This is a genomic window from Falsiroseomonas tokyonensis (assembly GCF_019024325.1).
Lineage (GTDB): Bacteria > Pseudomonadota > Alphaproteobacteria > Acetobacterales > Acetobacteraceae > Falsiroseomonas > Falsiroseomonas tokyonensis.
In genome coordinates, this window is record NZ_JAFNJS010000003.1 from 555,693 (window position 1) to 610,310 (window position 54,618).

Consider the following 54,618-nt stretch of genomic DNA (forward strand, 5'->3'; position numbering starts at 1 on the left):
AGCGGTCCCAGGCGGCGTTGATGTCGGCCACCTTGCGCGTGGCGCGCTCGACAAATTCCTGGGGCACGCCGCGCGCGGCCAGGCCGTCCGGGTGGTTCTCCCGCATCAGCTTGCGCCAGGCCAGGCGCACCTCCTCATCCGTCGCCGTGGCCGGCAGGCCGAGCACGGCATAGGCGTCGATCTCCTCCACCCGCCGCTGCGCCGCGCCGCCGGCACCCGCCTGGCTGCCCTTGGCCCGGTCCCAGGCCGCGGCATCCAGGCCGAAGCGCTGGTGCACGCCCTGCAGCAGGCGCAGCTCGCCATTGGTGATCGGGCCATCGGCGCGGGCGATGTAGAACAGCGCCGCCAGCACATCCTCCAGCATCGCGCGATTGTCGGCGAAGGCCTCGCCCAGGCGTTCGGCGAAAGTCTCCCAGCCACCGGCATCGCGCCGCGCCTCGTCGAACATCTGCGCCACTTCGCGCAGGTTCTGCGGCGGGATGCGGAACATGGCCTTGAAGGCGTCGATCTCGGACCGCTGCACCGGCCCATCCGCCTTGGCCAGCTTGGCCGAGAGCACGATGACCGAGATCGCGAAAAGCGTTTCCTTGTTGCCCAGCAGCGCGGCGAGGTCCGCGGCGCCCGGCCCGATGCGCCCGGCCCCGGGCCCCTGGTCCGCCGCATGGCCCAGCGCCGCGCCCATCACCGCGCCGAGCGGCCCGCCGGTGACGAAGCCGGCGACGCCGCCCAGCAATTTGCCCCAGATGCTCAAGACCGCCTCGCGATTGTCCCAAGGGTCCTAGCATGGGGCCCGCCCATTCTAAATGGTCGCCGCCGCTCCGGCTAAAGGGTCGCCGCGGCTCGGGCCGCCTGGTCGTAGAAGCCGGACAGGCCGCGCAGCAGTTCCGCCATCTGGGAAAGCTGCGCCTCGGCCGGGCCGGAGGCGCGCAGCGGACGCGCCAGCAGCCGCTCCCGCACCTCGGCATAGGCGGCGCAGAGCGCGGCGCCGGCCTCGGTCGCCGTCACCAGCTTCTCCTTGCCCGCGCGGCGGGTGGCGACCAGCCCGGCCTCCGCCAACTTGCGGATGGCATAGTTGGCGATGTGCGTATCCTCGATATCCAGCACCAGCAGGATATCGGCCAGGCGCTTCGGCCGGTCGCGGTGCCGCACCGTGTGCAGGATCAGAATCTCCGTCACGGACATCCCTGGCCTGCCGGCGGCGGCCATGCAGCGCACCATCCAGCGGTTGAACCCATGCCCCGCCAGGATCAGCCCGTACTCCACCTCCGACAGGCCCGGCGAGGCGCCGGCGGCGAGATGGGCGGAGGAGACCACGGGTTCGGTGGGCATGGCGTGTCTCCCTGGGCTGGCCGAAAAACGTTGACGATTTATCGATGAATTGTCAATGAAACGGCGGGGCCTCCCCGGCCTTGCGCCGCCGGGTCCCGGATGTGATCAGCGATGGCGCAAAGGGGTCTGGGCATGAGCGGCTGGCAGTTCTGGATCGATCGCGGCGGCACTTTTACGGATATCGTGGCGCGCGACCCCGAGGGGCGCCTGACCACGCGCAAGCTGCTGTCGGAGAATCCCGGCCGCTACCGCGACGCCGCCGTCGCCGGCATCCGCGCCTGCCTCGGCCTCGCCTTGGACGCGCCGATCCCTGCCGGCACCATCGAGGCGGTGAAGATGGGCACCACCGTCGCCACCAATGCGCTGCTGGAGCGCAAGGGCGAGCGCGTGCTGCTGCTGGTGAACCGCGGCTTTGCCGACATGACCCGCATCGGCAACCAGGCCCGCCCGCGGCTCTTCGACCTGCAGGTGAAGCTGCCCGAGCTGCTGCAGGAACATGTGGCCGAGATCGGCGGCCGCATGGCCGTTGACGGCACCGAGATCGAGAAGCTGGACGAGACCGCCGCCCGCGCAGCCCTGGCCGCCGCCCATGCCAAGGGCATCCGCGCCGTCGCCATCGCCTTCATGCATGCCTGGGCCTGGCCGGCGCATGAGCTGCGCGTCGGCGAATTGGCGCGGGAGGCCGGCTTCTCCCAGGTCAGCCTCAGTCACCAGGCGAGCCCGCTGCCGCGCATCGTGCCGCGCGCGGACACCACCGTGGTGGACGCCTATCTCTCCCCCATCCTGCGCCGCTATGTGGAGCAGGTCGCCGGTGAGCTTCCGGGCGTGAAACTCTACTTCATGCAATCCTCGGGTGGCCTCGCCGAGGCCCGTTCCTTCCAGGGCAAGGACGCCATCCTCTCCGGCCCCGCCGGCGGCATCGTGGGTGCCGCCCGCACCGCGGCGATGGCGGGCTTCGAGAAGATTATCGGCTTCGACATGGGCGGTACCAGCACCGATGTCGCGCTCTATGCCGGGGAGTTCGAGCGCGCCTTCGAGACGCAGGTGGCCGGGGTGCGCATGCGCGCGCCGATGATGGCGATCAACACCGTGGCGGCCGGCGGCGGCTCCATCCTGAAGTTCGATGGCGCCCGCTTCCGGGTTGGCCCGGAAAGCGCCGGCGCCGTGCCCGGCCCCGCCTGCTACCGTCGCGGCGGCCCGCTGACCGTGACGGATGCGAATGTCATGGTAGGCAAGATCCAACCGAGCCAGTTCCCGGCGATCTTCGGCCCGAACGGCGACGAGCGGCTGGACGCCGATATTGTCCGGACAAAATTCGCCGAGCTCGCCGCGGAGATCGCGGCCGCAACCGGCCAGCCCCAGGACCCGCAGGCCGTGGCCGAGGGCTTTCTGCGCGTCGCCGTCGCCAATATGGCGAACGCCATCAAGCAGGTCTCGATCCAGAAGGGCCACGACGTCACCCGCTACGCCCTGCAATGCTTTGGTGGCGCCGGCGGCCAGCACGCCTGCCTGGTGGCAGATGAGCTCGGCATGGAGACCGTGTTCCTGCACCCCTTCGCCGGCGTGCTTTCCGCCTATGGCATGGGCCTCGCCGATCAGAGCGCGATCCGCGAGGCCGCCGTCGAGGCACCGCTGACGCCTGCCTCCATGGACGACCTCGCCACGCGCCTCGATGCGCTGGACCAGGCGGGGCGGGAGGAGTTGGTGCGCCAGGGTGCCGGCGCCTCCGCGCTGCGCGCCGCCCGCCGCCTGCACCTGCGCTACGCCGGCACGGACAGCTTCCTGCCCGTCCCCTTCGGCACCCATGACGAGGTGCTGGAAGCTTTTACCAATGCCCACCGCCAGCGCTTCGGCTTCGCCACCCCGGAACGCCAGGTGGTGGTGGAAGCCTGCGTGGTGGAGGTGACCTCGCCCGGCGAGCAGGTGGAGGAGGAGGCGCTGGCCGAGCGCGGGACCGGCGAACCGGAACCGCTTGCCACGGTCGAGGTCTTCGCCGCCGGCGCCCGCCGCCGGGCCCCTGTCCTGGATCGCGACGCGCTCCGCGCCGGCGACCGCATCCCCGGCCCCGCGCTGATCCGCGAGGCCATCGCCACCACCGTCATCGAGCCCGGCTGGACCGCCGAGGTCACTCCGCGCAACCACATGATCCTGCGCCGCACCGAACAGCGGGAGGCGGCCCGCGTGGCGGACGCCACCCGCGTCGACCCGGTGATGCTCGAACTGTTCAACAACCTCTTCATGTCCATCGCCGAGCAGACCGGCGCCGTCCTGCAGAACACGTCGCTGTCCGTGAACATCAAGGAACGCCTCGACTTCTCCTGCGCCATCTTCGATGCCACCGGCCGTCTCGTCGCCAATGCCCCGCATGTGCCGGTGCATCTCGGCGCCATGGGCGAGAGCGTGCGCACCGTCATCCGCTCCCGCGGCGCCACGCTGCGGCCGGGCGATGTCGTTGCGCTGAACAACCCCTTCAACGGCGGCACGCACCTGCCGGACGTCACCGTCATCACGCCCGTCTTCGACGAAGCCGGCCGGGAGATCCTGTTCTTCGTCGGCTCCCGCGGCCACCACGCGGATATCGGCGGCCTCACCCCCGGCTCCACCCCGCCGGGGTCGAAGACGCTGGAGGAGGAAGGCGTCGTCATCGACGACTTTTTGCTCGTGGCCGAAGGCCGGATGCGGGAGGCCGAGTTCCGCGCCCTTCTGGCCTCCGCCAGATACCCGGCCCGCAGCCCGGACGTGAACGTCGCGGACATCACCGCCCAGGTCGCCGCGAACGAGAAGGGCGTGCAAGAGCTGCGCCGCGCCGTCGCCGATTTCGGGCTGGAGACGGTGCGCGCCTATATGCGCCACGTGATGGACAATGCCGAGGAAGCCGTCCGCGGCGTGCTCGACCGCCTGGCCGATGGTGCCTTCGAGACCACGATCGATGACGGCACGCCCTTGAAAGTCGCCGTCCGCGTCAACCGCGCCACCCGCAGCGCCACCATCGACTTCACGGGCACCGGCCCGCAACGTCCGGACAATTTCAACGCCCCCGCCGCGGTCTGCCGCGCCGTAGTGCTCTACTGCTTCCGCTGCCTGGTGGGGGAGGAAATCCCCCTCAACGACGGCTGCCTCGTCCCGCTCGAGATCGTGGTGCCGGAGGGCAGCTTCCTCAGTCCGCGCCCGGGCGCGGCGGTCGTCGCCGGCAATACGGAGGTCAGCCAGATGACCTGCAATGCGCTGCTGGCGGCGCTCGATGCCTGCGCCTCGGCCCAGGCGACAATGAACAACCTGCTTTTCGGCGATGCGGTTTACCAATACTACGAGACCGTCTGCGGCGGCACCGGCGCCGGCCCCGGCTTCGCCGGCACCTCCGCCGTGCAGACGCATATGACCAACACGCGCATGACGGACCCTGAAGTGCTGGAACTCCGCTACCCCGTGCGGCTCGAGGAGTTCGCGATCCGCCGCGGTTCGGGCGGCGCCGGCCAGTGGCCGGGTGGCGATGGCAGTCGCCGGCGCATCCGCTTCCTGCGCCCGATGGAGGCGGTCATCGTCGCCTCCCGCCGCCAGGTCCCGCCGCATGGCCTGCATGGCGGCGCGGCCGGCGCACCTGGGCGGCAATGGGTGGAGCGCGCCGACGGCACGCGGCAGGAGATGGCGGGCTGCGACCGCGCCAGCCTGAACCCCGGCGACGTGCTGGCGCTGGAAACCCCCGGTGGCGGCGGCTGGGGCAGCCCCTCGGCGGCATGAAGCGCCTTCTCGCCGCGCTGGCGCTTCTCCTCCTGCTCGTCCTCGGCGGCCTCTGGTTCGGGCCGCGCTTCGTCGATTGGGAACCGTGGCGGGCGCGGCTGGCGGAGCTTGCCTCCGCCCAGCTCGGCCGCACTGTCACGCTGGATGGGCCGGTGGAGCTGGAATTGCTGCCGCAGCCGGTGGTGCGCGCCGGTGGCGTGGCGGTGGGCGAGCCGGGCGAGGAATACAGCTTCACCGCGCGCCTGCTGCGCGTGCGCCTCGGCCTGGCCGCGCTGCTCGGCGGCCGCCTCTCGCCGCGGGAGATCGCGCTGGTCGGCGCGGATGTCACGCTGCCCTGGCCGCCCGGCCCGCTGCTGGCGCTGCGGCCGCCGGACTGGATCACCCAGCTCGACGCCAATCTGGAGGATGGTCGCGTTCGCCTCGGCGATGCGGTGCTGGAGGGGGTCTCGGCCCGGCTCACCTCCGGCGGCCCCGCCCAGGCGCTGGAAATGACCGGCGCCTTCACCTGGAACAGCCGCGCCACCCGCTTCACCGCCAGCCTCGGCCGCCCGGGCTGGGACGGCATCGCCACCTTCGAGGTCGCGCTGGTGCTGCCCGAGATCCTCGGCAATGCCCGCGGCGTGCTGATCCCCGGCACCGGCTTCGAGGGCACGGTGGAGGCCAGCGGCCCGGACCTTTCCGCCCTGCTGCCCAGCCCGCCCGGCGCCTTCCGCGCCGCCGGCCGGCTGAACGCCTCGGCCGAGCTGATCGCGGCGGATGAGCTCGCTATCGAGATCGCCGGCAACCCGGCGCGCGGCGCCGTGGCGCTGCGGCTGCTGCCCGCACCCCGGCTGGATATCGCGCTGGTCGCCAGCCGGCTGGACCTGGATGGTTGGGTCGGGGCGCTGCGCGCCGGCGGCACGCGGCCCTGGCCGATCTCGATCGACCTTTCGGCGGAGGCCGGCCAGTTCCGCGGCATGACGCTGCGCCGCCTGCGCGGCGCCGCCTTCCTGGAGGAAGGCCGGCTGACGCTCTCCGACATCTCCCTGCTGCTGCCGGGCGAGACCCAGCTGGATCTGGCCGGCGCCACCGCCGGGCAGCGGCTGGAGATCGGCGCGCGCTTCGCCGGGCCCGATATCCGCGCCAGCCTGGCCGCCCTCGGCCTGCCGGTGGAGGAGCTGGACCCCACCCTGCTGCGCCGCGGCGAGGGCCGGCTGCGCCTGGTGCTGGAGGACGCCCAGGCGGCTATGCCGGAATTCACCGCGAATTTCGGCGATATCCAGCTTTCCGGCGCCGGCGTGCTGCGGCACGGGCCGCGGCCCGCGCTGGGCCTCGGCCTCAGCATCGATACGCTGGACCTGGCGCGCTGGCTGCCGCAGGGCTTCGACCCGCAGCGCGCCGGCCGCGCCCTGGGCAATGTCGACCTCAACCTGCGGCTGGCCGCGGAACGCGTGCTGCTGGGGGAGGCCGTGGTGCAGCGCGCGGCGCTGGATGGCGCGCTGGAAGGCGGGCGGCTGACGCTGCGCCGCCTGTCCGGCAGGCTGGCGGAGCTGGATGTCGCGGCCTCCGGCGTGCTGGCCATGGCGCCGCAGATGCGGCTGCAGGACCTGACGCTGGAAGCCACCGGCCCCTCCGCCCGGGGTCTCGCCGGGCTGCTGCCGGGGGCCTGGCCGGATGGCACGGCGCTGGCCGACCTGCCCTTCGCGCTGCGCCTGTCCGGCGGCGGCACGATGGAGGCGCTGGCGCTGCGCGGCTCCGCGGAAATGGGCGAGCTGCGGCTGGAAGCCAATGGTACGCTGGATGTCGCCCAGCGCCGCGGCAGCATGGGCCTGACGCTGCGCCACCCCGGCGCCCCGCGGCTGCTGTCAGAAGCCTTCGGACTGGATGCCGGCGCCTGGCTGGGGGAGGGGTCCTTCTCCCTGATCGCGCAGCTCGCGGCCGGCCCGCAGGGACTCAGCGCCGAAAGCTTCGAGCTGGTCGCGGCGGCACTGCGCGCGCGCGGCGCCCTGGCCCTGGCGCGCGGCGCGGGGCGGCCCAGGCTGACCGGCCAGATCACGGCCGAGAGCCTGCCGCTGCCCTTCCCCGGCTGGCGCTCCGCCGATCCGCTCGGCCTGCAGACACTGCTGGGGCTGGATGCGGAACTGACGCTGCAGGCCGCGCGGATGACCATCGGCGGTGCCACCGCGGAGGACCTCGCCGCCACGCTGCGGCTTTCGGAGGGCCGGCTGCGGCTGGAGGATCTGCGCGGGCGCCTGGCCGGCGGCCAGCTGGAAGCGACGCTGACCGCGCAGGCCGAGCCGGGCCTCGCGCCCCGCCTGGCACTGTCCGGCCGACTGGCCGAGGCCACGCTGGGCGCGCCGCTTTTCGGCCTGCCGTTGGACCTAACCGCCGCGCGCGGCACCATCGGCTTCGCGCTGGAAGCGACCGGCTATGCGCCGGTGGCGCTGATGGCTTCGCTGGACGGCCGTCTGCAGCTGGACCTGCGGGACGGGGTTCTCGCCGGCTTCGACCTGGCCGCGGCGGCCCAGGCCTCGGCCGCGCCGGATGCGGTGGCGGCGGAGGCGGCGGTCCGCGCCGCCCTGCTCTCCGGCGCCACCGCCTTCGACCGGCTGGAGGCGGAGGTGGTGCTGAATGGCGGGCGGCTGCGGCTGGCCTCCGCCCGGATGGCGGCGGAGGGCGGCGGCACGGCCACCTTCACCGGCGAGATCGACCTGCCGCGCGCGACGCTGGACCTGCTTCTGCTGGCCCGGCCCGCCATGCCGGAGGCGCCGGACCTCGGCCTGCGCCTGACCGGCCCGGCCGAGGCGCCGCGCAAGCTGCCGGAAACCTCTGCCTGGGCCCGCTGGCGGGCGGAGCGGGGCTGAGGCGCCCAGCGTCCCAAGCCTGGGGCGTCACAAGCCTGGGGCGTCCCAAGGATGTGCTCCAGCGTCAACAGGATGTTAACAATTGAGGCGCTGGTATGCCTTCGCTTCACGCACGCATGGCCACTGCCATGACGCCATTTGCATCGGAATGACCCCGTGGACGAGACATCCGAGTCCCAGGCGCCCAAGCAGCCCTATACCCGCCGGCTGTCGGACAAGATCCTGATCGCCTTCCACCAGGCCTGCGACCATGGGGATCTGGAGACGGCGCGCATGCTGCTGGTCTGTTGCGAGACGGCCATGCGCAATGCGACCCAGCCGATGCGCGACCGCCGACGCGGCGCCGAGACACTCTGCGCAGCGCATGAGCGGCTGTGGTTCCTGCGCAACAAGGATGCGTCCCTGGCGGAGATGGCCGAGGTCGATTGAGCGGCGGCTCAGCCCGGCGGCCGGGCCTGGCTTGGCGCATGCTGGCGAAGCGCGTGCACCCGCAGCGCGCTGGCCAGCGGCAGGGCGGGATCCGGCCGCGCCGCATCCACCGCGGCCACCAGCGCTGCCAGGCTGAGCGCCTGGCGCGCGGCCAGCGCCTCCAGCGCCGTCCAGAATTCCGGTTCCAGCGCGACGGAGGTGCGGTGTCCGGCCAGGCGGAAGGAACGCTTCCGCAGGTGCTTCACCCGGCGCCGTCCAGCCGGCCGGAGGGGCTGAGCATCTCCTCCGGCCGCACCCAGCGGTCGAAATCCTCGGCCGTGACATGGCCCAGCGCCGCGGCCGCCGCCTTCAGTGTGATATCCTCGGCCAGCGCCTTCTTCGCGATGGCAACCGCCTTGTCATAGCCGATCCGCGGGTTCAGCGCGGTTACCAGCATCAGCGATTTCTGCAGGTTGTCCGCCATCTTCGCGCGGTTCGGCTCCAGCTTGTCCATCATATTGGCGGCAACGCTTTCGCTGGCGTCGGCCAGCAGGCCGATGGACTGCAGCACATTGTGGATGATCAGTGGCTTGAAGACGTTCAGCTCCAGATGGCCCTGGGCGCCGCCGATGGTCACCGCGACATGATTGCCCATCACCTGCGCGGCCACCATGGTCAGCGCCTCGGACTGGGTCGGATTGGTCTTGCCGGGCATGATGCTGCTGGACAGGCCATCGGCCGGAATCACCAGCTCGGACAGCCCCGCCCGCGGCCCGCTGCCGAGCAGCCGCACATCGTTGCCGATCTTGTTCAGCGAGACGGCGATCGTGTTGAGCACGCCCGAAAGCTCCACCAGCGCGTCATGCGCGCCCATCCCCTCGAAGGGATTCTTGGCGGCCGTGAAGGGCAGGCCGGTGAGGTCGGAGATGATCCCGGCGAAAGTCTCAGCGAAGTCGGGATGGGTGTTCAGCCCGGTGCCGGCCGCCGTGCCGCCCTGGGCCAGGGGCATCAGCCGCGGCAGCGCATCCCGCAGCCGGGCCAGGCCCATCTCCACCTGGCAGGCCCAGGCGGCGGCTTCCTGGCCCAAAGTGACCGGCACCGCATCCATCATATGGGTGCGGCCGATCTTCACCAGCCCGGACCAGTCCCGCGCTCGCCGGTCCAGGCTGGCATGCAAGGTCGTCAGCGCCGGGATCAGCCGCCCCGCCACCGCCTCCGCCGCCGCGATGTGCATGATGGTGGGGAAGCTGTCGTTCGAGGACTGGCCCCGATTCACATGGTCGTTCGGATGCACCGGCTTGCGGCTGCCCAGCGGCTGGCCCAGCGCCCGGTTGGCGAGGTTCGAGAGCACCTCGTTCGCATTCATATTGGTCTGGGTGCCGGACCCGGTCTGCCAGACGGGCAGGGGGAATTCGGCGTCGTGGCGCCCGGCCGCAACCTCCGCCGCCGCAGCCGCGATGGCCTCCGCGATCTCCGGCGGCAGCTCCCCCAGCCGCGCATTGGCCTGCGCCGCCGCCTGCTTCTGCAGCCCCACGGCGCGGATCAGGCCGGGCGGGAAGCGTTCCGAGCCGATGCGGAACAGCCGCCGCGCGCGTTCCGTCTGCGGACCCCAGAGCCGGTCGGCCGGGATCTCGATGGTGCCGAGGCTGTCGGTCTCGGTGCGGGTGGCCTGGGTCATGCGGGTCTCCTTCGGCGAGGAGATGGGGCGCGACCGGGCGGCGCGCCCATCACGGCTAGTTATTCCGTGAATCGGTCGCCGTAGGTCGCGATCTCGATCAGGTTGCCATCCGGGTCGCGGCAATAGACGGAGGTAATGGGCCCCAGCGCACCCTGCTTGGCGACCGGTCCCAGTTCCAGCGTCACGCCGCAGGCGCGTAGATGCTCCGCGATATCCTCGGCCGAGACGGTGACCACGAAGCACAGGTCCTGCGTGCCCGGTTCCGCAACCACGGAGGAGAACCAGGCCTCCTGCGTCGCACTGCGCGGCCGCAGGTTGATCTTCTGGCCGCCGAATTTCAGCGCGACGCGCGGCGGCTCGCCGAAGCTGTCGCGCTCCATGCCCAGCACGCGCTGGTACCAGTTGGCGGAGGTCTCCACATCGGTGCAGGTGATGACCAGGTGGTCCAGGCGGTCGACGGCGAAGCGCATGGGCCTACTTGTCCCCTTCGCGCCGGCGCAGGCGGGCCGTCACCTCGATCTCGATGCGCATCTCGGGCGTCTGCAGGCCCACCACCACCATGGTGGAGGCGGGGCGGGCGCGGCCCAGCCACTTCTTCACCACGGGCCAGCAGGGCGGCCAATCCGCCCGGTCCGGCAGCAGGAAGGTGGCGCGCACGATATCGTCCATGCGCCCGCCCGCCTGGCGCAGCGCTGCCTCGATATTGCGGAAGGTCTGGTCGCATTGCTCGACCACGCCGGGGGCAATGGTCATGGTGGCATAGTCATATCCGGTGGTGCCGGAGACGAAGATCCAGTCACCGTCGATGACGGCACGGGAATAGCCGATTTCTTCTTCGAAACGGCTGCCGGAGGAGAAGCGGCTGCGGGCCATGCAGAGTTCGGTTCCCGGTGAGTGGCTTGCTATCCCGGAAACCCTTATCCCAGCGGCGCCGCGGCAGGAAGGGTTGCGTTCGGCCGCGGCCTGCAACCGCGCCGAAAACCGCGCCGCCCCCGGATGCGGCGCGGCGCCGGGGGTGCCACTCTGCGGCCCGAAGCCTCGCAAGGATCGCGCCGCATGAGCCTCGTCAACCGCCTCGCTGTCCCCCTGGCCCTGGGGGCGGCGCTGCTGGCCGCCACACCGCCCGCCGCGGCGCAGACGCTGCGCATCGGCATCCAGTCCCCGCCCAGCACGCTGGACCCGCACTGGCTGCTGAACCTGTCCAATACCGGCGCGCTGCGGAACATCTACGACACGCTGGTGGCGCGCGATGCCAGCATGGCGCTGAAGCCGGGCCTGGCGGAATCCTGGCGCGTGGTGGACGACACCACCTGGGAGTTCAAGCTGCGCCCCGGCGTCCGCTTCCATGACGGCGCGCCGCTGACCTCGGCCGATGTCGTGGCCTCCTTCGCCCGGGTGCCGAATGTGCCGGGCAATCCCAATCCCTACACCATCTACCTGGCCGGCGTGACCGGTGTGGAGGTGGTGGACGACCTCACCTTCCGCATCCGCACCAGCGGGCCGACGCCGATCCTGCCCACCAACCTGACGCAGATCTTCATCCTGCCGCGCTCCGTGACCGACCTGGGCAACCCGGAGTTCAATTCCGGGCGCGCCGCCATTGGCACCGGCCCCTTTCGGCTGGGCAGTTGGCGGGCGAACGATCCGCTGGTGCTGCGCCGGAACGAGAGCTGGTGGGGCGGTGCGGTTCCTTGGGACACGGTCAGCATGACGCCGATCCCGAACGATGCGGCCCGCGTGGGCGCGCTGCTGGCGGGCGATGTCGACTTCATCAACAACGTGCCGCTGCAGGATGTGGAGCGGATCCGCGCCGACCAGCGCGTGGCGCTCTTCGCCGGCCCCTCCATCTATGCGGTGAACATCTACCCGGATGTGGAGCGCGATGACGCGCCGGGGATCGAGGCCGGCGGCCGCAACCCGATGAAGGATGTCCGGGTGCGCCGCGCCATGTCGCTGGCCCTGAACCGGGACGGCATCGCCCGCACCATCTTGGAAGGCCTGGCCGACCCGACCGACCAGGCGGTGCCGCCCTTCATCTTCGGCGCGGTGGCGGACCGCCCGGTGCCGGCGGCGGACCTGGCCGCGGCGCGCGCCCTGCTGGCGGAGGCCGGCTGGGGCCAGGGGTTCGGGCTGAACCTCTTCTGCTCGCCCAACCGCACGCCCCGCATTTGCCAGGCCATCGCCGCCGCCTGGACCCGCATCGGCATCCGCACGACGGTGGAGGTGGTGCCCCAGGCCAATTTCCTGCCGCGCCGCAACCGGCGGGACTACGGCGTCTTCGTCACCGTCTTCGGGTCGCTGACCGGCGAGACCTCCTACCTCATCGGCTCCCAGCTGCATCGGCGCGGCCTGGTGCCAGGCCTCGGCGCGCTGAATTTTACGGGGGCGGGGACGGAGGCAATGGATGCGCTGATCCAGCGCGCGCGAGGGACGCTGGATGACGCCGACCGGGCGCGGCAGCTTTCGGCGCTGGTGCGCCAGGCGGCGGATGAGGCGCTGATCATCGGCGTCGGCATCCTGCGGTCCGTGAATGCCGGCACCGCCGGGCTGACCTTCGACGCCCGGGCGGATGAGGAAGTGCAGGCGGTGGCGATCCGGCCCCGCTGAGCGGCCGGCCGCTCAGCTGCAGGCTGGCAGGGCACTCCGTTTCCGGGTCGTCGAGGCCGGAAACCGCTCCAGCTTGCCTGCCGGCCGGATCGGCCGCGGCACCAGGTTGCCGCCGCAATTCGGGCAGAGCCCGCCGGGCAGGCGGGTCCCGGCGCAGTCCCGGCACCAGGTGCATTCGAAGGAGCAGATCAGCGCCTGGGCCGAATCGGGCGGCAGGTCACGCCCGCAGCATTCGCAATTCGGCCGAAGCTCCAGCACGGCTACTCCAGCCCTTCGTAGAAGTCGTTGCCCTTGTCATCGACCACGATGAAAGCCGGGAAATCCTCGACCTCGATGCGCCATACCGCCTCCATGCCGAGCTCTGGATATTCCAGCACCTCGACCTTGCGGATGCAGTCCTGCGCCAGCCGGGCGGCGGGGCCGCCGACGCTGCCCAGGTAGAAGCCGCCATAGGTCTTGCAGGCGTTGAGCACCGCCTTGCTGCGATTGCCCTTGGCCAGCATCACCAGCGATCCGCCGGCCTTCTGGAAGGCCTCCACATAGCTGTCCATGCGGCCGGCGGTGGTCGGGCCGAAGCTGCCGGTGGCGTAGCCCTCGGGGGTCTTCGCGGGGCCGGCGTAATAGACCGGGTGGTTCTTCAGGTAGTCGGGAAGACCCTCGCCACGATCCAGCCGTTCCTGCAGCTTGGCGTGGGCGATGTCGCGGGCCACGACCACCGTGCCGGTCAGGGACACGCGCGTCTTCACGGGGTGCTTCGACAGCTCCGCACGGATCGCGTCCATCGGCTGGTTCAGGTCGATCCGCACCACGTCGCCGCCCAGGATCTCGTCCGTGGCTTCCGGCAGATACTTGGCAGGCTCGTGCTCCAGGTCCTCCAGGAACACCCCCTCCGGCGTGATCTTCGCCTTGATCTGCCGGTCGGCGGAGCAGGACACGCCGATGCCGATCGGCAGCGAAGCCCCATGCCGCGGCAGCCGAACCACGCGCACATCGTGGCAAAAATACTTGCCGCCGAACTGCGCGCCGATGCCGAGGTTCTGGGTCAGCTTATGGACTTCCGCCTCGAAGGCGACGTCGCGAAAAGCGTGGCCGGCCTTGCTGCCCTCGGTCGGCAGCGAATCCAGCCATTTGGTGGAGGCCAGCTTCACCGTCTTGAGGTTCGCCTCCGCGCTGGTGCCGCCGATGACGATGGCCAGGTGGTAGGGCGGGCAGGCGCTGGTCCCCAGCGTCTTGATCTTGTCCTCGAGGAAGGCCAGCAGCTTGGTCCGGTTCAGGACGGCCCGCGTCTGCTGATAGAGGAAGGTCTTGTTCGCCGATCCGCCGCCCTTGAGGACGAACATCAGCTTCATCTCGTCGGCGTGGTGCTCGCCCGGCTCCGCCATGATGGAGAATTCCACCGGCAGGTTGTTGCCGGTGTTCACCTCGTCCCACATGGTCAGCGGCGCCATCTGCGAATAGCGCAGGTTGGTCTCGGTATAGGTGCGGTGGACGCCGTAGCTCAGCGCCTCCTCCTCATCGCCCTCGACCCAGACGCGCTGGCCCTTCTTGCCGAAGACGATGGCGGTGCCGGTGTCCTGGCACATGGGCAGCACGCCGCCGGCGGCGATATTCGCGTTCTTCAGCAGGTCGAGCGCCACGAAGCGGTCGTTCGGCGACGCCTCCGGGTCCTGCAGGATCTTGGCCAGCTGGGCCAGGTGCGCCGGGCGCAGCAGGTGGGAGACGTCCTTGCAGGCGGCGAAGGCCAGCTCCTCCAGCGCCTGGGGCTTGATCTTCAGCACCGTCTTGCCGTCGCAGGTCGCGGTGCTGACGCCCTGGATGTCCAGCTTGCGATAGGGGGTGGCATCCGCGCCCAGCGGGTACATCGGGCTGTAGCGGAAGCCTTCGGGCCGGGTTGGCGCGATCACGGGCGAATCGAGGTCGAGCGGTGCGGTCACGGTCATTCTCCGTGCGCGCCATCGCCCGGTCCGGGCGGGCGGCACATCGTCTTGCGGTGGGCCAGTTCAGTCCCGCGCGGGACGCCGGCGGAAGGCATCCAGGCTGACAACCTGGGCCGGGGCCTCCGGCGCCGCGGCGGGGGCTTCAAGTTCGGCGGCGGGGGGCGCGGCGGCTTCCTCCGCCGGGGCGTCCATCTGCGGTTGGAAGCGCAGGCCATAGCGCACGGCGGGGTCGGCGAAGCCGGTCAGGGCGGCGAAGGGCACCTGCAGGGTCGCGGGCACGCCGCCGAAATGCAGCCGCACGCTGAAGAACCCCGCAGCGCGGTCCACGGTCAGCCCCTCGAACTGGTGCTGCAGCACCACCGTCATTTCCTGCGGATACCGGGCCTTCAGATGGCCCGGCACGCGGGTGCCCGGATGGTCCGTGCGGAAGGTGATGTAGAAATGGTGCTCGCCGGGCAGGCCGGAGGTGGCCGCGACGTCCAGCGCGCGCATGACCACCTCGCGCAGCGCGTCATCGGTCCAACGCTCGTAGGGGATCAGGCTCTCGGCGGGGCGGGCGTCGTCGCTCATGCGTGCATCCTTTCACCGGACCATAAGCCGGCGGGCGGGGACGCGAAAGAGGCAGGGCCGATGGCGAAAGTCAGGCAGGAAAAGGTAGGGGGCTTCTGTTGCCCGGTGCCCCCCGAACCGCGCTTACCTTATTCAGGCAGCGAGTGCGTAAGCCTCGCGGCTATTGTCGTTCGCACTTAGAGATTAGCCCGATAACGGCGGTACAATGCCGGGCAAAAGCGACCTCTTTACCACGCGCGTCGAAGCTGTTTCGCCCCCATGTTCTTCCGAGGAAGATTGGTGGAGGCGCCGGGCACTGCCCCCGGGTCCGCAACGATTATTCCAGGCCGCGTTTATCACCATAGTCGCCGAAGCGACGCACCCTATGTAGGCGCTTCGCCGCGCAGAATCCAGGGGTGTCGCGTCGGGCCGCCTGGGCTAGTACAGCGACCCTCCGACCTACAGGACTCCGGGCATGGCCCTGACGCCAGAACAGCAGCTTGAGATCGACGCCGCGCGCAGCGCCGCCCATGCCACCCGGCGGCCGACCGTGCCGGCATTGGAAGACATGCTGTTCACCGCGACGCCGGTGCTGGACCACGGCTTCGTCCGGGTGGTGGACTATATGGGCGACGACGCCGCCATCGTGCAGGCCGCCCGCGTCTCCTACGGCCGCGGCACCCGCGCGGTGACCGAGGATCGCGGCCTGATCCGCTACCTGATGCGGCATCGCCACTCGACCCCCTTCGAGATGTGCGAGATCAAGTACCATGTGAAGCTGCCGATCTTCGTCGCCCGGCAATGGATCCGCCACCGCACGGCCAATGTGAACGAATACTCGGCCCGCTACTCCATCCTCGACCGCGAATTCTACATCCCCTCGCCCGAGAACCTGGCCGCGCAATCCGCCATCAACCGCCAGGGCCGCGGGGAGGTGCTGGAGGGGGAGCAGGCCGCCCGCGTGCTGGACCTGCTGCGGGAGGATGCGACCCGCAACTACGACCACTACCTCGACATGCTGAACGAGGATGAGCAGGGGAACCCGATCGACCCCGGCCGCGCCGGCCTGGCGCGCGAGCTGGCGCGGATGAACCTGACGCTGAACGCCTATACCCAGTGGTACTGGAAGACCGACCTCCACAACCTGTTCAACTTCCTTTCGCTCCGCGCCGACGCCCATGCCCAATACGAGATTCGCGTCTATGCCGAGGCGATGATGACGAGCGCCGAGGCCTGGGTGCCGATCGCGGCCCAGGCCTTCCGCGACTACCGCCTGGGCGCCGTCACCCTCTCCGCCCAGATGCTCGGCATCCTGCGCCGGATGCTGGCGGGGGAGGCGGTGGACCAGGCTTCCTCCGGCCTGTCGAAGCGCGAATGGCGGGAGCTGATGGAAACCCTCGGCCGTGGCGACTAGCCCGGCGGCGCGCCGCAGCCCGCGACCGCGCGCAGCTTCCGGCGGCGCACGCCCCCGCGCCAAGGCCGCGGCGCCCCCGCGGCTCGATTGGCTGACCCGCTGGTGGAAGGTGGCGCTGCTGGTGGCGCTGGTGACCATCGGCCTGCCGGTGGCGCATGCCCTGTTCGGCGAGGTCATCGCCCTGCTCGGCGGCGCGGTGCTCTTCGGCTTCCTGCTCGGCCGCTGGACCGCCGGCCTGTGAACGACCGCACCGCCGCCCTGATCGATTTTTTGTCGATGGCCGACCGCTTGAAGCATATCGAGCGGCGTGGCGAGACGGCGCACCCCGACGGCACCGCCCGCCGCGAGAACTCGGCCGAGCATTGCTGGAACGTGGCCCTGGTGGCCGTGCTGCTGCATGGCGAGATGCCGGAGCCGCGGCCGGACCTCGGCCACACGCTGGCGATGATCGCCGCCCACGACCTGGTGGAGATCGAGGCCGGCGACACCTTTGCCTATGACGAGGCCCACCTGCTGACCCAGGCGGCGCGCGAAAAGGCCGCCGCTGACATCGTCTTCGGCACCCTGCCGCCCGACCTTGGCGCCAGGCTCCGCGGGCTCTGGGAGGAATTCGAGGACGGACAGACCCCCGAGGCCCGCTTCGCCATGGCCTGCGACCGCGCCCAGGGTTTCCTGCAAGGCGTCATAGGCACCGGGCACTGGCGGGACGCCGGCATCGCCGAAGCCGCGACGCATGGCCGCATGAACCCGGCCCGCGCCGTCGCACCCGTCTTCGAAACGCTGATCGCCACGCTCTATGAGCGCGCCCGCGCCGGGCGCATGTTCCGGGAATGAGCATCCTCGTTTTCGGTTCGGCCAATACCGACCTCGTCTTCACCGTCCCGAACCTGCCGGCGCCCGGGGAGACCGTGCTGGGCGACGGCTTCCAGCAACTCTCGGGCGGCAAGGGCGCCAACCAGGCGGTGGCCGCGGCGCGGGATGGCGCGCAGGTCGCCTTCGCCGGCTGCGTCGGCGGCGATGGCCTGGCCGTGGTCGCCACCGGGGCGATGCGCGACGCCGGGGTGGATCTCAGCCGGCTGATCGTGGTCGATGCCCCCACCGGCTGCGCCAGCATCTGCGTCGACCGCCAGGGCCGCAACCAGATCGCCGTCGCCCCCGGCGCCAATCTGATGGCCCGCGCCGCGCAGGTGGAGGATGCGGCGCTGCATCCCGGCGTCATCCTGCTGCTGCAGATGGAAGTCCCGGCCGAGGAGACCGCCCGCCTGGTGTTCCGCGCCGCCCGCCTCGGCGCGCAATGCATCCTGAACCTGGCGCCGCCCGGCGACCTGCCGCTGGAGGTACTGCGCGCCTTGCACCTGCTGGTCCTGAACGAGCATGAGGCCGCGGTGCTGGCCGGTCGGCTCGGCACGGAGCCCAGCGCCGCCGCGCTGCACATGGCCCTTGGCACCGCCGTCGCCATCACGCGCGGGGAGGCGGGGGCGGAGGCCGCGACGGAGGCCGGCCTCGCCAGCATCCCCTGCTTCCCCATCGTGCCCGTGGATACGACTGGCGCCGGCGATACCTGGTGCGGCGTGCTGGCCGCGGGGCTGGATCGCGGCCTGCCGCTGACCCAGGCGATGCGCCGCGCCGCCGCGGCTGCGGCACTCGCCTGCACCCGCCCCGGCGCCGCGCCGGCCATGCCGGTGGCGGCAGAGACGGATGCGATGCTCGCTACGCGATAACGATCTTCGGACCCTCCGCCGCGGCGGCGCCCTCCGCCAGCTTCGCCCGCAGCCGCGTCGCGATGGCCTGGTAGGCCTGCGCCTCCGGCGTCTCCGGCCGGGCGACGACGATCGGCGTGCCCGCATCGGCCAGCTCCCGGATCGCCAGCTTCAGCGGCAGCTCGCCGAGGAACTCCACCCCCAGCCGCGCGGCCTCCGCCTTCGCCCCGCCATGGCCGAAAATGTCGGTCTGGTGGCCGCAATTCGGGCAGCAGAAGAAGGCCATGTTCTCGATCAGGCCGAGCACCTTCACGCCCACCCGCTCGAACATCTTCACCCCCCGCCGCGCATCCAGCAGCGCCACGTCCTGCGGGGTGGAGACGATGACGGCGCCGGCCAGCGGCACGCGCTGGCTCATGGTCAGCTGCGCATCGCCCGTGCCTGGCGGCATGTCGACGATCATGATGTCGAGCGCGCCCCATTCCACCTGGCCCATCAGCTGTTCCAGCGCGCCCATCACCATGGGGCCGCGCCAGATCATCGGCGTCTCCTCCTCCACCAGGAAGCCGATCGACATGGCCTTCAGCCCCCAGCGGGACAGCGGGATGATGCGCTGGCCCTCGGTGCGCGGGCGCTCCCGCGTGCCCAGCATCTGCGGCAGGGAGGGGCCGTAGATATCGGCGTCCAGCAGCCCGACCCTCAACCCCTGCAGGGCCAGCGCGACGGCCAGGTTCACCGCGGTGGTGGACTTGCCGACGCCCCCCTTGCCGGAGGCGACGGCGACAATGGCCTTCACATCCGGCAGCAGCATCTGCCCCTGGCCCGGCGTGCCGCCCGGTGGCGCCTTGCGCGAGGGTTCCGCCTTGGCCGGCTCGGCCCGATGCGCGGTCAGCACCACGGTGGCGGAGAGCACGCCCGGCACGCTGGCGGCTGCGCGTTCGGCTGCGGCGCGCAGGGGCTCGCTCTCCCGCGCCCGCTCCCGCGGCACCTGCAGCGCGAATTGCACCATGCCCGCCTTCACCGTCAGGCCGTCCAGCATGCCGGCGCTGACCACGTCCCGGCCGCTCGCCGGGTCCAGCACCCTGCCCAGCGCGGCGCGCACCGCCTGCTCCAGCCCCTCGCTCATTGCTTGAAAAGCCCTTTCTTCCTACGATATCGCGCCCGGCAGGTGGAGGCCTGGCGCGCCCGCAGTCCAATTCAGGCGCGCTGACGATCCACGCCGGCGGTCCCGGCCGATTTTCCTGGTTTCATCCCCTGGTGTAGTGTCCGGGTTACAGTTTGGACAGTTTCACCGGGGCACGCTCGCCCCCATATGGACCGTTGCGACGGTCGCCGCACCCCTCCCTTTGCCGGGTCGGGCGTGGCAATGTTTTTGCTGAGTTCGGAGGAGGCCTAAAGCCCTATGGCGTGGAACAACAGCGGCGGACCCAGCCCCTGGGGCAATCCCAGGCCCGGCGGGCCGTGGGGACAGCCGCAGCCGCCTTCGGGCGGGGGGCAGGGCGGTGGTGGAGGCCGTGGACCCGACCTCGATGACATGATCCGCCAGGCGCAGGACGCCGCCCGGCGGCTGCTGCCGCGCGGCATGGGCGGCGCCGGGCTCGGCCTGCTGGCCCTGCTGCTGGTGGGCGGCTGGCTCGCCTCCGGCATCTACCGGGTGCAGGCGGACGAACAGGGCATCGTGCTGCGCTTCGGCGCCTACACCGAAACCACGCAGCCCGGCCTGAACTACCACCTGCCCTGGCCGATCGAGACCGTGACCACGCCCCGCGTCACCCGCATCAACCGGGTGGATGTCGGCTTCCGCGCCGCCGCCGATTCCGGCCAGGCCGTGCGCCCCATTCCGGCACGCGACGTGCTGGAGGAAAGCCTGATGCTGACGGGCGACGAGAATATCATCGACATCGACTTCGCCGTCTTCTGGCGGATCCGCGATGCCGGGGAATTCCTGTTCAACACTCGCACGCCCGAAGCCACGGTGAAATCCGCCGCCGAAAGCGTGATGCGGGAGGTGATCGGCCGTACCCCGATCCAGCCCGCGCTGACCGAGGCGCGCGCGCAGATCGAACAGGCGGTGCGCACCGGCACCCAGGCGATCATGGACCAGTACCGCGCCGGGGTGGAGATCACCCAGGTGCAGTTGCAGAACGCCCAGCCGCCGGCCCGCGTGGTGGATGCCTTCATCGACGTGCAGCGCGCCGGCGCCGACCGCGAGCGTGCGCGGAACGAGGCCGAGAGCTACCGCAACGGCATCATCCCCGCCGCCCGCGGTGAATCCCAGCGCCTGGTGCAGGAGGCCGAGGGCTTCCGTGAAAGCCAGATCTCCCGCGCCCGCGGTGAATCGCAGCGCTTCCTCTCCGTGCTGTCGGCCTATCAGCAGGCGCAGGACGTGACGGTGCGGCGCATGTACCTGGAGACGATGGAGGAGGTGCTGCGCCGCAACCCCACCATCCTGATCGACAACAACCTGCAGGGCATGGTGCCCTTCCTGAACCTGGACAGCGCCCGCCCGAACCCGCTGCAGCAGCCACAGCCGCAACGACCCGGCGGGCAGACCCTGCCGCAACCCATGGCGCAACCCGCTGCGCCGCGCCCGGCGGGAGCCATCCGATGAACAAGCTTCTTGCCCTGGGCGTCGCCCTCGCCGTGGTGGTGATTGTGGCCGCCTCCACCCTCTTCACCGTGCACCAGACCCAGCAGGTGCTGATCACCCAGTTCGGCGAGCCGATCCGCGTGATCCGCGAGCCGGGCCTGCATGCCAAGATCCCCTTCGTGCAGTCGGTCATCGTCTTTGACCGCCGCCTGCTGGACTTCGACGCGCCGGCGGAGGAGGTGATCCTCGGCGACCAGCGCCGGCTGAGCGTGGACAGCTTCACCCGCTATTCCATCACCGACCCGCTGCGCTTCTACCAGACGGTGGGCGTGGCGGAGGCGGGCATCCGCGGCCGCATCAACTCCGTCGTCACCTCCGCCGTCCGCCGCGTGCTGGGCAACGAGCCGCTGCTCTCGGTGCTGTCGAACGACCGCGCCCGGATCATGGGCGAGATCCGCCGCCTGGTGAACGAGGAGATGCGCGCCTTCGGCATCGAGGTGCTGGATGTCCGCATCCGCCGCGCCGACCTGCCGGAGCAGAACACGGACGCCATCCTGTCCCGCATGCAGTCCGAACGGCAGCGCGTGGCCGCCGAGGAACGCGCCCGCGGCCAGGAGGAAGCGACCCGCATCCGCGCCGGCGCGGATCGCGAGCGCACCGTGCTGCTGGCCGAGGCCCAGGCGCAGGCCGATATCCTGCGCGGCCAGGGCGAGCAGGATGCGATCCGCATCTTCGCCGAGGCCTTCCAGCAGGACCCGCAGTTCTTCCAGTTCTACCGCAGCATGCAGGCCTATCGCGAAGCCTTCTCGGGCGGCGATACGCGCCTGCTGATGTCGCCGGACAGCGAATTCTTCCGCTTCTTCCGGGAGAGCATGCCGGCCAGCCTGGTCCCGCAGGGCACCGGCGGCCGTCCGGCCGCGGCGGCCCCGGCCGCTCCGGCACCTCGCGCCCAGGCTCCGGCGGTCCAGGCTCCGGCGGTCCAGGCTCCGACGGTCCAGGCTCCGACGGTCCAGGCCCCCGCGGTCCAGGCCCCGGCGAACCCGGCCCCGGCGGTGCCCAGCGCCCCGCCGGCGGTGGTGGCGCCGACGCCCGCACCGCAATAGGCCATGCTGTCCTTCAGCCACGTCCTCGCGGGCGTGGCCGTCGTGCTGGCGGTGGAGGGCCTCTGCTACGCGCTCTTCCCCGCGGCCATGAAGCGGCTGGTCGCCAATGTCCTCGCCGTGCCGGAGCAGCGCCTCCGGCAGAGCGGGGTCCTGGCGGCGATGATCGGGGTGGCGGCGGCCTGGCTCATCGTCTCCCTCTAGGGTCGGTGTCGCCCGGCCGCGGGACGTGACGGGGTCGTCATGCCGGGCCGGGCTTTCGATTCACGCCTCCCGTGCCAATGTCATGCATCATGCCGCCCGGGGTCCTGACCCTGGTGTCGAGTCCATCCCGAAGAAGGTTGCCGCAATTGCGCTTTGCCCCCCTGATGATGGTCGCGGCGCTGGCCGCGCCGCTTGCCGCCTTGCCGCCCGCCCCCGCCGCGGCGCAGATCCCGCCGCCCGGCGCGCCGATGACCTTCGCCCCGCTGGCGCAGCGCCTGCTGCCGGCGGTGGTGAATATCCAGACCAGCCAGGCCGCCGCCCAGGCCCAGGCGCAGCGCCGCCCCGGCGCGCCGGACGTGCCCCAGGCCCCGCCCGGCAGCCCCTTCGAGGAATTCTTCCGGGACTTCCTGGAGCGTAACCGTCCCCCCGGCGGCCAGCCCCAGCCGAACCGCCCGCAGCCGCCCAGCCGGCGCGGCCAGTCGCTGGGCTCCGGCTTCATCATCGACGCCTCCGGCATCATCGTGACGAACAACCACGTCATCGAGGGCGCCGACGAGATCAACGTGGTGATGTCCGACAACACGACGCTGCGCGCGGAGCTGGTCGGCGCCGATCCGCGGACGGACGTGGCGGTGCTGCGGGTGCGGCCCGAGCGGCCGCTGCCCTTCGTCACCTTCGGCGACAGCGACACGGCGCTGGTCGGCGACTGGGTGCTGGCCATCGGCAATCCCTTCGGGCTCGGCGGGTCGGTCACCGCGGGCATCGTCTCGGCACGCGGCCGCGACATCCGCCAGGGGCTCTATGACGACTTCATCCAGACCGATGCGGCCATCAACCGCGGCAATTCCGGCGGCCCGCTGTTCAACCTGGCGGGTGAGGTCATCGGCATCAATACGGCGATCTACTCGCCCTCCGGCGGCTCGATCGGCATCGGCTTCTCCATCCCCTCCAACCTCGCCCGCAATATCGCGGCCCAGCTGCGCGACGTGGGTCGCGTGCGGCGCGGCTGGCTCGGCGTGAACATCCAGCAGGTGACGGATGAGATCGCCGAGAGCCTCGGCCTGCAGGGCGGCGCCCGCGGCGCCCTGGTGGCCCGGGCGCAGGAGGATGGGCCGGCCGCCGCTGCCGGCATCCAGGCCGGCGACGTGATCCTGCGCTTCAATGGGCAGGAGGTGCGGGAGATGCGCAACCTGCCGCGCATCGTGGCGGATACCGCCGTGGGCAGCCGTGCCCCGGTGGTGGTCTGGCGCGAGGGGCGCGAGCAGACGCTGACCGTGACGGTGCAGGAACTGCCCGCCGAGGCCGCGCAGGCCGGCACCCCGACGCCCGCGCCCGAATCCCGGCCGCAGACGCTGGAACTCGCCGGCCTCGGCCTGAAGGTCGGCCCGATCACGCCCGAGGCGCGGGAGCGGTTCAGCCTGCGTCCGGAAAGCCGCGGCGTGGTGGTCACCGAGGTCTCGCCGGGCAGCCCGGCCGCGGAGCGCGAGCTGCGCCCCGGCGATGTCATCGTCGAGGTGCAGCAGGAGCGGGTGAACACCCCGGCCGAGGTCCAGGCCCGGCTGGAGGCGCTGCGCCGCCAGGGCCGCGCCACCGCGCTGCTGCTGATCGAAAGCGCCCAGGGCCAGCGCTGGGTGCCGCTGCGCCTGGCCGCGCCGCGCGGCAGCCCGGGGTGATCGGCTAGGTTCCGGAAGAACCCCCGTCCGAAAGGGCGGGGGTTTTTTCTTGGGCGATCAGCCTTCGCGGAATTCCGCGCGCCGATAGCCCTGGGCATAAAGCAGCGCCAGCAGATCCGCATGATCCACCCGGGCCCGGGCCGCCGCCGCCACGATCGGCTTGGCGCGGAAGGCGACGCCGAGGCCCGCCGCGCCGATCATGTCGAGGTCATTGGCCCCATCCCCCACCGCTAGCGTCGCCGCCATGGGCAGGCCGTTCTCGGTGGCGAGCCGCGTCAGGGTGGCGAGCTTGGCGTTGCGGTCGAACACCGGCTCGGCCACCTTGCCGGCCAGCTTGCCGTCCTCGATCAGCAGGATATTGGAGACGTGGTGATCGAAGCCGAGCTTTTGCGAGACCCGCCCGGTGAAGAAGGTGAAGCCGCCGGAGGCCAGGCAGCAGATTGCGCCATGGGCGCGCATGGTCGCCACCAGGGTCGCCGCGCCCGGCATCATCTCCGTCGCCTGCCAGGTCGCTTCCAGCGCCGCGACATCGAGCCCCGCCAGCATGCCGACCCGGGCATGCAGTGCCTGGGCGAAGTCCAGCTCGCCGTTCATGGACCGCGCGGTGATGGCGGCGATCTGCTCCTTCAGCCCGGCATAGGCGGCCAGCTCGTCCAGCGTCTCCGATGTCACGATGGTGCTGTCCATGTCGGCCACCAGCAGCCGCTTGCGCCGGCCCTCGGCCGGCTGGGCGATGGCATCAACCGGCGCATCCTCCAGCGCCGTGCGGGCGGCGGCGGCGGCCAGTTCGGCCGGGGCATTGACGAAGGGGATGTCCACCGCCTCGCCCTCGGCCAGCCAGTCCGGCGCGCCGGGATTGGCGCCGAGCGCGGACAGCGCCGCGCGGCAGCGGGAGACGAGGACGGATTCGAGGCCGCCGGGGGCAGCGACCAGGGTCAGGACATGGGGCATCGCCCCCGCCCTGTGCCACTGCGATGAGCGCAGCACAACCGCCCGCGATCCTGGTTGCGGGTCCGACCACCAGCGGGAAAAGCGCGCTGGCGCTCGCTTTGGCCGAAAGGCTGGGCGGGACGGTGATCAATGCCGATTCCATGCAGGTCTATGCCGAGCTGCGGGTGATCACCGCGCGCCCGACGCCGGAGGAGGAGGCGCGCATCCCGCACCTTCTCTACGGCGTCCGCCCGGCGGCGGAGGCCGGCACCGTGGCCTGGTGGCGCGGCGCCGCGCTGGCCGCGATGGAACAGGCGCGGGCGGCGGGCCTTGTGCCGATCCTTTGCGGCGGCACGGGCCTCTATTTCCTGTCGCTGACCGAGGGGCTTTCGGCCATTCCGCCCGTGCCCCCCGAGGCGCGGGCCGAGGCACGGCGGCTGGCGGAGGATGAGGGGCCGGCCGCGCTGCATGCGCGGCTGGCGGCGATCGACCCGGAGACGGCGGCGGGCCTCCGCCCCTCCGACACCCAGCGCCTGGCAAGGGCCTATGAGGTCGCGATCGGCACCGGCCGCGGCCTGCGTGCCTGGCAGGCGGAGACCGGTACCGGCCCCGCCCCCTGGCGCTTCGCCGCCATCCTGCTGGACCCGCCGCGGGAGGCGCTGCGCGAGGCCATCGCCCGCCGCTGGCACGCCATGCTGGGGCAGGGGGCGCTGGAGGAGGTGGCCGCCCTGGCGGATCAGCGGCTGGACCCGGCGCTGCCCGCCATGCGCGCGCATGGCGTGCCGGAACTGATGGCGCATCTGGCCGGGCGGATGACGCTGGAGGCGGCCTCCGAACGCGCCATCCTGAACACCGGGCAATACACCAAGCGGCAGGCCACCTGGTTCCGGCATCACCGGCTCGCCGCGCTCACGCATAGCATCCATGCGCGCAGCGATGGCCTTTCGCAACTTTCGGAAAGATTTTTGGGTGATCTGATGATGTTTGTTGATCCTGTCGTTGACGCGGCGCAGCACGAGGGTTAAGTGACGCTGGCCTGCGGAAGTGCCGCGGGCCAAGCGCCAGATACAGGAAAGCCCCCCGCCCCATGTCCGCCACCAGCCCGCACGCCGCGACGCAGCCCCTGACGATGTCGGGCGCCGAGGTCGTACTCCGTGCGCTGAAGGATCAGGGTGTCGAGGTCATCTTCGGCTATCCGGGCGGCGCCGTTCTGCCGATCTACGACGCAATCTTCCAGCAGAACGCCATCCGCCACATCCTGGTCCGCCACGAGCAGGCGGCGGTGCATGCCGCCGAAGGCTACGCCCGTTCCACCGGCAAGGTGGGCTGCGTGCTGGTCACCTCCGGCCCCGGCGCCACCAATGCGGTGACCGGGCTGCTGGACGCGCTGATGGACAGCATCCCGCTGGTCTGCCTGACCGGCCAGGTGCCCACCCACCTGATCGGCAACGACGCCTTCCAGGAGGCCGACACCACCGGCATCACCCGCCCCGCGACCAAGCACAACTACCTGGTGAAGCGGTCGGAAGACGTGGCCCGCGTGGTGCACGAGGCTTTCCATGTCGCGCGCAGCGGCCGCCCCGGCCCGGTGGTGATCGACCTGCCGAAGGACATCCTGATCAACAAGGCGCCCTATGTGGAGGCGCCGCCGGCGACCCAGCCGCATCGCTCCTACCGCCCGGTGACGGCACCGGACATGGCGCAGGTCCGCAAGGCCGTGGCGCTGATGAAGCAGGCCGAGCGCCCGGTGATCTATGCCGGCGGCGGCGTGATCAATTCCGGTCCGGAGGCGTCACGCCTGCTGGGCGAATTCGCGCGGCTGACCGGCTTCCCGGTGACCAATACGCTGATGGGCCTCGGCGCCTTCCCGTCGCAGGATCCGCAGTTCCTCGGCATGCTGGGCATGCACGGCACCTACGAGGCGAACCTCGTGATGCATGGCTGCGATGTCATGCTGAACATGGGCGCGCGCTTCGATGACCGGGTGACCGGCAAGCTGTCCCACTTCGCGCCCACCGCGAAGAAGATCCACGCGGATATCGACCCCTCCTCCATCAACAAGAACGTCAAGGTGGAGGTGCCGATCGTCGGCGATGCCGGGCAGATCCTGGCCGCCATGATCCAGGTCTGGAAGGAAGACAGCCAGCCGCCGAAGCGGGAGGCGCTGGCCGCCTGGTGGCGCCAGATCGACACATGGCGCGGCAAGAACTGCCTGCAGTACGTCCAGCAAGGCAAGATCATCAAGCCGCAGCATGCGGTGAAGCGGCTGTATGAGATCACCCGCGAGTCCGGCCGCGACACCTTCATCACCACCGAGGTCGGCCAGCACCAGATGTGGGCGGCCCAGTATTTCGGCTTCGAGAAGCCGAACCGCTGGATGACCTCGGGCGGCCTCGGCACCATGGGCTACGGCCTGCCGGCGGCGATGGGCGTGCAGATCGCCCACCCGGACGCGCTGGTCATCGATATCGCCGGCGAGGCCTCCATCCTGATGAACATCCAGGAGATGGCGACGCTGGCGCAGTACCGCCTGCCCGTGAAGGTCTTCATCCTGAACAACGAATACATGGGCATGGTGCGGCAGTGGCAGGAGCTGCTGCATGGCGGCCGCTATTCCGAGAGCTACTCGGCCGCCTTGCCCGATTTCGTGAAGCTGGCCGAGTCCTTCCACGGCGTCGGCCTGCGCGCGACGGAGGAAAGCCAGCTGGACGACGTGATCCGCGAGATGCTGGCGACCGACCGCCCGGTGATCGCGGACATCGCGGTGGCCAAGGACGAAAACTGCTTCCCGATGATCCCCTCGGGCGCCGCGCATAACGAGATGATCCTCGGCCCGGGCCAGGAAGGTGGCGTCGCCGGCGTGACGGATGAGGGCAAGGTCCTCGTCTGAGCCACGCCGGCCCCCGTCCTTTCCTCCTGCGTGAAGTGCTGAAGAACCATGGCTGACGATTCCGGAAATTTCCGCTCCGCAACGATTGCGGTGCTGGTGGAGAACGAGGCCGGCGTGCTGGCGCGCGTCATCGGCCTGTTCTCCGGCCGCGGCTACAATATCGAGAGCCTGACCGTGGCCCCGGTGGATGAGGACCGGCGCCTGTCGCGGATCACCATCGTCACCTCCGGCACGGAGATGGTGATCGAGCAGATCAAGGCGCAGCTCGACCGGCTGGTGCCGGTGCACAAGGTCTCCGACCTGACGCTCGCCGGGCCGCACCTGGTCCGCGAATTGGCGCTGATCAAGGTGGTGGGCTCCGGCGAGCATCGGGTGGAGGCGCTGCGGCTGGCCGACGCTTTTCGCGCCCGCGTCGTCGATGCCACGACGGAGAGCTTCGTCTTCGAGATGACCGGCAATGCCGAGAAGGTGGACGCCTTCTGCGCGCTGATGCGCCCGATCGGGCTCGCCGAGGTCAGCCGCACCGGCGCGGTGGCCATCGTGCGGGGCAGCTCCGCGCTCTCGGTCTGAAACTTTGCTGGCCTCCCCGCCGTTCGCAGGGCGAACCGTTTCCGGAGCCCATGCCATGCGCCTCTTCGCCTGCCAGAATTGCGGCAACCTGCTGCATTTCGAGAACACCGCCTGCGAGCGGTGCGGAAGGGCGCTCGGCTTCCTGCCGGAGGCCGGGCGGCTGACGGCCTTCGATCCGGATGACGGGCTGGCGATGCTCGACGGCGGCCGGAAGAAGCCCTGCGCCAATGTGGCGAAGGAGGCCTGCAACTGGTTCCTGGCCGAGGACGACGCCGAGGACTACTGCCCCGCCTGCCGGCTGAACGAGATGGTCCCGGACCTCTCGGTGCCCGAGAACCTGCCTTTGTGGCGGCGGATGGAGGCGGCCAAGCGCCGGCTGATCTACACGCTGGACCGCCTGCGCCTGCCGCATGCCGGGCCGGAGCTGCGCTTCTCCTTCCTCGCCGACCTCGACGGCCAGCCGCCGACCATGACCGGCCATGACGACGGCCATATCACCATCGCCCTCGCCGAGGCCGACGATGCCGAGCGCGAGGCGCGCCGCACCCGGCTGAACGAGCCTTTTCGGACCTTGCTCGGCCATATGCGGCACGAGATCGGGCATTGGTATTTCCTGGTTCTGGTGGAACGCGCGGGGCGCACCGACGACTTCCGGGCCTTGTTCGGCGACGAGAGCACTGATTACGCCGCCGCCCTGCAGGCGCATTACGCCAGGCCGCCGAACGACGACTGGCGCGGCGACTACATCTCCGCCTATGCCGCGGCGCATCCGCATGAGGATTGGGCGGAATGCTTCGCCCATTACCTGCACATGGTGGACAGCCTGGAGATGGCGACCAGCTTCGGCATGAAGATCAACCCCGTGCTGGACAAGCAGGGGGTGCTGGAGACGGAGCTGGACTTCAGCCCCTACAAGGCGGGCATGGAGGAGATCCTCAATGCCTGGACGCCGCTGACCATTGCCATGAATGCGATGAACCGCTGCATGGGCACGCCGGACCTCTACCCCTTCGTGCTCAGCGCGCCGGTGGCGCGCAAGCTTGGTTTCATCCACGAAGTGGTGCATCACCGCCCGCGGAGCGGGCCATAACCAACCGCCCCGCGATGGGGCAATAGCGCCCCCAACGGGGCAACCGAAGGAAGCTGCGACGATGCGTGTGTATTATGACCGCGATGCGGATGTGAATCTGATCAAGGCCAAGAAGGTCGCGGTCATCGGCTTCGGCAGCCAGGGCCATGCCCATGCCCAGAACATGCGCGACAGCGGCGTCACCGACGTCGTCATCGGCGCGCGCCAGGGCGGGTCCTGGAAGAAGGCCGAGGCCGCCGGCTTCAAGGTGATGACGCCCTCCGACGCGGCCAAGTGGGCCGATGTGGTCATGGTGCTGACCCCGGACGAGCTGCAGGGCGACCTCTATCGCGAGCATCTGCATGCCAACCTGAAGCCCGGCGCGGCGCTGGCCTTCGCGCATGGCCTGAACGTGCATTTCAATTTGCTCGACCCGCGCGCCGATATCGACGTCTTCATGATCGCGCCGAAGGGCCCTGGCCACACCGTGCGCGGCGAATACCAGAAGGGCGGCGGCGTGCCCTGCCTGGTGGCCGTGCACCAGAACCCCTCGGGCAATGCGCTGGAAATCGCGCTGTCCTACGCCTCCGCCATCGGCGGCGGCCGCTCGGGCGTCATCGAGACGACCTTCAAGGAGGAATGCGAGACCGACCTGTTCGGCGAGCAGGTGGTGCTCTGCGGCGGCCTGGTCGAGCTCATCAAGGCGGGCTTCGAGACGCTGGTGGAAGCCGGCTACGCCCCCGAAATGGCCTATTTCGAGTGCCTGCACGAGGTGAAGCTGATCGTCGACCTCATCTATGAGGGCGGCATCGCGAACATGAACTACTCGATCAGCAACACCGCCGAATACGGCGAATACGTCACCGGCCCCCGCATCATCACCTCCGAGACCAAGAAGGAGATGAAGAAGGTGCTGGAGGACATCCAGTCCGGCAAGTTCGCCCGCGACTGGATGCTGGAGAACAAGGTGAACCAGGCCAGCTTCAAGGCCACCCGCCGCCGCCTGGCCGAGCACCCGATCGAGGAAGTCGGCGAGAAGCTGCGCGGCATGATGCCCTGGATCAAGACCAACCAGCTGGTCGACAAGGCCAAGAACTGATGCAGGCGGCCTCCTTCACCATCAGACCGGTGGAGGAGGCCGACCGGCCCGTTCTGCTGGGCCATGTGCTGGCCCTCAACCGCTTCGAGGACCCCTTCGCCGGCGACCGCGCGACGGGGCAGGGCGATGCGGAAGCGAGCCTCGACCATCTGCTCGGCCGGGTGGCCGAAAGCGGAGGCGTGGCGCTGGTGGCCGAGGCCGAGGGCCGTCCTGTCGCCCACCTTTTTGTCGTGATCGAAACGGCGCCGCCCTATATCCGCGCCGAGTTTCGCCGCCGCGCCTATGTGGCGGATGCCTTCGTGCAGGAAGCCTGGCGCGGCCAGGGTGCCTTTCGCGCCCTGCTGGCATCGGCCGAAATCTTCGCCCGCACGGCCGGCTGCCGCCAGATGATGATCGGCGTGCTGGCCGGCAATGACCGGGCGGAGCACGTCTATCGGACCGCCGGCTTCCGCCCCTATGCGCTGGAGCTGGTGCGGGAGATTGCGCCGGCGTGACCCGCCACATCGCCTGCCTCCACACAGCCGCCTCCAATGTTCCGCTGTTCGACGCCGCCTGCCCGCCGGGCGTCACGCTGCACCACACGCTCCGCGCCGATCTGCTGGCCGAGGCCGAGGCCGCCGGCGGCCTGACCCCCGCCATCGCCGCCCGCACCGCCGCGGCCATCGAGGCGCTCGCCGCCCCCGGCATCGACGCCGTCCTCCTCACCTGCTCCACCCTCGGCCCGTCTTTGGCCCAGGCCCGCGCCACCATCCCCCTGCGGCGCGCCGATGCCGCCCTGGCGGAGGCGGCGCGACGGGCCGGCGGCCGCCTGGTCGTCCTCTGCGCCGTCGAGACCACGCTCGGCCCCACCGGCGCCCTGTTCGGCCCTGGCTGCGAGATCCGCCTGGTCCCCGGCGCCTGGGCCGCCTTCCGCGCCGGCGATGCCGCGGGCTATGCGCGGATGGTGGCCGAGGCAGCCGATGCGGCCTTCGCCGAAGGTGCGGATTGCGTGGCGCTGGCCCAGGCCAGCATGGCCCCGGCCGCCGCGCTCTGCCGGCGCGGCACGCCGCTGACCAGCCCGGCCGCCAGCCTCGCCGCGCTTGCCTGAGCCTTCCGGCGCGCCACATGCAAGGCCCTGTCCGGAGCATCCCATGCGCAACCGCCTCCTCGCCGGCGCCTCCGCCCTGCTGCTCGGCGCCTGTTCGGTGGTGGGCGTGAGATCGGGCACGGAGGAGCCCGCCTTCGACCTGTGGGAACAGGCCAATGGCCTGGAAATCCGCCGCTACGCCCCGCGCCTGGCGGCGGAGACGGAGGTGGCGGCGGATGAGGCCGCCAGCCGCGAGCAGGGCTTTCGCCTGCTCGCCGGCTATATCTTCGGCGGCAATCGCGGCGCCGTGCGCATCGCCATGACGGCGCCGGTGGCCCAGGAAGCGGTATCTCCGCAGCCCGTGCGCATCGCCATGACCGCCCCCGTCGCCCAATCGGCCACGGCAAGCGGCTACCGCATCCGCTTCTTCCTGCCCGCCGCGCTCCGCGATCCGCCGGTGCCGGAAGATCCGCGCGTGCGCGTGGTGGAGGTGCCGGCGGAGACGGTGGCCGTGCTGCGCTTCAGCGGCAGCACCAGCCCGCAATCGGTGGCGGATGCGACGGCGCGGCTGCGCGCCGCGCTGGGCGATACCACCTGGCAGGCCAAAGGCCCCGCCACCGCCTGGTTCTACGACCCGCCCTGGACCATCCCGGCGCTGCGGCGGAACGAGGTGGCGGTGCCGGTCGTGCGGCGCCGCGCCTCTTGACCGTGCTGCGCCGCACAGCGGAGGCTGCGGCATGACCAAGCTCGCCACCGAGACAGACTATCCCCGCGACTTCGCCGGCTACGGCGCCACCCCGCCCGATCCGCGCTGGCCTGGCGGCGCGAAGCTCGCGCTGTCCTTCGTGCTGAACTACGAGGAGGGCGGGGAAAACACCGTCCTCAACGGCGATGCGGGCAGCGAGCTTTATCTGCATGAGGTGCCCGGCGGCACGCCGATCCTGGGCGAGCGCAACCGCACGGTGGAAAGCCAGTTCGACTATGGCGCGCGGGCCGGCGTCTGGCGGGTGCTGCGGCTGTTCCAAGAACAGGCTTTTCCGCTGACGGTCTATGGCGTCGGCCGGGCGCTGGAGCTGAACCCGGACGCCGCCCGCGCCTTCGCCGAGGCGGGGCACGAGGTGGCGAGCCATGCCTGGCGCTGGATCGACTACCACAGCGTGGACGAGGCGACGGAGGCGGCCGAGATCGCCCGCTGCGTCGAGACCATCACCCGCCTGACCGGCACGCCGCCGGTCGGCTGGTACACCGGGCGGATCAGCCCGCGCACCCGCACCCTGGTCGCCCGCCATGGCGGCTTCCTGTACGACAGCGACGCCTATGACGACGACCTGCCGCATTACGTGACGGCGGAGGGCAAGCCGCACCTCGTCATCCCCTATACGCTGGACAACAACGACATGAAGTTCGCCGTGCCGCCGGGTTTTGCGGGGCCGGAGGGTTTCGAGCGCCACCTGACCGATGCCTTCGACCTGCTGCTGGCCGAGGGCAGGGCCGGGGCGCCCAAGATGATGTCGGTCGGGCTGCATTGCCGCCTGGTCGGCCGCCCCGGCCGCGCCGCGGCGCTGCGCCGCTTCCTGGCGCATGTGGCGAGGCACCGCGAGGAAGTCTGGGTGACGCGCCGGGCGGACATTGCGCGGCATTGGTGGAAGGAACACCCCCCGGCATGAGGCGCCTCTCGCCAATCCTGCTTCTGCTGGCCGCCGGTTGCGCGACCGAGCCTGGCCCCGTATCCGCCGCGGGCCCGCTGCCACGCAGCGACCGCGCCCTGCCGCCGCCCGCGCTGTCCGAGGGTCCGGGCGGCATCCGCTGCGCCGACCATGCCGATGCGCTGCCCGCCCTGATCGGCCAGCCGGAAGCCGAGGTGCGCGCCGCCCTGTCCGGCCTGCGCGGCATCCGCACCATCCGCCTGCTCGCCCCGAACCAGCCGGCGACGCGCGACTATCGCGAGGATCGCGTCGGCGGCGTGGTGCGCAACGGGGTGGTGGAAAGCCTGGCCTGCGGATAAGGCGCCTTAATCCTCGGCCAGCGCCACCCCCACCGCATGGTGGTCGCTGAACCCGTCAGCCCGGATGCCGCCCTTCACGGCGGGGCGCAGGAAGGGGCGAGGCCGGCCGGTGACGCCGGGCGGGCGCAGGATGGCCATCGGCCCATCCAGCCGCAGGCCGCTGCTGCCGGTGACCAGGGCGCGGCCCGCCAGCATCTGGTCCAGCAAATTGGGCTGGCCGCTGTAGAAATAGGTGCCCTCGCCCATGCCCGCCAGCGGGGCGGCCAGGTTCAGGAAGCGCCGCACCACCCGCAAGGGCCCGCTGCCGGGCCGGCCCGCCACCCGGTCGCGCGCATTGGTCGCCAGGGCGTAATGCACCAGGGACCGGTCGAAGGGCTCGTCGTTGAAGTCGCCCATCGCCAGCACGGCGACATCCTCCCCCTCCTCCTCATGGATTCGGGTGTGCCAGTGCGCCAGCGTCTCCGCCGCCGTCATCCGATAGGGCTCGCTTTCGAACTGCCCGCCGGACCGGGACGGCCAGTGATTGGCCAGCAGCACCAGCTTGCGGCCGGCGGCGGTGGTGAAGGGCGCCTGCAGGATGTCCCGCGTATAGGTGCGGCGCATGACGAAATGGGTGAAGACCTGTTTCCGGTCCACCGCGTAGCGATCCTTCCGATAGAGGAAGGCGGTGTCGATGCCGCGGGCGTCCAGCCCCTCGGCATGCACATAGCCCCATTTCCGGCTGCCCAGCTTCTGCACCAGCCGCTTCAGCACGGCGGCGCTCTCCACCTCGCAGACGCCGAGGATGCCGGGGCCGGCACCTCCATCCATGGCTGTGATGCCGCGGGCGATCTGGTCCAGCTTCTGGTCCAGCACGGCCGCATCCCAGCCACGGAGATCGGTGGCCAGGCGTCGGTCCAGGCCGCCGCTGCGCGGCGCGTCTTCCGTGTCGAACAGGTTCTCCAGGTTCCAGAAGGCGATGAAGTGGCGGTCGGCCATGCCCGTCATCCTTGCCGTTCGCCCGCCAGGATGCGGCAAGGGACGGGTCGGACGCCAGAGGTTTCACCTGCGTGACGATTGCAGGATCTCCGGGTTCACCATCATCGAGGGATCGGCCCGCCCATCCAGCACATCCAGGATGTTCTGGGCGGAGATCCGGGCCATGCGGTTCATGCCCTCCTCCGTGCTCGCCGCGGAATGCGGGCTGATCACCACATTGGGCAGGGTCAGCAGGGGGTTGCCGGGCGTGGCCGGCTCCACCTCCAGCACATCCAGGCCGGCGCCCATCAGGTGGCCGGATTGCAGCGCCTGCACCAGCGCGGCCTGCTCCACCACCGGCCCGCGGGCGGTGTTCACCAGGATGGCGCCCGGCTTCATGGCGGCGAAGGCGGCGGCATTCATCAGGTGGTGCGTGGCGGGCGACAGGGGGCAGTGCAGCGTCACCACATCCGCCTCGCCCAGCGCCGCATGCAGGTCCCGTGCGGGCCGAAAACCGTCGGCGGCGATGCGGTGCGGGGAGAAGCCGGGATCCATCACCGCGACATCCATGCGGAAGGCCTTGAGATATTGCGCGACGCGCGTGCCAATGCGGCCATAGCCCACCACCAGGGCGCGCTTGCCGGCCAGGTCCACCATCCGCAGCCCGCCCGGCGGCCACCAGCCGCCGCCGGCGACGTGATTGTGGATATCCACCGCCCGCCGCGCCACGGCCAGCAGCAGCATCATGGCATGCTCGGCCACCGAGAGGTCGTTCGACCCATTGGCCACCATCACCGCCACGCCGCGCTCCGTGCAGGCCGGCACATCCACCGTGTCGTAGCCGACCCCGATGCGGGAGACGACGCGCAGCTGCTTTGCGGCCGCGAGAGCGGGGCGGTCCATCTTCTCCAGCCAGCACAGCGTGCCATGCGCATCCGCGATCGCGGCGTGCCACTCGGCCGGTGGCGGATTGTCCAGCACCACCAGATCCAGCTCCGGCCGCGCGGCAAAGACCGCCATCCCGGCCTCCGGCAGCCTGCGGCCGAGCACCACCTTGAACGCCATGCGCTGTTCCTCCGACGCGATTTTCGCCATGGTGGTCCGGGATCGGGCCGCAGGCCAGTGCCCGCCGCCCTGCCAAATGCCCTCGAACTGCGCTTCGGGGCGCTTGCGTGATTGGTTTGGCCCCGGTAGCGTGATCTCAGCCATGACACCCCGCGCCGCCCGTATCGAGCTGACCGCCGCCCTCCGGGCCGGTCTGCTGCCGCGCGCGCTCCTTCTCCTTCGACTTAGCCACCCCTGGGCGTAAGCTCCGGCCGCTAGTGGCTGGTATCGCTCAGGGGACCCCCGGGGGCAGCTTTGCCCTCGCGCATGGCATGACGAATCAGAAGCAAGGAACGCCCCCAATGGCCATCAACCACCCGTCCTTCGGGGTCATGGACCCCGACCGCGTCATCGTTTTCGACACCACGCTGCGCGACGGCGAACAGTCCCCCGGCTTCTCCATGAACCTGGAGGAGAAGCTGCGCATGGCGGAGGCCCTGGCAGAGCTCGGCGCCGATGTGCTGGAAGCCGGCTTCCCCATCGCCAGCCCCGGCGACTTCGAAAGCGTCCAGTCCATCGCCCGCCGCTTCGCCAAGGATGGCCCCGTGGTCTGCGGCCTCGCCCGCACCTCGCCCGGCGACATCCAGAAGGCGGCCGAGGCGATCAAGGACGCCGCCCGCGGCCGCATCCACACCTTCGTCTCCACCAGCCCCCTGCATATGCGGGTGAAGCTGCGGATGGAGCCGGAGGCGGTGCTGGAGATGGTCACCGCCTCCGTCACCATGGCGCGCAACGCCACGGCGGATGTCGAATGGTCCGCCGAGGACGGCACGCGCACCGAGATCGACTTCCTCTGCCGCTGCGTCGAGGCCGCGATCAAGGCCGGGGCCACCACCATCAATATCCCGGACACCGTCGGCTATGCGGTGCCGGAGGATATGTTCCGGATCTTCAATACGGTGCGGGAGCGGGTGCCCGGGGCGGACCGGGTGATCTTCTCCACCCACAACCACAACGACCTGGGCCTGGCCGTGGCCAATACCATCGCCGCGATCCGCGCCGGCGCCCGCCAGGTGGAATGCACCATCAACGGCATCGGCGAGCGCGCCGGCAATGCCAGCCTGGAGGAGATCGCCATGGCGCTGCGCACGCGCCATGACGCGATCCCCGTGACCAACGGCGTGAAGACGCCGAATATCCTGCGCACCTCCCGCCTGCTGGCGACCATCACCGGATTCGATGTGCAGCCCAACAAGGCGATCGTCGGCCGCAACGCCTTCGCCCATGAATCCGGCATCCACCAGGACGGCATGCTGAAGGACTCTTCGACCTACGAGATCATGACCCCCGAGAGCGTCGGCTGGACCAAGTCCTCGCTGGTGCTGGGCAAGCATTCCGGCCGGGCCGCCTTCAAGGACAAGCTGAAGGCGCTGGGCTACGAGGTCGGCGACAATGCGATGAACGACGCCTTCAAGCGGTTCAAGGATTTGGCCGACCGAAAGAAGGTCGTCTACGACGAGGACATCGTGGCGCTGGTGGATGACGAGGTCGTCCGCGCCAATGACCGTATCAAGCTGGTCGGCCTGTCCGTCTCCACCGGCATGCATACCCGCCCCATCGCCTCCATCGCGCTGGAAGTGGATGGCGAGCAGCGGGAAGGGGTGGCCGGCGGCGATGGCGGCGTGGACGCCACCTTCGCCGCGCTGCGGGTGGCCTTCCCGCATGAGGTGAACCTGAAGCTCTATGCCGTGCAGTCCGTCACCGGCGGCACGGATGCCCAGGCCCGCGTCACGGTGCGGCTGGAGGAGGCCGGCAAGCTGGTGGACGGGCAGGGGGCGGATACCGATACCATCGTCGCCAGCGCGCGGGCCTATGTGCATGCCCTGAACAAGCTGCTGGTGAAGCGGGCGCGGACCGCGCCCGGGGATATCACGCAGCCGGCGGCGCTGTCGGCCTAGAGGCGGACGGCCTGAGGGCGGGCGGCGGGCGGGGGGTGGGGGCGCGCAGCGGGAATTCCAGCGCCAGCCCCGCCTCCTCCCGCTTCAGCTCGGCACCCAGCTGCCGCGCCAGGCCGCGCAGCAGCAGGGCGCGCAGCTGGTCATCCGGCCGCGGCACCAGCCCGTCATCCTCGATGGCCAGGCTGGCGCGGCGGTCATCCGCCGCGACGGTGATGGAAATGCGGCCGCCGCGGCCCGGCGGGAAGCCCTGCTTCAGCGCGGCCGAGACCGCCTCCGTGATGATCAGCGCCAGCGGCACCGCCTGGTCGGAGGAAATCCGCAGCGCCGGCGCCGTCACGTCCAGCCCGATGCGCCGGCCCGGCTTGTCCCCGATGGCCGCGAAAAGCTGCACGCCCAGCTCCTCGATGAAGGCGCCGAGGTCGATCGCCTCCGGGTCGTGATGCGCATACATGTGCCGGTGCAGCGTGGCCAGCGCCCCGATCCGGTCCCGCGCCGCCTCGAATTCCACGCGCGCCTGGCTGTCCGTTACCCGCTGCGCCTGCAGGGCCAGCAGGCTGCTGACGATCTGCAGGTTGTTCTTGACCCGGTGATGCACCTCGGCGGCCAGGATCTCGGCGCGTTCGATGGCAGCCTGCAGGTCCCGCTCCCGCTCCGCCAGCGCCGTGGCGCTGCCCTGGAAGCTGAGCGCGAGGTCACGGATCTCGTCTGGCATGCCGCCGATGCCCGGAATCTCGAGCGGCGCGGCGCCGGCATTCCACTTGGCGATGGCCCGCCGCAGCCGGGACAGCGGGCGGGTCACGGCGTAGTTGGTACCCAGCACCACGGCCAGGATGCTCAGCGCCAGCAGCGCGGCGACCTCCGCCAGGCGCTGGGTCGCTTCCATCGCGGCCTCGGCCCGGATCGGCGCCAGCGGGCGGGCCACCACCAGCATGGCCTGGGGGGAAAGCCTGCCGCGGGCGGAGACCAGCTCCGTCCCCGCCAGGCTGGTCAGTGTGGCGCTGCCATCCGCTGCGGTGGCGGGCGCGACCGGCCCGAGGCGCCCACCATCCTCGCCCAGCGCCCAGCCGCGATTGTCGGCGTCGAGGATCCAGGCGGAAAGGCCAGCGGGCAGCGGGGGCGGCGCAACCCGGGCCAGGATCAGCCGCCCCGCGGGCAGTCGCGGACTGGCCGGCAGCACGCGCAGCAGGGAGATCACGCCGGCGGATCCGGCCAGCATCAGGGAATCGGTCGCCCCCGCCAGCCGCGCGCGCAATTCCGGGCCGATGCGGGCCAAGTTGGGAGAGGTTGTGGAAGATGTTGCCGGGGATGTGGTGGCGGGTGCGGCGACGCCGTTCGGGCACTCCACCTCCAGCATGACGCCTTCCGGTGCGGCGCTGTGCAGCGCGTCGCCGCAGCCATTGCCGGCTTCAGGCCAGCTGGCCGCGACCCCGCGCAGGAAGCCATCGGCCGCCGCCACCCGCGCGGCGAGGGTGGCCACGACCAGGTCCCGTTCCAGCGCCACATCCAGCTGCGCCTGGCGGATGCTGCCGCGATAGCTGGCAAAGGCCCCGGCCAGCACCAGCACCACCACCGGGAAGGCGGCGACCAGCAGCAGGCACAGGAGACGTCCCCGCAGGCTGGCCTGGGGGCGGGGCAGTCTCCAAACTCGCCTCCGGGCGTCCGTCATGAGGGGATTGGGATCATACCGAACCGGCGCCGTCTACTTGCCGCGCCGTGTCCGATCCTCCTCGATGAGCCGCATCAGCTCCGGCGGAATGGGCTCCGCCGCGACATTGTCGTACAGCTGGTGCAGCCCACGCTGCAGCCAGATATCGAAGGCGTCACTGCCCGCGCGCTCCCCCTTGCGCTTGGTGACCTTGGAAGGGGGCGCCGGCTTGCTGCTGTCGCTGCTGTCCATGTCCATCGCCGAAGCCGGCATTGCGCGTGGCCCGTGCCGCACGCAACACCTCGCATCTTCGACTTAAGCCAGCAGATGGTGTTCGCCAACCCCAGAACGACGAGCGCCTCGGCTGGAGGCGGTGCTTTCCTGGCGACGGGCGCCGCGACCGCTGACCCGTTCCCGCTCGATCCGCTGCTCCTCGGTCGTCGCCTCGGCGGATTCCTCGCCGGTCAGCCAGGTCTGCAGCTGGCGGCGGGCGCGGAAGACGCGGCTCTTCGCCGTGCCGACGGCGCAGCCGGTAGCCTCTGCCACGTCCTCGTAGGACATGCCCTGCAGCACCACCATGAACAGCGCCTCGCGCTGGTCGGCCGGCAGGCGGTTCACGGCGGCGCCGAGTTCCTTCAGCACCAGCCGGTCCTCATGCGTGGCGCTGACGGCGAAGGCAGCTGCCGGCACATCCTCGATATCCGTGGTCTCGCGCTGCTTGCGCAGCGTGCTGATGAAGCGGTTGCGCAGGATGCGATGCATCCAGGCGGCGAAATTGGTGCCCGGGGTGAAGCTGTTCTGGGCGGCGAGGGCATTGGCCACGGCATCCTGCACCAGGTCGTCCGCAGCGGCGCGGTTGCGCGTCAGCGCCAGGGCCTGGACCCGAAGGCGGGGCAGCAGCGCGATGACCTGGCCATGGAACTCGTTCGGCATTGTTTGCTCCATCCTCTATGCCCCCTGAATGAACGGGCCGACGGGATGGTTGCATCGCGCACGCGTTACCCGTTCACAGGGGCGAGAGCCCGCGAAAGCGTCGCCCGGGCGCGGGAGACGCGGGCCTTCATCGTGCCGACGGGCACACGGCAGATGCCGGCGGCTGCTTCCAGGGTCAGCCCCTGGGCGGCGACCAGCATCAGCGCCTCCCGCATCGCGGGGGGCAGCTGGGCGATGGCCCGCGCAAGGTCGCGCACCTCATGCGCGCTTTCCTGGTCGGACCGGCGGGTGGCAGCTTCCTCCGGCGGATGCGCCTCGGCATGCGTCCGCTCCCGCTTCGCCCGGCGCCAGCCTTCGCGGAAGGTATTGCGCAGCACGGTCAGGCCCCAGGGGCGCAGCGCGGCGCGCAGGTCATGCGCCAGCTCGGCCGGTGGTACGAAGCTGGACAGGCCGCGCAGCATCCGCAGAACGGTTTCCTGCACCAGGTCGTCGGCCTCGGCTCTCGAACGCGTGAGCATCCGGGCGGCGGCGCGCAGTTCCGGCAACAACTGCGCGATTACGGCGCGCAAGGCGCCGGAGTTCTCTTGTTCGTCCACGGTTCACTGCATATCAACTCTGGGAGCTATGCGGCAGCGCGCGCCGCCCTTTTGGGAGATGACAAGGCGATGAGCGAGATCGATCGCGCCGCGCTGATCGGCGCTTTGCCCTATGCCCGCCGCTTCGCCCGCGCGCTGACCGGGTCGCAGTCGCGCGGCGACGGGCTGGTGGCGCAGGCCCTGCGCGGCAGCCTGGCGCCGGTGGAAGGCGGGCGGGACGCCGGCATGGTGGGCCGGCTCGCGCTCTACCGCGCCATCTGCCAGATCGCCTCCAAGGGGGCCTCCGATCTGCCGGACCATGATGAAGCGCCGGGCGCCGCGATGGACCGGACCCAGCGCATGCTGCTGCTGCTGACCTCGCTGGAGGAGCTGGAGACCGAACAGGCGGCGCTGGCGCTGGGCCTGCCGCCGGACCAGGCGGCCCAGTATTTGGCGGCGGCCCGCAACCACCTGCGCGCCGGCGCCGTGGCGCGGGTGCTGATCATCGAGGATGAGCCGATCATCGCGCTGGACCTGCAGCAGTTGGTGGAGGCGGCGGGGCATGAAGTGGTGGGCATCGCGGGGTCCGAGGACGAGGCGGTGGCAATCGCGGCGGCGGAGCGGCCTTCCCTGGTGCTGGCCGATGTGAACCTGGGCGCGGGCGGGGACGGCACCTCTGCCGTCGCGCGCATCATGCGCACCCACCAGGCGCCGGTGATCTTCGTCACCGCCTATCCGGAGCGGCTGCTGACCGGCCAGGACCTGGAGCCGGCCTTCATCATCACCAAGCCCTTCGAGCCGACGACGCTGGCGATCGCCACCTACCAGGCGGTGACCCGCGGGGTGCATCTCGACCCCGTCTGAGTGCCCGCCCACCCGCGCGAAAAAGGCGGCGCGCGGGGTGGTTTGTGCCGGAACCGATCCGGCCGCCTTGCGTTCACCCGGCGCAGTCAGAAGCCGGAGATCGCAATGCTTTACTGGACGCTCGTCTTCCTGGTCGTCGCGCTGGTCGCGGGCCTCTTCGGCTTCGGCGGCATCGCCTCGGCTTCCGCCGGCATCGCCAAGATCCTCTTCGTCATCTTCATCGTGCTGTTCCTGCTGAGCCTGGTCTTCGGCGCCTTCCGCAGCAACTGACCCCGGCACCACAGGGACCGCGCGCGATGCGTGCCATGGCGGGGCTGGCGCTGGCCCTTTTCCTTTCCTTCGGGCCGGCGCAGGCGCAGGCGCCAGCCACCCCGGCCACCCCGGCCACCCCGGCCAATCCGCCGCCGCGCGCCCATTTCTGGTTCGACCCGACCCAGCTGCCGACCTTCACCGGCACGGTCGAGCGCTACCTGCTGAACCCGGCCGGGGAGACTGATGCCCTGCTGTTCCGCGAAGGCCCCCAGGTGGTCTTCCCGCCGGACATGGCCCAGGCGGTGCGGCGCGCGGCGGAGCCCGGCCAGCCGCTGATCGTCTGGGGCATCCGTGCCCGCCAGTCGCCGGTCATCACCATGCTGGCCTTCGCCGCCTCGCAGGAGGCCGAGCCGGGCGTGGTGGACCGCTTCTACTGGCGTCTCGGCGGCGCCCCCTCGGACCGTTCGCAGCCGCTTGCCGTCTCCGGCACCGTGAAATCCCCCTATTTCGCGCCGCAGGGCCAGCTGGCCGGTGCGGTGCTGGAGGATGGCACGGTGGTGGTGCTGCCGCCCGGCGCGGCGGAGCCGCTGCGCGCGCTGCTGCGCGCCGGCGCCCGGCTGGCCGCCGAGGGCCGCGGCTTCGCCGGGGAGGCCGGGCGCGCCCTGGCCGCAGAGCGGATCGGCGAGACCGCCGAGGCGCTGCGCCCGGTGCAGCCGGCCGAGACTGCCTCCTCCCCCCCGCCTGCGCCCGCCGCGCAGCCGCAACGCTGAGCCGCCATGTCCGACCAGATCCCTGCGGCCATTGACCTTCCGCCGCAGGAGGGCCTGATGCGCCGCTTCTGGCGGCTGGCCCGAGGGTACTACACCTCCCCCGCCGATCGCCGGCAGGCCTGGCTGCTGACGGCCGCGGTGCTCGGGCTGACGATCTTCCAGATCGGCGTGCAGGTGCGCTTCAACCTCTGGAACCGCGATTTCTTCAACGCGCTGGAGAACCGCGACAGCCCGGCCTTCTACGGCCAGATGTGGATGTTCGCGCTGCTGACCGGCCTGGCCATGGTGGCGGCGGTGGGCCAGCTATGGGCGCGGCAGGCGTTGATGCTGGGCTGGCGGCGCTGGCTGGTGCACCGGCTGCAGGGGCGCTGGCTGGAGCACGGCCGGCACTACCAGCTGAACTTCCTGCCCGGCGCGGCGGATAACCCCGATCAGCGGATCAGCGAGAATACCCGCTGGGCCACCGCCATGGCGGTGGACCTGTCCATTGGCCTGCTGAGCGCCATCCTGACGCTGGCCAGCTTCCTCGGCATCCTGTGGTCGCTCTCGGGCCCGCTGCGGATGTCCTATAGCGGCACCGAATTCGAGATCCCGGGCTATATGGTCTGGTGCGCGCTGCTCTATGCGCTGGTGGGGTCGATCGCCACCATGTGGATCGGCGGGCCTATGGTGGACATCAATATCCGCCGCAACGAGGCTGAGAGCGACCACCGCTTCACCCTGATCCGCATGCGCGAGAACAGCGAGGGCATCGCCCTGATCCGTGGCGAGGCGGATGAGGATCGCGGCCTGCAGCGCGCCTTCGGCCGCGTCGTCTCGGTGATGAAGGAGCTCTACGACCGGGAGCGGCGGCTGATGTGGCTGACCAGCGGCTATGGCATGGCCGCCGGCGTCATCCCCATCCTGGTCGCCAGCCCGCGCTACTTCGCCGGCGCCATCACGCTCGGCGTGCTGATGCAGATCAGCTCGGCCTTCCTCGAGGTGACGCGCGGGCTGAACTGGTTCGTCGACAACTTCCCCAAGCTGGCCGACTGGCGCAGCCATGTGGAGCGCGTGGTGGACCTGGAGGATACCTTCGACATGGCGGAGGCCATGGCCAGCCAGACCCGCATCGACGTTGTGGAGCAGAAGCCGGGCGAGGAGCCGGAACTGCTGTCCTTCCGGAACCTGCAGGTGGCCCATTCGGACGGCAATGTCGTGATCCAGGGCGCCAATGCGGAGATCAAGGCGGGGGAGAAGGTGCTGATCGTGGGCGAGAGCGGCACCGGCAAGTCCACCCTGTTCCGCGCCATCGCCGGGCTCTGGCCCTGGGGCTCGGGCCAGATCTGCATCCCGCCGCGGGCGCATATGCTGTTCATGCCGCAGCGGCCCTATATTCCGCTCGGCACGCTGCGCGCCGGCTTGACCTATCCGGCCGCCCCGGACCAGTTCCCGCAGGAGGCGCAGGTGGCAGCGCTGGAGCGCTGCGGCCTGCCCCACCTGGTGGCGCGGCTTGAGGAGGAGGAGCGCTGGGACCGCGTGCTGTCGCTGGGCGAGCAGCAGCGCCTGGCCTTCGCCCGCCTGCTGCTGCACAAGCCCCGCTGGGTCTTCCTGGACGAGGCGACCGCGGCGCTGGACGAGGAGAACCAGGACCAGATGATGCGCCTATTCCGCGAGGAGCTGGACGGCAGCGCGCTGATCTCCATCGGCCATCGCCCGGGGCTGGATGTCTATCACGACCGCACGCTGCAGCTGCTGCGGGCGCCGGACGGCGCCCGGCTGGAGGTGCGGCGCAAGCCGGCGCGGCAGCGCCCGGAGCGGGGCACGGGCGGCCGCGCGGCGCTACGGCGCATGCTGCGGCGCAGCTGAAGGCCATGCTGTGGCGCAGCTGAAGGCCATGCTGCGGCGCAGCTGAGGACCGGGCTGCGCCGCAACCTGGGCTCAGGTGCGGATGGCGCCCGCAGCCCCGCCGCCGGACAGGTGGCCCCGCACCCGGTCCAACATGCTGGCGATGGCGCGCTGCGCCTGGTCCTGCTCCTCCGGCAAGGTGCGGAAGGTGGCGCGCAGCTTCAGCAGGCGGCCGTCCTGGCTGGCGACGCAGGTGAAATCCTGCACCGCATTCGGGCCGGCACGATAGATATCCTGGCTGCACAGCACGATGGCGCCGCGAACCGCCATCCTGGCCAGGCGCGCTTCCACCCGTGGGCCGAGCCTCTGACCCAACACCTCCCGTGCGGCGGCCGAGGCGGAGATGAGCTTGGACAGGACGGGCAGGGAGTCCGGGCCTTCCGGCACCGGCTCCGCGCTGCGGCGGAACAGGTAGATGGTCACCGAAATGCCGGGCGCGCGATAGGCGGCGATGGCCCCGCTCAGCACGCCGGGCGTCCGGTCCTCCTCCAGCACCGCCCGGGGGATCTGGGCCAGGGCCGGGGGCAGCGCCTGCAGGCTGAGGAATTCCGCGCTGTGGGCGCCGGGCGCCGGCTCCTCGCCCGGATCCTTCGCCATGCCGCGCCCGCCGGGGGAAGCAGGCGCGGCGCTGGCCTGATCCGTCGCGGGCTGGGGCCCGGTGACGGGTTGCGCCGCACATCCCGCCAGCAGCAGGAGGCTGGCCAGAATCGTCGAAGGCCGCACCGCTCGGCTCCCGTTCTGTGGCGGGAGCTTCGCGGGCGGCCAGCGAAAGGTCAATCAGCCGCGCCCATCCCCCGGGACGGTGGTCCCGGGGATCAGGCGCGGCCGAGGCGCCTCAGCGCCAGGCCGGGCGGCCCAGGTTGACCGTGCCCGGGCTGGTCAGCGCACCACCCGCGGCGCCCGCGGCGCCACCGATGAGGGCGCCCGTCCCGGCGCTGCCGGAGAGCGAGCCGATGGCGGCACCGGCGCCGGCGCCGAGCAGGCCGCCGGAGACGGCGCGGTCACCGGTGGTCTGGCCGCAGGCGGCCAGGGTCACGGCGGCCAGAAGCAACATGGGAAGGTGGCGCATGGGGGGGCTCCTCTCTGGGGTTCGGTCCTGCGCCTTTAACGCCGATGTTGCATCGGAGTTCACGGCACCATTCCGGTTTCGTGCGCCGGGCCCGCCGCCCCCGCGCTGCGAGCCACCTACCTGCGAATGGCCGCCCCGCATCCCGCACCGCGTCACGGGGCTTGAGGTCGAGGCGGGGGAGGGGTATCGGAGGCGCCTCGCGCAACCCTGCGGAAGCGTCGGTCCGAACGGGGCCAGGTCCAGGCAGCCCCGCCTGGTACCGGCCCGGCCAGGCCGGGCCTGCGCGGTGGCATCCTCGACCTTCGGAAGGCTCCGGCTGCATGTTCTCCCGCCTGTTCGGCTTCCTCTCGGCCGACATGGCCATCGACCTCGGCACCGCGAATACGCTGGTCTATGTGAAGGGGCGGGGCATCGTGCTGAACGAGCCCTCCGTCGTCGCCATATCCGACCATCGCGGCAAGAAGCAGGTCCTGGCGGTGGGGGAGGAGGCGAAGCTGATGCTCGGCCGCACTCCCGGCAATATCGCCGCCATCCGCCCGCTGCGGGACGGCGTCATCGCCGACTTCGAGGTTGCGGAGGAGATGATCAAGCATTTCATCCGCAAGGTGCACAACCGGCGGTCCTTCGCCTCCCCCATGATCATCGTCTGCGTTCCCTCGGGCTCCACCGCCGTGGAGCGCCGCGCCATCCAGGAATCGGCCGAGAGCGCCGGCGCCCGCAAGGTGCTGCTGATCGAGGAGCCGATGGCGGCCGCGATCGGCGCCGGGCTGCCGGTGACGGAGCCCTCCGGCTCCATGGTGGTGGATATCGGCGGCGGCACCACGGAAGTGGCGGTGATCTCACTGGGCGGCATCGTCTATGCGCGCAGCGTGCGCGTCGGCGGGGACAAGATGGATGAGGCCATCATCTCCTATATCCGCCGCAACCATAACCTGCTGATCGGCGAGAGCACGGCCGAGCGCATCAAGATGGAGATCGGCGCCGCCGCCGCCCCGGATGAGGGCGAGGAAGGCCCGATGACCGAGGTGAAGGGCCGCGACCTGATGAACGGCGTGCCGCGCGAGGTCATCGTCAGCCAGCGCCAGATCGCCGAGAGCCTCTACGAGCCGGTGATCCAGATCGTCGAGGCGGTGCGCGTGGCGCTGGAGAACACGCCCCCGGAACTGGCGGCCGATATTGTCGACAAGGGCATCGTGCTGACCGGCGGCGGCGCGCTGCTGCACCGGCTGGATGGCGTGCTGCGCGATGCCACGGGCCTGCCGGTGGTGGTGGCGGAGGAGGCGCTGTCCTGCGTGGCACTCGGCACCGGGCGGGCGCTGGAGGAGATGAAGCGGCTTCGCCACGTGCTGACTTCCATGTACTGATAGAGGCTTAGGCCCACCAGCCGGGAGGAGAGGCGCTTGATCCGACTCAGCATTCCACTCCGCCAGGCCCTGGCCCGGCTGTCGCTGCCGGTGCTGATCGCGGCCGCCTTCGGCACCATGCTGCTGGGCAAGGCCGATGCGCTGCTGGCGGAACGTGCGCGCATCGCGCTGGCGGATGCCCTGGCGCCCTTCTATGCCGCCTTCGCCGAGCCCGCCCGCGCGGTGCGCGAGACGGTGGAGGAGTTCCAGCAGCTGCTGGTACTGCGGGAGGAGAATGCCCGGCTGCGCGAGGAGAATGAGCGCCTGCGCCGCTGGCAGGCCGCCGCCCTGGCGCTGGAGATGGAGAATGCGCAGCTGCGCCGGCACCTTGATTTCGTGCCGGAACGGGCGCCCGCCTTCCACACCGCCCGCGTGGTGGCCGATGGCGGCGGCGTCTATGCCCGCGCCGTGCTGCTTTCCATCCCGCCCGAGATCCAGGTGCGCCGCGGCCAGATCGCGCTGGATGAGCGTGGCTTCGTGGGCCGGGTGACGGAGGTGGGCAGCCGATCGGCCCGCGTGCTGCTGGCCACCGACATGAACAGCCGCATCCCGGTGACGCTGGAAGGCAGCCGGGTGCGGGCGATGATGGTGGGCACCAATGGCGCCCGGCCGCGGCTGCAGCACTGGTCCGAGGGCAGCCGCCCGGCGGAAGGGGAACGTGTGGTGACGAGCGCGGAGGGCGTGGCCTTCCCGGCCGGCCTGCCGGTCGGCGTGGTGCGCTGGACCGAGGGCGGGGTGGCGGAGGTGGAGCTCTTCGCCCGGGCGGATCGGCTGGACATGGTGCGGCTCTTCGACTTCGGGCTGGGCGGGATCCTGCCGCCCGAGGCCATTGCGCGGCCCGAACCGCGCCCGCGGCGCTGAACGCCCGGACCCTGATGGTCGGACGCCCAGAGCCATCGCCCGGGCTGCTGCGACGGCTGGACGACATCGCGCGCGCTGCCTTTCCCGCGACCGGTACGGTTCTGTTGATGGTGATCGCGGCCGGCCCTTCCGGCGTGCCGGGGCTGGTCCCGGCGGCGGCGCTGCCCTGCATCGTCTTCTGGTCCGTCTTCCGGCCCGGCGCCATGCCGCCGCCGGCGGTGTTCCTGCTGGGCCTGCTGCAGGACCTGCTGACCCTGGCGCCGCTGGGCACCGGCGTGGTGACGCTGCTGGTGGCGCATGCGCTGGCGGTGGCCTGGCGGCGCTTCCTGGTGCGTCAGAGCTTCATGTTCGTCTGGCTGGCCTTCTGCGGCTTTTCGGCGGCGACCGCCGCGCTGGGCTGGCTGCTGACGGCGCTGCTGGCCTGGAACCTGCCCGCCTTCGCCTCGGCGATGCACCAGGCGGCGCTTTCCGCCGGCCTGTACCCGGCCTTCGCCTTCGTCCTCAGCCGCATCCACGGCGTGATGCGCCGTGCGGAGGAGACGCCGTGAGGGTGGGCGAGGGCAGTCCCGTGCTTGCGCGTCCCCCCCACCCAACCCTCCTCCCCATGAAAGGGGGGGAGGGCTTTCAAGCGCGACTCCCTTTGCGGCCCGCACTCTTCCGCGGGCCGAGGCCGCGAATGCGGCCCGCGCACAGCGCCCCCTGCCAGCCCATGCGACAGCGCGTAGGCGCGAAGGCAAGCGCGCGGAGCGCGCGCCCGCCGTTTGAGGGTCTGAAAAGATGAGCCGGAAGCAGCGGGAGGAGGAGCGGGTCCGCGGCATCTTCAGCCGCCGCGCGCTGGCGCTCGGCCTGGGGCAGATGGGGCTGCTGGGCTTCCTGGCGCATCGGCTGCACCGGCTGCAGGTGGAGGAGGGGGAGCGCTATGCGACGCTGGCCGAGGAGAACCGCCTCTCGGCCCGGCTGCTGGCGCCGCCGCGCGGGCGGGTGCTGGACCGCAACGGCCATGTCATCGCCGGCAACCAGCTGAACTGGCGGGCCCTGCTGACCGCCGAGCAGACCACCGATGTGGGCGCCACGCTCGAGACCTTCAGCCGCATCGTGCCGATGACGGACCAGGAACGCGCGCGCGTCGAGCGCGACGTGCGCCGCCGCCGGCGCTTCGTGCCGGTCACCGTGCGCGACTTCCTGACCTGGGAGGAAATGGCGCGGATCGAGCTGAACGCGCCGGACCTGCCGGGCATCAGCGTCGATGTCGGCACCACGCGCATCTACCCCGAGGCGGAGCACCTGGCGCATATCGTGGGCTATGTCGCGCCGCCGGCCGAACGCGACATGGATGGCGACCCGCTGCTGGAACTGCCGGGCATCCGCGTCGGTCGGTCCGGCATCGAGCGGCACCACGACCTGGTGCTGCGCGGCCGCGCCGGGGCGGTGCAGATGGAGGTGAATGCGGTCGGCCGCATCATCCGCGAACTGGACCGGCGAGAGGGCGTGCAGGGCCAGGACGTCCAGCTTTCCGTCGATGCCGCACTCACCAAGACGCTGCGCGGCAAGATCGAGGAAGGCACCTCCGTCGTGCTGATGGATGCACGGAACGGGGAGGTGCTGGCCATGGCCACCCAGCCCTCCTTCGACCCGAACCTGTTCAATTCCGGCGTCTCCGCCGCGCAATGGCGGGAATGGACGCGCAACCGCGCCACGCCGCTGATCAACAAGGCGACCAACGGCCTGTATGCGCCCGGCTCCACCTTCAAGATGGTGGTGGCGCTGGCGGCGCTGGAGGCGCGGGTGACGACGCCGGGGGAGCGGGTCTACTGCCCCGGCCATATGGACCTGGGTGAATCCCGCTTCCACTGCTGGAACCGGTCCGGTCACGGCGCCATGGATATGCGGACGGCGCTGAAACTGTCCTGCGACGTCTATTTCTACGAAATGGCCAAGCGCCTCGGCATCGACAAGATCGCCGCCATGGGCCGCCGCTTCGGCCTGGGCGTGCCGCTGGATATCGAACTGCCGGGCATCCGCGCGGGGCTTATGCCGACGCGCGAATGGCGCCAGCAGCAGGGCCGGCCCTGGGCGCTGGGCGATACGGTGGTGCATGGCATCGGCCAGGGCTTCTACCAGCTGACGCCGCTGCAACTGGCCACCATGACCGCCCGCCTGGCCACCGGCCGCGCCGTTCAGCCGCACCTGACCCGCAGCATCGGCGGCCGGCATGTGCGCGGCGTGCGGGCGGAGGACTGGCCCAGCCTCGGCATCCCCGAACGCGACCTGCGCCTGGTGCGGGAGGCGATGTGGTCCGTGGTAAACGAGCAGGGCGGCACCGCCCGGGCGGCGCGCCTGCCGCCGGAACTCGGCGCCATGGCGGGCAAGACCGGCACCACCCAGGTGCGCCGCGTGACGCGCGAGCAGCGGGAGCGGGGCTTCCGGGTGGAACAGGTGCCGCGCGAATGGCGCCCCCATGCGCTGTTCGTGGCCTTCGCGCCCTACGACAATCCGATCTTCGCCGTCTCCGTCATTGTCGAGCATGGCAGCTCCGGCTCCGCCGCCGCGGCGCCGTTGGCGCGCGAGGTGCTGGTCGAGGCTTTCCAGCAATTGCGTCCGGGCCCGGGTGGCAATTTCGGCCCGCGGGTGGCGGAAGCACGGCCGCCGGGCGGGACGCGTCCATGAGAATCCTGCCATGAGATTCGAACGCCGCCTGCTGCTGCGCGAACGCGGCACCGGGGTGCTGGAAAAGCTGTGGCAGATTCCCTGGATCTTTGTCCTGCTGCTGTGTGCCGTGGGCGGCGTGGGCTATGTGGCGCTCTATTCGGCGGGTGGCGGCGGGCCGGATCCCTATGCGGCCAAGCATGCCATCCGCTTCGGCTTCGGCCTGGTGCTGATGCTCTCGATCGCGCTGGTGGATATCCGGCTGATCGCGCGCTTCGCCTGGCTGGGCTATGCGCTGGGCATCGGACTGCTGGTGATGGTGGCGCTGCATGGCCAGGTGGGCGGCGGGGCGCAGCGCTGGCTGGACCTCGGCGGCTTCCAGCTGCAGCCCTCGGAGCTGATGAAGATCCTGCTGGTGGTGGCGCTCGCCTCCTGGTTCCACAAGGCGTCCTGGGAACAGATCGGCAATCCGCTGTTCCTGATCCCGCCGATCCTGGCGGTGCTGCTGCCGGCGGGGCTGATCCTGAAGCAGCCGAATCTGGGCACCGCGCTGATCACGATGATGGTGGGCGGCGCGGTCTTCTTCGCCGCGGGCGTGCGGCTTTGGAAATTCGCCATCGTGCTGGGCGCCGTCGCGATCGCCGCGCCGATCGCCTACGACCACCTGCACGACTACCAGCGCGCGCGCATCACCACCTTCCTGGATCCGGAAAGCGATCCGCTGGGCGCCGGCTACAACATCATCCAGTCGAAGATCGCGCTGGGTTCCGGCGGCTTCTGGGGCAAGGGCTTCCTGCAGGGCACGCAGGGCCACCTGAACTTCCTGCCGGAGAAGCAGACCGACTTCATCTTCACCATGCTGGCCGAGGAATTCGGCCTGGTCGGCGCACTCAGCGTGCTGGGCCTGCTGGCCTGCGTCATCGCCTTCGGCTTCCTGGTGGCGCTGCGCAGCCGGCACCAGTTCGGGCGGCTTCTGGCGGTGGGGCTGGCGACGAACTTCTTCATGTATGTCTTCGTCAACATCGCCATGGTCACCGGCGCCATCCCGGTCGGCGGCGTGCCGCTGCCGCTGATCAGCCATGGCGGGTCCGCCATGCTGACGGCGATGGTGGGCTTCGGGCTGCTGATGTCGGCCCATGTGCACCGGGATTCCGAGCTGGGGGCCGCCCGCGACCAGCGATGACCTGGGGACATGGCGGCTTTGTGCATGGTTTCGCCCGCCCCGGGCTGGACAAAGCCGCCGCCACCGCTTAAACGGCCGGCCTCGCCGAGTTTTGGCGCGGGCGCTTAGCTCAGTTGGTAGAGCAGCTGACTCTTAATCAGCGGGTCGTAGGTTCGAGCCCTACAGCGCCCACCAATCATTCCAAGACCTTACAGATGAAGAATGTGAACCCAAGGGGACACGTCCAACCTTGACGTGCAAAGCCGGTTTGCCGCTTGTTCATGCCAGGCTTGTTCTTCTTTTGTTCTCGTGCGCATGATGCGGCATGGATGGCACTCCTCATCTATCTCAGGCGCGTTTCCCGAGCTGGCTCCAGCCGGGCCTGATCCGCGCGCTGGCGCAGCAGGTTGCGCAGGACCTGGCGCAGGGGTTGAGCGAGGCGTCGATCGTGGAGCGGGCGCAGGACGCGGCGCAGGCCTACTGTCCGGCGCTGCCGCGGCCACACATTCGCGAGGCCGTGAAGGCTGCCATGTGGGTAGCCGCGCCGCGGGCTGGAGCTGAGGGTCGGGACTGACCGTTAGAAAGCCACCCTGGTCGGTGGCCGCATCGCAGGGGACTGCGCGATATTGCGGTGCAGCAGAAGCCCGACCAGGCCCGCGACAGGCCCTGCGGCCGCAGCGAGGGGTCGCCCTGGGCGTCGGGCATGCGGTGCCTGTGGCTGCGGCGTCACCCGGCCTCGTGCCGCGTCGCGAAGCGCCAGACGTCATCCGCGGGCTGCACGCCAAGGCCGGGGCCGGAGGGCAGGCGATAGAAGCCCGCCTCGCAGGCCATGTCGCCCTGGATGAAGCGCAGGTTCCTGTCGAAGATCGAATGCTGGTATTCGTGCCCGTCGCAATTCTGCAGCGCGACGGAAGCATGCAGGCTCGCCGCCTGGAAGATGCCGATCCCGATCGAGGCATGCGGGATGCAGCGGCAATGGAAGGCTTCCGCCATGCGGCCGATCTTCATGAATTCCGTCACGCCGGTATGCGCCATCTCCGGCTGGATGATGTCCATGCAGCGGTCGATCAGGCGGGGGCGATATTCGAAGGCGGTGCGCCATTCCTCGCCCAGCGCCACCGATGTGCGCGCCTTCGCCGCCACCTCTCGCTGCCCTTCAAGATCCTCTGGCGCCACCGGGGCTTCCGCGAACCACAGGTCGTGCGCGTGCATGCGATCGATCAGCCGTGTCGCGGCCAGGGCGGTGTGCTTCCAATGCATGTCGCAGGCGATGCGCATCTCCGGGCCCAGCGCGCGGCGCAGCGCCGCCATCTCGGCCGCCTCGCCACGCTCGGCCACCGCGGCGGCGAACTTCACCGCATCGAAGCCCTTCGCCTGCCATTCCAGCGCAAGCTCCACCCGCTCCTCCAGCCTCGGCCGCGGCAGGCCGGAGACATAGGCGGGCAGTTGCGCATGCCGCTGGCCCCCGAGCATCCGGCAGAGCGGCAGCCCCGCCAGCCGTGCGGCGATGTCCCAGATGGCGATGTCGAGCCCGGCCAGCGCATCGACGAAATAGCCGCTGCCGAAGCCGCGCACGCGCATGGTGTCATACAGATCCTCGTGCAGCGGCACCGGGTCGCGCGGATCGCGGCCGATGCAGAGCGGGCCGAGCAGATCCGTGATGATCTCCGCGACCGCCCCGGGGGCGACGATGGCGTAGCATTCGCCCCAGCCGATGCAGCCCGATTCCGTCGTGACCTTCACCAGCACGGAGGTATCGGTGACCGGATAGGCGGATCGGTTGCCGCGGCGGATGAAGTAGCCGCGCGCATTGCTCGCCTCGCCCTCGCGCAGCGGCCCGAGATAGGGCACCTCGCGCGGGATGACGATGCGGAAGGCCTCGACGGTGGCGATGCGCTCGGTCATGCCGGTCAGCCCGCGCTGATGCCGGTACGGGTGATCAGCGCCTGGAACTTGTCGCGCTCCGAGACCATCAGCGCGCGGAATTCCTCGGGCGTATTCGGCGCGGCGATGGCGCCGAAGCCGCGCAGCTTTTCCACCGTGTCGGGCTGACGCAGGAAGCTTGCGATCTCCGCATTCAGCCGCTGCACCGCCGCGGCGGGCATGCCGGCCGGGCCCATGATGCCGTGCCAGGGGCTGACCTGCACGGCGGGGACGAGGGAGGCGATGGTCGGAAGTTCGGGCGCGAAGGGCAGCGGATCGGCCGTCGGCACGGCAATGGCGCGCAGCCGCCCGGCCTGCACATGCGGCCAGGCCGTCGCGAAACCATCCACCGCCAGGTCCACCTGGCCCCCGACCAGCGCGGTGATCATGTCGGAGGAGCCGCGGAAGGGCACATGCGTCATGCGCGCGCCGGTCTCCTGCATCAGCATTTCCATCGTCAGATGCAGGCTGGTGCCGACGCCGGAGGAGCCGAAGTTCAGCCGGTCCGGATTGGCGCGCAGGAAGGCGAGGAATTCGGGCAGGCTCTGCACCGGCACGCGCTGGGGATTGACCACGAGCACGCTGGGCGTCAGGCCCACCAGGCAGACCTGCTGGAAATCCGTGACCGGATCATAGGGCAGGCGGCCGCGCATCATGGCCGGCAGGATCGCATTGGCGGCGATATTGCCCATGCCGAGCGTGTAGCCATCCGGCGCGGCGCGCGCGACCGCTTCCATGCCGATGGCGCCGCCGGCGCCCGTGCGGTTTTCCACCACCACGCCGCGGCCCAGGCGCTGCTGCAGCGCCTCCGCCACCAGGCGCGCCATGATGTCCGCAATGCCGCCGGCGCTGAGCGGGACGATGATGCGCAGGTTGCGCTCCGGCCAGGCCGTCTGCGCCAGCGCGGGCGCGGCGAGCATCGCGGCGCTGCCGGCCAGCAGGGTGCGGCGGGTCGTCTTCATGGCGATTTCCTCCCTTCTTGTCAGTCTATTCCGGCCAGGCGGCGCAGAGCCGGCGAAAGCGGCGCGCCGGGCGCTTCCGGCAGGGGGCCGAGCAGCTGCGCGAAACGGTCCAGCTCCTCCATGCCGAAGGGCGTTACCGCCGTCTCCGGCTGGCGCGGGTGAAGCTCCGCCCAGCCCATGCGGCGCGCCATCAGGCGCTTGCCATAGGCAATCAGCAGCGGCAGGGCGCGGGACATGAAGACGACGATGGGCAGGATGGCGCGATGCAGCGCCTCCGCCCGCTCCGTTTCGCCGGCCGACCACAGGCG

General features: G+C 70.8%; 55 protein-coding genes, 1 tRNA gene and 1 other RNA gene (1 of these 57 cut by a window edge). 34 read left to right on the forward strand and 23 right to left on the reverse strand.

What is annotated here, in order from left to right:
• Positions 1-751, reverse strand: a 751-nt coding sequence (locus J3S20_RS13175) for a TerB family tellurite resistance protein (RefSeq protein WP_216836928.1), incomplete at its 3' end; no start/stop codon positions are given.
• Positions 752-822: 71 nt separating this feature from the next.
• Positions 823-1,329 (reverse strand): winged helix DNA-binding protein, encoded by a 507-nt coding sequence (locus J3S20_RS13180; protein ID WP_216836929.1) that lies wholly within the window; start codon positions 1,327-1,329, stop codon positions 823-825.
• A gap of 132 nt (positions 1,330-1,461) precedes the next feature.
• On the opposite strand from J3S20_RS13180, the gene J3S20_RS13185 reads away from it, so the two are divergent.
• The 3 genes from J3S20_RS13185 to J3S20_RS13195 all read left to right on the forward strand — a co-directional run bounded on the left by J3S20_RS13185 (position 1,462) and on the right by J3S20_RS13195 (position 8,339).
• A complete protein-coding gene (locus J3S20_RS13185) occupies positions 1,462-5,067 on the forward strand; it encodes a hydantoinase B/oxoprolinase family protein (RefSeq protein ID WP_216836930.1) in 3,606 nt (1,201 codons plus the stop codon).
• Complete coding sequence (locus tag J3S20_RS13190; protein WP_216836931.1) at positions 5,064-7,910, forward strand: AsmA family protein; 2,847 nt, start codon at positions 5,064-5,066, stop codon at positions 7,908-7,910. Before J3S20_RS13185 ends, J3S20_RS13190 begins: the two co-directional genes overlap by 4 nt.
• 156 nt (positions 7,911-8,066) lie before the next feature.
• The gene (locus J3S20_RS13195) at positions 8,067-8,339 is read left to right on the forward strand and encodes a hypothetical protein (RefSeq protein ID WP_343215215.1); all 273 of its coding nucleotides are present in this window, start codon (positions 8,067-8,069) and stop codon (positions 8,337-8,339) included.
• Between the two features lie 8 nt (positions 8,340-8,347).
• Here J3S20_RS13195 and J3S20_RS13200 read toward each other — a convergent pair whose 3' ends face one another.
• From J3S20_RS13200 to J3S20_RS13215, 4 genes are read right to left on the reverse strand one after another with little or no spacing between them, the layout of a single operon-like run.
• A complete protein-coding gene (locus J3S20_RS13200) occupies positions 8,348-8,584 on the reverse strand; it encodes a ribbon-helix-helix domain-containing protein (protein ID WP_216836933.1) in 237 nt (78 codons plus the stop codon).
• On the reverse strand, positions 8,581-9,996 hold the full coding sequence (locus J3S20_RS13205; RefSeq protein WP_216836934.1) for a class II fumarate hydratase: 1,416 nt from the start codon (positions 9,994-9,996) through the stop codon (positions 8,581-8,583). Before J3S20_RS13205 ends, J3S20_RS13200 begins: the two co-directional genes overlap by 4 nt.
• A 59-nt stretch (positions 9,997-10,055) precedes the next feature.
• Positions 10,056-10,466 (reverse strand): VOC family protein, encoded by a 411-nt coding sequence (locus tag J3S20_RS13210; protein WP_216836935.1) that lies wholly within the window; start codon positions 10,464-10,466, stop codon positions 10,056-10,058.
• Positions 10,467-10,470: 4 nt separating this feature from the next.
• On the reverse strand, positions 10,471-10,869 hold the full coding sequence (locus J3S20_RS13215) for a RidA family protein (protein WP_216836936.1): 399 nt from the start codon (positions 10,867-10,869) through the stop codon (positions 10,471-10,473).
• Between the two features lie 183 nt (positions 10,870-11,052).
• Here J3S20_RS13215 and J3S20_RS13220 point away from each other — a divergent pair, with 183 nt between their 5' ends.
• A complete protein-coding gene (locus J3S20_RS13220; protein WP_216836937.1) occupies positions 11,053-12,603 on the forward strand; it encodes an ABC transporter substrate-binding protein in 1,551 nt (516 codons plus the stop codon).
• 12 nt (positions 12,604-12,615) lie between these two features.
• Here the strand turns inward: J3S20_RS13220 and J3S20_RS13225 are convergent, their stop codons facing one another.
• The 4 genes from J3S20_RS13225 to ssrA form a co-directional block, all read right to left on the reverse strand.
• Entirely contained in the window at positions 12,616-12,861 is a 246-nt protein-coding gene (locus J3S20_RS13225) for a DUF1272 domain-containing protein (RefSeq protein WP_216836938.1), read from the reverse strand.
• A 2-nt stretch (positions 12,862-12,863) separates the two neighbouring features.
• A complete protein-coding gene (locus J3S20_RS13230) occupies positions 12,864-14,543 on the reverse strand; it encodes a fumarate hydratase (protein WP_379793643.1) in 1,680 nt (559 codons plus the stop codon).
• A gap of 60 nt (positions 14,544-14,603) precedes the next feature.
• A complete protein-coding gene (locus tag J3S20_RS13235; RefSeq protein ID WP_216836939.1) occupies positions 14,604-15,110 on the reverse strand; it encodes an SspB family protein in 507 nt (168 codons plus the stop codon).
• Between the two features lie 83 nt (positions 15,111-15,193).
• Positions 15,194-15,506: a transfer-messenger RNA gene (ssrA, locus tag J3S20_RS13240) on the reverse strand.
• Between the two features lie 58 nt (positions 15,507-15,564).
• Between ssrA and thyX the strand changes: the two genes are divergently transcribed.
• Genes thyX through J3S20_RS13260 form a run of 4 tightly spaced genes read left to right on the forward strand, consistent with a single transcriptional unit; the run spans position 15,565 to position 18,224 of the window.
• Positions 15,565-16,503 (forward strand): FAD-dependent thymidylate synthase, encoded by a 939-nt coding sequence (thyX, locus tag J3S20_RS13245; protein WP_216836940.1) that lies wholly within the window; start codon positions 15,565-15,567, stop codon positions 16,501-16,503.
• On the forward strand, positions 16,493-16,744 hold the full coding sequence (locus J3S20_RS13250) for a hypothetical protein (RefSeq protein ID WP_216836941.1): 252 nt from the start codon (positions 16,493-16,495) through the stop codon (positions 16,742-16,744). The genes thyX and J3S20_RS13250 overlap by 11 nt, the downstream gene beginning before the upstream one ends.
• Positions 16,741-17,337 (forward strand): HD domain-containing protein, encoded by a 597-nt coding sequence (locus tag J3S20_RS13255; RefSeq protein WP_216836942.1) that lies wholly within the window; start codon positions 16,741-16,743, stop codon positions 17,335-17,337. The genes J3S20_RS13250 and J3S20_RS13255 overlap by 4 nt, the downstream gene beginning before the upstream one ends.
• Positions 17,334-18,224: a ribokinase gene (locus J3S20_RS13260; RefSeq protein WP_216836943.1), complete on the forward strand. Its 891-nt coding sequence runs from the start codon at positions 17,334-17,336 to the stop codon at positions 18,222-18,224. Before J3S20_RS13255 ends, J3S20_RS13260 begins: the two co-directional genes overlap by 4 nt.
• Here J3S20_RS13260 and J3S20_RS13265 read toward each other — a convergent pair.
• Positions 18,214-19,329 (reverse strand): Mrp/NBP35 family ATP-binding protein, encoded by a 1,116-nt coding sequence (locus J3S20_RS13265; RefSeq protein ID WP_216836944.1) that lies wholly within the window; start codon positions 19,327-19,329, stop codon positions 18,214-18,216. The two genes, J3S20_RS13260 and J3S20_RS13265, sit on opposite strands and share 11 nt — an antisense overlap.
• A 408-nt stretch (positions 19,330-19,737) precedes the next feature.
• On the opposite strand from J3S20_RS13265, the gene hflK reads away from it, so the two are divergent.
• From hflK to J3S20_RS13285, 4 genes are all read left to right on the forward strand, one after another.
• On the forward strand, positions 19,738-20,814 hold the full coding sequence (gene hflK, locus J3S20_RS13270; protein WP_343215216.1) for an FtsH protease activity modulator HflK: 1,077 nt from the start codon (positions 19,738-19,740) through the stop codon (positions 20,812-20,814).
• The gene (hflC, locus tag J3S20_RS13275; protein WP_216836946.1) at positions 20,811-21,896 is read left to right on the forward strand and encodes a protease modulator HflC; all 1,086 of its coding nucleotides are present in this window, start codon (positions 20,811-20,813) and stop codon (positions 21,894-21,896) included. Before hflK ends, hflC begins: the two co-directional genes overlap by 4 nt.
• Before the next feature lie 3 nt (positions 21,897-21,899).
• Positions 21,900-22,097, forward strand: coding sequence for a DUF2065 domain-containing protein (locus J3S20_RS13280; RefSeq protein ID WP_216836947.1), 198 nt, complete (start codon positions 21,900-21,902; stop codon positions 22,095-22,097).
• A gap of 146 nt (positions 22,098-22,243) precedes the next feature.
• Complete coding sequence (locus J3S20_RS13285; RefSeq protein ID WP_246602729.1) at positions 22,244-23,770, forward strand: DegQ family serine endoprotease; 1,527 nt, start codon at positions 22,244-22,246, stop codon at positions 23,768-23,770.
• A 57-nt stretch (positions 23,771-23,827) separates the two neighbouring features.
• On the opposite strand, the gene serB is transcribed toward J3S20_RS13285, so the two are convergent.
• On the reverse strand, positions 23,828-24,721 hold the full coding sequence (gene serB / locus J3S20_RS13290; protein ID WP_216836949.1) for a phosphoserine phosphatase SerB: 894 nt from the start codon (positions 24,719-24,721) through the stop codon (positions 23,828-23,830).
• 23 nt (positions 24,722-24,744) lie between these two features.
• On the opposite strand from serB, the gene miaA reads away from it, so the two are divergent.
• The 10 genes from miaA (at position 24,745) to J3S20_RS13340 (ending at position 33,399) form a co-directional block, all read left to right on the forward strand.
• Positions 24,745-25,725: a tRNA (adenosine(37)-N6)-dimethylallyltransferase MiaA gene (gene miaA / locus J3S20_RS13295; protein ID WP_216836950.1), complete on the forward strand. Its 981-nt coding sequence runs from the start codon at positions 24,745-24,747 to the stop codon at positions 25,723-25,725.
• A gap of 62 nt (positions 25,726-25,787) precedes the next feature.
• On the forward strand, positions 25,788-27,590 hold the full coding sequence (locus J3S20_RS13300) for an acetolactate synthase 3 large subunit (RefSeq protein ID WP_216836951.1): 1,803 nt from the start codon (positions 25,788-25,790) through the stop codon (positions 27,588-27,590).
• 48 nt (positions 27,591-27,638) lie between these two features.
• Complete coding sequence (gene ilvN, locus J3S20_RS13305) at positions 27,639-28,160, forward strand: acetolactate synthase small subunit (protein ID WP_216836952.1); 522 nt, start codon at positions 27,639-27,641, stop codon at positions 28,158-28,160.
• Between the two features lie 55 nt (positions 28,161-28,215).
• Positions 28,216-29,250, forward strand: a complete 1,035-nt coding sequence (locus tag J3S20_RS13310; RefSeq protein ID WP_216836953.1) for a zinc-binding metallopeptidase family protein — start codon at positions 28,216-28,218, stop codon at positions 29,248-29,250.
• 61 nt (positions 29,251-29,311) lie between these two features.
• Positions 29,312-30,328, forward strand: a complete 1,017-nt coding sequence (ilvC, locus tag J3S20_RS13315; RefSeq protein ID WP_216836954.1) for a ketol-acid reductoisomerase — start codon at positions 29,312-29,314, stop codon at positions 30,326-30,328.
• A complete protein-coding gene (locus J3S20_RS13320; RefSeq protein ID WP_216836955.1) occupies positions 30,328-30,822 on the forward strand; it encodes a GNAT family N-acetyltransferase in 495 nt (164 codons plus the stop codon). Before ilvC ends, J3S20_RS13320 begins: the two co-directional genes overlap by 1 nt.
• Positions 30,819-31,415, forward strand: a complete 597-nt coding sequence (locus J3S20_RS13325; RefSeq protein ID WP_216836956.1) for a hypothetical protein — start codon at positions 30,819-30,821, stop codon at positions 31,413-31,415. Before J3S20_RS13320 ends, J3S20_RS13325 begins: the two co-directional genes overlap by 4 nt.
• Before the next feature lie 43 nt (positions 31,416-31,458).
• Complete coding sequence (locus J3S20_RS13330; protein WP_246602730.1) at positions 31,459-32,100, forward strand: SOUL family heme-binding protein; 642 nt, start codon at positions 31,459-31,461, stop codon at positions 32,098-32,100.
• A gap of 31 nt (positions 32,101-32,131) precedes the next feature.
• Entirely contained in the window at positions 32,132-33,061 is a 930-nt protein-coding gene (puuE, locus tag J3S20_RS13335) for an allantoinase PuuE (RefSeq protein ID WP_216836957.1), read from the forward strand.
• Positions 33,058-33,399: a hypothetical protein gene (locus J3S20_RS13340; RefSeq protein WP_216836958.1), complete on the forward strand. Its 342-nt coding sequence runs from the start codon at positions 33,058-33,060 to the stop codon at positions 33,397-33,399. Before puuE ends, J3S20_RS13340 begins: the two co-directional genes overlap by 4 nt.
• A gap of 6 nt (positions 33,400-33,405) precedes the next feature.
• Here J3S20_RS13340 and J3S20_RS13345 read toward each other — a convergent pair whose 3' ends face one another.
• Positions 33,406-34,377 (reverse strand): endonuclease/exonuclease/phosphatase family protein, encoded by a 972-nt coding sequence (locus J3S20_RS13345; protein WP_216836959.1) that lies wholly within the window; start codon positions 34,375-34,377, stop codon positions 33,406-33,408.
• A gap of 63 nt (positions 34,378-34,440) precedes the next feature.
• On the reverse strand, positions 34,441-35,421 hold the full coding sequence (locus J3S20_RS13350) for an NAD(P)-dependent oxidoreductase (RefSeq protein WP_216836960.1): 981 nt from the start codon (positions 35,419-35,421) through the stop codon (positions 34,441-34,443).
• Positions 35,422-35,762: 341 nt separating this feature from the next.
• Here J3S20_RS13350 and J3S20_RS13355 point away from each other — a divergent pair, with 341 nt between their 5' ends.
• Positions 35,763-37,358: a 2-isopropylmalate synthase gene (locus tag J3S20_RS13355; protein WP_216836961.1), complete on the forward strand. Its 1,596-nt coding sequence runs from the start codon at positions 35,763-35,765 to the stop codon at positions 37,356-37,358.
• Here J3S20_RS13355 and J3S20_RS13360 read toward each other — a convergent pair.
• The 4 genes from J3S20_RS13360 to J3S20_RS13375 all read right to left on the reverse strand — a co-directional run bounded on the left by J3S20_RS13360 (position 37,330) and on the right by J3S20_RS13375 (position 40,532).
• Positions 37,330-39,024: a sensor histidine kinase gene (locus tag J3S20_RS13360; RefSeq protein WP_216836962.1), complete on the reverse strand. Its 1,695-nt coding sequence runs from the start codon at positions 39,022-39,024 to the stop codon at positions 37,330-37,332. The two genes, J3S20_RS13355 and J3S20_RS13360, sit on opposite strands and share 29 nt — an antisense overlap.
• Positions 39,025-39,057: 33 nt before the next feature.
• Complete coding sequence (locus J3S20_RS13365) at positions 39,058-39,255, reverse strand: hypothetical protein (protein WP_379793646.1); 198 nt, start codon at positions 39,253-39,255, stop codon at positions 39,058-39,060.
• 63 nt (positions 39,256-39,318) lie between these two features.
• On the reverse strand, positions 39,319-39,936 hold the full coding sequence (locus J3S20_RS13370) for a sigma-70 family RNA polymerase sigma factor (protein WP_216836964.1): 618 nt from the start codon (positions 39,934-39,936) through the stop codon (positions 39,319-39,321).
• Positions 39,937-40,001: 65 nt separating this feature from the next.
• On the reverse strand, positions 40,002-40,532 hold the full coding sequence (locus J3S20_RS13375; protein WP_343215217.1) for a sigma-70 family RNA polymerase sigma factor: 531 nt from the start codon (positions 40,530-40,532) through the stop codon (positions 40,002-40,004).
• 69 nt (positions 40,533-40,601) lie between these two features.
• On the opposite strand from J3S20_RS13375, the gene J3S20_RS13380 reads away from it, so the two are divergent.
• From J3S20_RS13380 to J3S20_RS13395, 4 genes are all read left to right on the forward strand, one after another.
• On the forward strand, positions 40,602-41,375 hold the full coding sequence (locus tag J3S20_RS13380) for a PhyR family response regulator anti-anti-sigma factor (protein WP_216836965.1): 774 nt from the start codon (positions 40,602-40,604) through the stop codon (positions 41,373-41,375).
• Positions 41,376-41,480: 105 nt separating this feature from the next.
• Positions 41,481-41,645, forward strand: a complete 165-nt coding sequence (locus tag J3S20_RS13385) for a DUF1328 domain-containing protein (protein ID WP_216836966.1) — start codon at positions 41,481-41,483, stop codon at positions 41,643-41,645.
• A gap of 26 nt (positions 41,646-41,671) precedes the next feature.
• Entirely contained in the window at positions 41,672-42,397 is a 726-nt protein-coding gene (locus J3S20_RS13390) for a hypothetical protein (protein WP_216836967.1), read from the forward strand.
• A 57-nt stretch (positions 42,398-42,454) separates the two neighbouring features.
• Positions 42,455-44,245: an ABC transporter ATP-binding protein/permease gene (locus J3S20_RS13395; protein WP_216836968.1), complete on the forward strand. Its 1,791-nt coding sequence runs from the start codon at positions 42,455-42,457 to the stop codon at positions 44,243-44,245.
• Positions 44,246-44,317: 72 nt separating this feature from the next.
• On the opposite strand, the gene J3S20_RS13400 is transcribed toward J3S20_RS13395, so the two are convergent.
• Both J3S20_RS13400 and J3S20_RS13405 read right to left on the reverse strand, forming a co-directional pair.
• The gene (locus J3S20_RS13400; RefSeq protein ID WP_216836969.1) at positions 44,318-44,881 is read right to left on the reverse strand and encodes a hypothetical protein; all 564 of its coding nucleotides are present in this window, start codon (positions 44,879-44,881) and stop codon (positions 44,318-44,320) included.
• A gap of 238 nt (positions 44,882-45,119) precedes the next feature.
• The gene (locus tag J3S20_RS13405) at positions 45,120-45,353 is read right to left on the reverse strand and encodes a YMGG-like glycine zipper-containing protein (RefSeq protein ID WP_216836970.1); all 234 of its coding nucleotides are present in this window, start codon (positions 45,351-45,353) and stop codon (positions 45,120-45,122) included.
• A gap of 320 nt (positions 45,354-45,673) precedes the next feature.
• Here J3S20_RS13405 and J3S20_RS13410 point away from each other — a divergent pair, with 320 nt between their 5' ends.
• The 7 genes from J3S20_RS13410 to J3S20_RS13440 all read left to right on the forward strand — a co-directional run bounded on the left by J3S20_RS13410 (position 45,674) and on the right by J3S20_RS13440 (position 51,999).
• Positions 45,674-46,717 carry a rod shape-determining protein gene (locus tag J3S20_RS13410; protein WP_216836971.1) on the forward strand — a complete coding sequence of 348 codons (1,044 nt, stop codon included), beginning with the start codon at positions 45,674-45,676 and terminating at the stop codon, positions 46,715-46,717.
• Positions 46,718-46,753: 36 nt separating this feature from the next.
• Entirely contained in the window at positions 46,754-47,617 is an 864-nt protein-coding gene (gene mreC / locus J3S20_RS13415) for a rod shape-determining protein MreC (protein ID WP_216836972.1), read from the forward strand.
• A gap of 14 nt (positions 47,618-47,631) precedes the next feature.
• Positions 47,632-48,165, forward strand: a complete 534-nt coding sequence (locus J3S20_RS13420) for a rod shape-determining protein MreD (protein WP_216836973.1) — start codon at positions 47,632-47,634, stop codon at positions 48,163-48,165.
• A 229-nt stretch (positions 48,166-48,394) separates the two neighbouring features.
• Positions 48,395-50,284 carry a penicillin-binding protein 2 gene (gene mrdA / locus J3S20_RS13425; RefSeq protein ID WP_216836974.1) on the forward strand — a complete coding sequence of 630 codons (1,890 nt, stop codon included), beginning with the start codon at positions 48,395-48,397 and terminating at the stop codon, positions 50,282-50,284.
• Between the two features lie 10 nt (positions 50,285-50,294).
• Positions 50,295-51,446 (forward strand): rod shape-determining protein RodA, encoded by a 1,152-nt coding sequence (rodA, locus tag J3S20_RS13430; protein WP_216836975.1) that lies wholly within the window; start codon positions 50,295-50,297, stop codon positions 51,444-51,446.
• Between the two features lie 98 nt (positions 51,447-51,544).
• Positions 51,545-51,620: transfer RNA gene (locus J3S20_RS13435), tRNA-Lys, on the forward strand.
• A 130-nt stretch (positions 51,621-51,750) separates the two neighbouring features.
• Complete coding sequence (locus tag J3S20_RS13440) at positions 51,751-51,999, forward strand: hypothetical protein (protein WP_216836976.1); 249 nt, start codon at positions 51,751-51,753, stop codon at positions 51,997-51,999.
• A 152-nt stretch (positions 52,000-52,151) separates the two neighbouring features.
• Here the strand turns inward: J3S20_RS13440 and J3S20_RS13445 are convergent, their stop codons facing one another.
• The 3 genes in view from J3S20_RS13445 to J3S20_RS13455 are tightly spaced (at most 20 nt apart) and all read right to left on the reverse strand, a layout consistent with a single transcriptional unit that may run on beyond the window.
• Entirely contained in the window at positions 52,152-53,330 is a 1,179-nt protein-coding gene (locus tag J3S20_RS13445; protein ID WP_216836977.1) for a mandelate racemase/muconate lactonizing enzyme family protein, read from the reverse strand.
• 5 nt (positions 53,331-53,335) lie between these two features.
• Positions 53,336-54,310, reverse strand: a complete 975-nt coding sequence (locus J3S20_RS13450) for a Bug family tripartite tricarboxylate transporter substrate binding protein (RefSeq protein ID WP_246602732.1) — start codon at positions 54,308-54,310, stop codon at positions 53,336-53,338.
• Positions 54,311-54,330: 20 nt separating this feature from the next.
• Positions 54,331-54,618: the 3' portion of a dihydrodipicolinate synthase family protein gene (locus J3S20_RS13455; protein ID WP_216836978.1), read on the reverse strand. 666 nt of this gene lie beyond the right edge of the window; only the last 288 of its 954 coding nucleotides appear in the window; the start codon falls outside the window, past its right edge; it ends in the stop codon at positions 54,331-54,333.

Excerpts from the sequence above, each read along its gene's own strand:
- J3S20_RS13355 (WP_216836961.1), top strand. The coding sequence starts at position 35,763 with ATGGCCATCAACCACCCGTCCTTCGGGGTCATGGACCCCGACCGCGTC.
- J3S20_RS13310 (WP_216836953.1), top strand. The coding sequence starts at position 28,216 with ATGCGCCTCTTCGCCTGCCAGAATTGCGGCAACCTGCTGCATTTCGAG.
- J3S20_RS13445 (WP_216836977.1), bottom strand. The coding sequence starts at position 53,330 with ATGACCGAGCGCATCGCCACCGTCGAGGCCTTCCGCATCGTCATCCCG.
- J3S20_RS13410 (WP_216836971.1), top strand. The coding sequence starts at position 45,674 with ATGTTCTCCCGCCTGTTCGGCTTCCTCTCGGCCGACATGGCCATCGAC.
- J3S20_RS13340 (WP_216836958.1), top strand. The coding sequence starts at position 33,058 with ATGAGGCGCCTCTCGCCAATCCTGCTTCTGCTGGCCGCCGGTTGCGCG.
- J3S20_RS13400 (WP_216836969.1), bottom strand. The coding sequence starts at position 44,881 with ATGGCGAAGGATCCGGGCGAGGAGCCGGCGCCCGGCGCCCACAGCGCG.
- ilvN (WP_216836952.1), top strand. The coding sequence starts at position 27,639 with ATGGCTGACGATTCCGGAAATTTCCGCTCCGCAACGATTGCGGTGCTG.
- J3S20_RS13205 (WP_216836934.1), bottom strand. The coding sequence starts at position 9,996 with ATGACCCAGGCCACCCGCACCGAGACCGACAGCCTCGGCACCATCGAG.
- J3S20_RS13365 (WP_379793646.1), bottom strand. The coding sequence starts at position 39,255 with ATGGACAGCAGCGACAGCAGCAAGCCGGCGCCCCCTTCCAAGGTCACC.
- J3S20_RS13450 (WP_246602732.1), bottom strand. The coding sequence starts at position 54,310 with ATGAAGACGACCCGCCGCACCCTGCTGGCCGGCAGCGCCGCGATGCTC.
- J3S20_RS13345 (WP_216836959.1), bottom strand. The coding sequence starts at position 34,377 with ATGGCCGACCGCCACTTCATCGCCTTCTGGAACCTGGAGAACCTGTTC.
- J3S20_RS13440 (WP_216836976.1), top strand. The coding sequence starts at position 51,751 with ATGGATGGCACTCCTCATCTATCTCAGGCGCGTTTCCCGAGCTGGCTC.
- J3S20_RS13380 (WP_216836965.1), top strand. The coding sequence starts at position 40,602 with ATGAGCGAGATCGATCGCGCCGCGCTGATCGGCGCTTTGCCCTATGCC.
- J3S20_RS13190 (WP_216836931.1), top strand. The coding sequence starts at position 5,064 with ATGAAGCGCCTTCTCGCCGCGCTGGCGCTTCTCCTCCTGCTCGTCCTC.
- J3S20_RS13220 (WP_216836937.1), top strand. The coding sequence starts at position 11,053 with ATGAGCCTCGTCAACCGCCTCGCTGTCCCCCTGGCCCTGGGGGCGGCG.
- J3S20_RS13230 (WP_379793643.1), bottom strand. The coding sequence starts at position 14,543 with ATGACCGTGACCGCACCGCTCGACCTCGATTCGCCCGTGATCGCGCCA.
- J3S20_RS13395 (WP_216836968.1), top strand. The coding sequence starts at position 42,455 with ATGCGCCGCTTCTGGCGGCTGGCCCGAGGGTACTACACCTCCCCCGCC.
- serB (WP_216836949.1), bottom strand. The coding sequence starts at position 24,721 with ATGCCCCATGTCCTGACCCTGGTCGCTGCCCCCGGCGGCCTCGAATCC.
- mrdA (WP_216836974.1), top strand. The coding sequence starts at position 48,395 with ATGAGCCGGAAGCAGCGGGAGGAGGAGCGGGTCCGCGGCATCTTCAGC.
- ilvC (WP_216836954.1), top strand. The coding sequence starts at position 29,312 with ATGCGTGTGTATTATGACCGCGATGCGGATGTGAATCTGATCAAGGCC.
- J3S20_RS13265 (WP_216836944.1), bottom strand. The coding sequence starts at position 19,329 with ATGAGCGAGGGGCTGGAGCAGGCGGTGCGCGCCGCGCTGGGCAGGGTG.
- J3S20_RS13350 (WP_216836960.1), bottom strand. The coding sequence starts at position 35,421 with ATGGCGTTCAAGGTGGTGCTCGGCCGCAGGCTGCCGGAGGCCGGGATG.
- J3S20_RS13215 (WP_216836936.1), bottom strand. The coding sequence starts at position 10,869 with ATGGCCCGCAGCCGCTTCTCCTCCGGCAGCCGTTTCGAAGAAGAAATC.
- J3S20_RS13185 (WP_216836930.1), top strand. The coding sequence starts at position 1,462 with ATGAGCGGCTGGCAGTTCTGGATCGATCGCGGCGGCACTTTTACGGAT.
- hflC (WP_216836946.1), top strand. The coding sequence starts at position 20,811 with ATGAACAAGCTTCTTGCCCTGGGCGTCGCCCTCGCCGTGGTGGTGATT.
- J3S20_RS13370 (WP_216836964.1), bottom strand. The coding sequence starts at position 39,936 with ATGCCGAACGAGTTCCATGGCCAGGTCATCGCGCTGCTGCCCCGCCTT.
- J3S20_RS13260 (WP_216836943.1), top strand. The coding sequence starts at position 17,334 with ATGAGCATCCTCGTTTTCGGTTCGGCCAATACCGACCTCGTCTTCACC.
- J3S20_RS13420 (WP_216836973.1), top strand. The coding sequence starts at position 47,632 with ATGGTCGGACGCCCAGAGCCATCGCCCGGGCTGCTGCGACGGCTGGAC.
- J3S20_RS13280 (WP_216836947.1), top strand. The coding sequence starts at position 21,900 with ATGCTGTCCTTCAGCCACGTCCTCGCGGGCGTGGCCGTCGTGCTGGCG.
- J3S20_RS13330 (WP_246602730.1), top strand. The coding sequence starts at position 31,459 with ATGCGCAACCGCCTCCTCGCCGGCGCCTCCGCCCTGCTGCTCGGCGCC.
- hflK (WP_343215216.1), top strand. The coding sequence starts at position 19,738 with ATGATCCGCCAGGCGCAGGACGCCGCCCGGCGGCTGCTGCCGCGCGGC.
- J3S20_RS13180 (WP_216836929.1), bottom strand. The coding sequence starts at position 1,329 with ATGCCCACCGAACCCGTGGTCTCCTCCGCCCATCTCGCCGCCGGCGCC.
- J3S20_RS13390 (WP_216836967.1), top strand. The coding sequence starts at position 41,672 with ATGCGTGCCATGGCGGGGCTGGCGCTGGCCCTTTTCCTTTCCTTCGGG.
- rodA (WP_216836975.1), top strand. The coding sequence starts at position 50,295 with ATGAGATTCGAACGCCGCCTGCTGCTGCGCGAACGCGGCACCGGGGTG.
- puuE (WP_216836957.1), top strand. The coding sequence starts at position 32,132 with ATGACCAAGCTCGCCACCGAGACAGACTATCCCCGCGACTTCGCCGGC.
- J3S20_RS13405 (WP_216836970.1), bottom strand. The coding sequence starts at position 45,353 with ATGCGCCACCTTCCCATGTTGCTTCTGGCCGCCGTGACCCTGGCCGCC.
- J3S20_RS13320 (WP_216836955.1), top strand. The coding sequence starts at position 30,328 with ATGCAGGCGGCCTCCTTCACCATCAGACCGGTGGAGGAGGCCGACCGG.
- miaA (WP_216836950.1), top strand. The coding sequence starts at position 24,745 with ATGAGCGCAGCACAACCGCCCGCGATCCTGGTTGCGGGTCCGACCACC.
- J3S20_RS13360 (WP_216836962.1), bottom strand. The coding sequence starts at position 39,024 with ATGACGGACGCCCGGAGGCGAGTTTGGAGACTGCCCCGCCCCCAGGCC.
- J3S20_RS13385 (WP_216836966.1), top strand. The coding sequence starts at position 41,481 with ATGCTTTACTGGACGCTCGTCTTCCTGGTCGTCGCGCTGGTCGCGGGC.
- thyX (WP_216836940.1), top strand. The coding sequence starts at position 15,565 with ATGGCCCTGACGCCAGAACAGCAGCTTGAGATCGACGCCGCGCGCAGC.
- J3S20_RS13235 (WP_216836939.1), bottom strand. The coding sequence starts at position 15,110 with ATGAGCGACGACGCCCGCCCCGCCGAGAGCCTGATCCCCTACGAGCGT.
- J3S20_RS13210 (WP_216836935.1), bottom strand. The coding sequence starts at position 10,466 with ATGCGCTTCGCCGTCGACCGCCTGGACCACCTGGTCATCACCTGCACC.
- J3S20_RS13300 (WP_216836951.1), top strand. The coding sequence starts at position 25,788 with ATGTCCGCCACCAGCCCGCACGCCGCGACGCAGCCCCTGACGATGTCG.